This window comes from Commensalibacter papalotli (ex Botero et al. 2024), from assembly GCF_947179115.1.
Classification (GTDB): domain Bacteria; phylum Pseudomonadota; class Alphaproteobacteria; order Acetobacterales; family Acetobacteraceae; genus Commensalibacter; species Commensalibacter papalotli.
Map to the genome: position 1 here is coordinate 461,374 of NZ_CAMXCI010000001.1, position 57,671 is coordinate 519,044.

Sequence of the window (57,671 nt, forward strand, 5' to 3'; positions counted from 1 at the left end):
ATTAAAAAACTGATTATAATTTTTTGTATCGGGCATTAACAAATTCCTGCTATTAAGACTAAAGGGTTTAATTAAATTTCGTCTATCTATATAAATAAATTATATTCTTAATTTTTTAAACATCAAAATTATAAAAAAAAGAATTTTAATCTTTGCTTTTTTTATTTTAAATAAAAGAATTTGATGCCTTCCCCTCTTTAAAGGAAAATATGCATATGGGAAAATTAGGTTTTGTCTCTTTATTCAGAAAGAAAAAAATAGAGTCACCTTCTGCTGATCACAATAGTCTAGCACGCGTTATTGGTATGCCCAGTCTTATTTTCTTTGGAGTTGGTGGAATTGTAGGAACAGGTTTATTCTCTATCACAGGAATTGCAGCTTCTGAACATGCAGGACCAGCGGTAATTTTATCCTTTTTTATTGGTGCAATTGCCTGTGCTTTTATAGGGTTATGTTATAGTGAACTGGCTGGAATGATAACAGTATCAGGCAGCTCCTACAGTTATACCTATATAGCATATGGTGAGATTATTGCCTGGATGGTCGGATGGAATCTGGTATTAGAATATGCCGTTGGCGCAGGTGCCGTAGCCGTCAGTTGGTCCAAATATATGTTATCCCTACTCGAAGGATTTGGTATTCATCCTGATCAACGTTATATAGCATCTCCTTTTGAAACGATTAAGTTGGCTGATGGCACTGTTACGCATGGTATAATAAATCTGCCATCTATGGTTATTGTTATCATTCTTTCATTTGTATTAATGAAAGGTATCAGAGAATCGTTAACGTTAAATAATATAGTTGTGTTTATAAAAATATTCGTTGTAATCGCATTAATTGCGTTTGGTTTGCCATATATTCATGCCAGTAACTTTGTCCCTTTTATCCCAGAAAATGTTGAAAATCAATTTGGCCATTTTGGTTACTCTGGAATTTTACAAGCCGCTGGTATGGTTATTTTTGCTTATATTGGTTTTGACAGTGTCTCTTCGACAGCACAAGAAGTTAAAGACCCTGCAAAAAATATTCCTAAAGCAATTTTAATTATTATTGCAACCTGTGCAATTATTTACGTTTTGTTTGCTTTTGTTATTGTTGGCCTCGTTTACTATAAAGATTTGATTGGGGATGCAGCCCCTGTTGCAACTGCGATTAATCATACGCCATATGTATGGTTACAACCTGTTGTTAAATTCAGTATTTTATTTGGATATATTCCTATCTTGTTCCTTTTACTTATTGGGCAAACGCGTGTGTTTTATTCATTGGCAAGAGATGGCCTTATTCCTACATTTTTTTCAAAAACGCATCCAAAATATAAAACCCCTTGTTATTCCCATATTTTCTTTATGATAATGATTTGTTTTCTATGTGCCTTTTTGCCGATGGATATTTTGGGAAATATGTGTTCCATTGGTGCCTTATTTGCCTTTGTTTTTGTGTGCTCTGGCGTCATCATTTTACGAAGAACTTATAAAGACTATCCAAGAACATTTAAAGCTCCTGGTGGCGATATTATTCCTGCAATTGGAGTTATAACAAGTTTAGTACTCATGTATTCGTTAAATGGATTAACGTGGACTATGATGTCTATTTGGTTAACAATTGGGTTAATCATTTATTTCAGTTATGGATACTGGCATAGCAAGCTAAATAAAAAACTTGAAAATATATAATTATAAAAATTAAAGTTAAAGGATATAATGATGATTGGTAATTTTCCATTAACACGTATGCGTCGTAATCGTTTAAATCAAACAACGCGTCGACTGGTTGCAGAAAACAAACTCAGCATTGATGATTTAATCTGGCCTATTTTTATCGTCGAAGGACAAAATATAGAAACAGAAGTTGCTTCAATGCCAGGCGTAAAACGCGTCTCTGTCGATCGTCTGGGGGCATATATTGAACCTGCTGCAAAATTAAATATTCCTGCACTGGCATTATTTCCTGTTACGTCCAAAGAAAAACGTGATCCAACGGGTTCAGAATCTTATAACCCAAACAATTTAATGTGCTCTGCTGCAAAAGAATTAAAAAAGCAATTTCCTGAAATGCTTTTAATTGGTGACGTTGCTTTAGATCCATATACCAGCCACGGACATGATGGCATTGTAAAAAACGGATATGTCGTCAATGATGAAACCGTAGAAGTCTTAATCAAACAATCTGTTAATCAAGCCCATGCTGGTATCGATATTATTGCACCATCTGATATGATGGATGGTCGTATTGGCTCTATTCGTCAAGCTTTGGATCAAGCAGGATTTATCGACACACAACTTATGTCTTATGCAGCAAAATATGCCAGCGTTTATTATGGACCTTTTAGGGATGCTTTGGAATCTGGTGGCTTATTAAAAGGCGACAAAAAAACGTATCAAATGGATCCAGCCAATCGTGGTGAAGCATTGGCAGAAGTTGAATTAGATATTAAAGAAGGGGCTGATTCCATTATTATTAAACCTGGAATGCCCTATTTGGACATTATTCGCTCTGTGCGTGATAAATTCGATATTCCAATCGTTAGCTACCAAGTATCTGGTGAATATGCCATGTTAATGGGGGCCATTCAAAACGGTTTCTTACAAAGAGAAGGCGCTATTTTAGAAACTTTACTATGCTTTAAACGCGCAGGTGCAAACGCCATTATGACTTATTTTGCATTAGAAGCAGCAAGATTACTAAAGGAATAATGTGATCAGATGCACCTTTACAATTAAAGGTGCATCATAGGACAAGATATAGAAACAAAAGAGTTACTTCGTAAAAAAAATGTATTATTTGCGCTGTAGATCGTATTTCTTCCAAAGAATTCTCACCAGATATAGTTATTAATAAAGGTAGATATGAATTTTATGATATTGGAGCAGATTTTTTAATTATTCATAGTGCGGACGTTATTGATTTATCAATTGAATATTTTAGAAATTACTTTCGGTAAAAAAATATATTGATGATAATTGGAATCCTTTATTGATATCTCTTCTATCCTTTTTTACTTTTTTGATCTTTAAATTTAAATACAGACAGGTTTAGAACATTATCTTATTTGTTCTTAAACGTCCTATTATTAAAAAACCAATATACAATAAAAAGGATAAACAACCTATTACAGCGATAGAATTTGCAGATATCATGATTGATTTCTTAGAGAAATATCAAGCTGGATATCAATTTAAAACTGATTAGTTTTTATTCAATAAATCCTATTTATCTTATGCATAAGGATAATTGCTTTCAACAGGACGCATATCAAACAATAAGATTTCAGCATTATCACCGTGACTAAAAGTCAACTGCCGCTCATGACGGATACGAGCCCCATCACCTGCATTAAACACTAAATCATTGACTATTAAGCTACCTTTTGCGACATGAAGATAAACATAACGGTTTTCTGGAATGGTAAATATTGCTTGTTCTCTAGCATCAAATAAACCTGAGTATATCCTGATATTTTGACGTATATAAAGAGAGTTTTCCTCACCATCAGGTGATATAATTAACTTTAGTTTCCCCCTTTTCTCTTCTGGCGATAAAGAATGCTGTTGATAGTTAGGCTGAGTATTTTCTGTATTAGACATCACCCAAATCTGTAAAGAATGCGTTTTATGAGAGTTTGATGGATTAAACTCGCTATGTGTTATTCCAGACCCTGCACTCATTAATTGGATATCACCTGCTTTGATAACCGATCCATTGCCCATTGAGTCTTTATGTTCCAAGGCACCCTCTAGGATATAAGTAAATATTTCTATATTTTTATGAGGATGTGTTCCAAAACCCTTGGATGCTGCTATTTGATCATCATTAATCACCAAAAGATCAGAAAATCCAATTTGCTCTGGATCCCAATAATGCGCAAAAGAAAAGCTAAACCTTGCTTTTAACCAACCATGGTCAGCCGAACCACGCTCGTGAGATAGTCTTTGTTCAATCATCATATTTCCATAATGTTATTGATATAATACACTATATATAACCATACGAAGTGACCGAATATAAGAGAATATCTGGTTAAAACTGTTTAAACCTATTCATACATAATCATTCCATAAAACGGCTTATGACAATAGCTGTAATAGTTTTCTCTTATCAGGCTTACCAATGACAGTTATCGGAATCTCGTTGATAATAATTATCTTTTTAGGCATTTGATAACGAGCAACCTTTGTTTTTAAGCAAATATATAATGCTTCTTTAGATAAATTTTTATCTGTTTCCAACACAACAAAAGCAATCAATCTTTGACCAAATTCAATATCAGGAACGACTAGAACAACAGCCTCTATAATAAAAGGATGTGCCAGCAAAGTTTGTTCTAAGCTAAACGGATATACATTTTCGCCACCCGAAACAATCATGTCATCTACACGCCCCTGTAAATAATAATACCCATTTATATCCTTAGAAACCAAATCCCCCATTACTATCCATGTTGTTCTTTGTATTGACCAAGCACATTGTATATAAAGCTCGCCTACACCATCCCTGATAACTTGTCCATCCTTTACAATCTTAGCTTTTAATCCAGGAATTGGTTTGCCTATTGTTTTTGGAAATTGCAACAAATCAGTCGGCCTAGCAATCATACAAACCCCTGCCTCTGACGTGCCGTATAAATTAAATAAAATGTTTCCCAATATCCTCAACGTTTCGGTAACCAAAGATTCTGCAATGGCTGCACCACCAGTGATAATACATTGCAAAGAACGTAGCTTACGATCATCATGCCTCAGCATTCTGTTCAACATTAAAGGAACCAAAGTCACGACTTGTATTTGATGTTTTTCAATTAAATCACAAGCTTCATGGACTATAAATTTCTTTTTTAAATAACCCGTTGCGCCTAATATGACCGTCATACATAATGTTGCCATGCCAAATCCATGATAAATAGGCGTTGCAATATAAATAGTTCGATAACGATATAAATTTAATTGGGTGAGCAACTGATAAAAAGGGACTAAAAAATTACCCACTTTAGAAGATCGTTCAGCACTTTTAAACGCTCCCGTAGAACCGCTGGTCAATACAATGATCTTTGAAAAATGTGTTCTTTTTCTTTGAGTATTCGGAGGATAGATTTTTTCTTTTAATAAAGACTTAATCGATATTAAAGTGTCATGATCCATAAAAATGCTTTTTTCTAAAGGAACATATTCTATTTCAAAATCATGTATAACCCACTGAAACTGATGCTTTTCATGTAAACGTTGAAATTGTGCAGACGATATTTCTGCGTTTAATAAATAAATATCCGCTCCTAATACAGATAAAGCGAATAAACTGTGAATTAAATGTAAATGATTATAAGCAATGATTGCTATTTTTTGGTGTTTTTGAATAGTATAATGACAGTAAAATTGATCCGCCAAATGCTGAGATTTTAAATATAAATCGTGATAACTAATATGCGTAGTGTCATCTTGAAAAGCTATTCTATCGGGAAATAATTTCTGCGCAATATAAAGAAGCGCCATTAAATTCATACCAACAGTTGGAATGCTTTTAATCAAATACCAGATGCCTTTCAACGTCAGCAATTTGATTTGATAAAGTGCTTTAATCCCTTCCATTACTTTTATTCTTTAAATAAGATTGCATTAATTTTACCCATGATCTTGCAAAAAGAATGGACAAGAGCTGACCTGATAACGTCCACCAAGGTTTATAAGATGCTTTTTGATCAATTATGAGCTGACAAATATGATCAGCAGCCTGTTCTCGAGACATTGTCGGGGCATACTGATATGCCTGCGTTGGCTCTATCATCCGCGTTTTTACCAATGGTAAATAAGCAGTAGAAACAGTTACGCCCTTTATTAACAACTCTGCCTCGGCACAACGCAACCATTGATCAAAAGCAGCTTTAGAGGCTTGATATGCTGCCCAATAAGCAGTAGGAGCCAATAATACATTTACCGCAGAAACATTAATAAAATGCCCTTTATTGTTAATTAGTTGCGGTATTAAAGCCAAACATAACTTGACTGGTGCAAAATAATTTAGCTGCATTGTTCGTTGAAAATCATGAAAACGATCTAATGATTTCATCGTAGAACGACAAATAGATTTTCCTGCATTATTAATCACAATATCAACAGTGTATTTCTGCAAATAAAGTATAAATTGGTCAAGTTGTAATTCATCGGATAAATCAGCAGAAAACAGATGAATTGTTGCAGGTTTATTCTGTAATTCTTGCTGAATCTGTTGGAGCTTTTCTTTTGTCCTTGCCACGAGAATAAGATGACAGTCAATCTCAGACAATTGGCAACAAAGCTGTTCTCCAATTCCGAAACTCCCACCCGTAATAACAATGGTTTTCTTTTGTAGCTTATCAGCTAGTAAGGCTTTATTTATTTTAACCCGTGGAAATAAAACGCTCTCTATTATGCTTATCAACTTATTTATATCCATAAATAAAATAATTCAAAGCTACATAATTAGAATCAAGCATACAAAACAAAATATATCTTATTTTCTATACTTGATTTATTAGACAGATTATCCTCTTAACCAATTTGGTGATTTTTTACCAACACCTGCACGATTACCAACAAAATCTTTTAAATCTTCGAAATTCCGTTTACGGCTTTTCTCTGAAATTGTTAATCCTTCTTCAGCAGAGAAAATTGTTACAATTTTTGGTTTACCTTTACCAAGTTTTTGTAAAATAACGCCAGCACCTTTCTTTAACTCTGGAATTTGATCCAGTGGGAAAATAAGAAATTTACCTATCGTATTGGCAATTGCAACATAATCCCCGTTTATATACAAACAATAAATTGCTTTTTCATCATCTTTAAGATTTAAAATTTGCTTACCAATTTTACGATCCGTAGAGAGATTATTTCCCTCGGTAACAAATCCACGTCCACCATCAGACACTAATAAATATTTGCCGTTATCTTCTAAAACAAACAGAGCTAAAATCGTTGCATCGTTGGACAAATCTACTAATAACCGAATGGGTTGCCCATCCCCACGACCTCTGGGCAAATCAGAAACTTTAATATTGAAACTTTTACCATCACTGCCAAAGACACACAGGCGATCGTTACTTTGACATTCCAAAGACATTTGTAACTGATCCCCTTCTTTAAACTTTTGTAAAGATAAATCAAGGCCATGCCCTTTTAACGCCTTAATCCATCCTTTTTGGGATAAAATTACCGTTAATGGTTCTCTTTCAACTTCTTCTAATACCTCAACCACATCAACTGCCTTGGGAGCTCCAGATATTAAAGTACGACGTTGTCCCAAGGGACCCGTTCCAAATTGCTTATTACCTTCTTTTAACTCTTGTGAAATTTTCTTCCAACATAAAGATTCATCATTTAACAGAATATTCAGTGCTTCTCTTTCAGCTGAAAGCTGATCATATTCATGACGAATGGCATCTTCCTCTAAACGACGCAAACTGCGTAAACGCATATTTAAAATCGATTCAGATTGTAAATCAGTCAGTTTAAAAGTCTGCATCAAAACGGTCTTAACTTCGTCTTCTTCACGAATGATACGAATTACCTCATCTAAATTAAGATAAACCGCTAATAATCCTTGTAATATCTCTAAACGACGTTCTAATGCGCTAAGGCGATGCTGGCTACGACGTACTAACACAATGTATCGATGATCCAGCCAAGCACGTAAAATATCTTTTAAACCCATTACTTTGGGAACAGCCTTGGAATCTAGAACGTTCATATTATAAGAAAAACGTCCTTCTAAAGCTGTCGCTTTAAATAATGATTCCATTAATACTTCTGGTTCAATCGTGCGATTTTTGGGTTCAATTACCAACCTCACTTCATCCGTGCTTTCATCGCGAATATCAGCCAGTAAATTCAGTTTTTTTTGCTCCATTAACGAAGCAATTTGCTCAATTAATTTAGATTTTTGAACTTGATAAGGGATTTCAGTAACAACCACTTGCCATGTTCCAAAACGCCCTTGCTCAACCTCCCAACGCGCTCTAAGGCGCAGTGATCCTCGCCCAACTTCATAGGTCTGAAGAATAATATCCTGATTTTCTACAATTATTCCACCTGTAGGGAAGTCAGGACCTTGCACAAATTGCAATAAGTCTTTGGTTGAAGCATCAGGCTTTTTAATTAAATGCATTGCAGCAGCGTAAAGCTCACCTGCGTTATGGGGGGGAATATTGGTTGCCATTCCTACAGCTATTCCGCTGGAACCATTAGCTAATAAATTAGGAAATGCCCCAGGGAGTACAATCGGCTCTTCTTCTTCACCATCATAGGTATCACGGAAATCAACAGCGTTTTCATCAATCCCTTCAAGCAATGCCTGAGCAATCATCGTCATCCGAGATTCAGTATAACGCATTGCAGCTGCGTTATCACCGTCAATAGAGCCAAAATTTCCTTGCCCTTCGACCAAAGGATATCTGACAGCAAATTCTTGAGCCAAACGCACCAATGCTTCATAAACAGAAGCATCTCCATGAGGATGATATTTACCAATAACATCCCCAACAATACGAGCACATTTTTTAAATCCCGATTTTGGATCCAACTTTAGTTGCCGCATCGCGAAAACTAAACGACGATGAACAGGCTTTAATCCATCCCTTACATCTGGTAAAGACCTAGACATAATCGTTGATAACGCATAAGCCAAATAGCGTTCGCTTAATGCCGTTGCCAATGGGGTTTCTTTAATCAAGCCTTCGTTTTCAATCGTCATTACCCAAGCTCTTATTCTTAAATGATAAAAATAGTTTCTTTATAGTTAAAATGTTAACCATAAAGTTTTTCAAGTAGTTATGTGTTTATTATAAATTTGATATTTTTAATAGTGAGTAATCATACAAACAATCTGCAATATATTCGACAAGGATTAAAATGAAAGATAAGTTTGAACAAATAACCTTTTTGGATGGTCTTATCAATCATGAATTTATATGTAAAATTAATTAGAATTAATATTATCGATAATATTTATTTTTCCACAAAACTGACAAGTTTATTTTATCTAATTTGTTTAGAGAGCATATAAAAATATCAAAGTAAAAATTATATTTCTTCGACTGCTTCCTCTAATTTTTATATTTCAAGCTCATGTTTTTTTCTTGAAGATACAATTTTACTCCAAAAAATAAATATGTTTAATAATTCATTATTGAATACACAAACCCATTAAGAAGAAACAATCTTTAATCCATCATATGCAACATCAACCCCTTGAGGAAGGTTATTTCTAAGCCATGTCCAATCCATATCAGGCCCCATATGGGTTAAAATCGTCCGTTCTGGGTTAATTTTTTCACGCCATTCTAAAACTTTATCTACCCACGCATGAGCGGGATGAGGCTCTCGTTGAAAACATCCAACAATCCACGTTTCAACCCCATCTAAAATATCAATACCATCTTGATAGATATCCATTACATCTGTACAATACGCTACAGAGCCACAACGGATTCCAAGTGTTTTCCCAAAACCATGACATTGTTCGAATGTCTGAATCTTTTCCTCTGCCACGATGAACACATCACCATATTCAACAATATTTACATCTAAAGCTGGACGAAAAAAATGCGGGGCTGTTGTCCAAGGTTTAAATGCATAAGCAAAGCGATTTTCAAGTTCTTGCAATGTTTCAGAGGTCGCATAAATTGGGATAGGTTTGCCAATCATACGATTGATTGAACGTAACTCATCCAATCCCGCAATATGATCCGCGTGCGCATGTGTATAAATAACCGCATCTAACTTACTGATTTGTTCACGTAATAACTGTTCTCGAATATCAGGACCTGTATCAATAATAATCCGCTTAGCAAGATTTGTTTCAATCACTATCGAAGAACGAGTGCGACGATTTTTCGTTTCCAAAGGATCGCAAGCTCCCCAGTCTCCTTTACCATCTTCCCCACCAACCATTGGCACACCACCTGAACCGCTGCACCCTAAAAAGGTTACTTTCATTCTTATTTTGCTTTCGTAAATAAATGATGAAAATTAGTGGTTGTTTGATCGACAAAATCGGGCTCGGACATACCTACTAATTCTGCAACATATTTTGCCGTATGCGCAACAAAAGCAGGCTCATTACGTTTTCCTCTATATGGAACAGGCGCTAAATAAGGTGAATCTGTTTCAACTAATAAACGATGTATTGGCAGTTGAACGATTATATCTCGTAATTCTTGAGCTTTCTTGAACGTCGCAATTCCAGAAATACTGATATATCCCCCCAGCTCTATTGCTGTTTGGGCCAAAGCAAGGCTAGACGTGAAACAATGAATCAGAAATGGAAAACTGCCATTATTCTTAGTTTCTTCTTGTAAAATTCTGGCAATATCATCATCAGCTTCACGAGCATGAATACATACGGGTAATTGCGTTTTTTGTGCTGCTTGTATATGTGCTCTGAAAAATTCTTGCTGCTTGATAAATATACTTGGTTCACCATAAAAATAATCAAGCCCAGTTTCACCAATACCAATAACTTGCGGGTGATCTGTTAAGGCTGCAATTTCATCAGCAGTAGCAAAAACTTCATCTTTGACATACTCAGGATGCGTTCCAACAGTACACCATAATTTTAAATCAGGCCTAGCAAAACTTGTAATACGCTTTTGCACATCAGCTTTGGATATGCGTGTTCCAATAGTTACCACCTCTCCTAATTTTGCCTCCTCTGCATGATCTAACAGAGTTGCAATTTCTTCATCTGAAAAAAAATCAAGGTGGCAATGGGAATCAACTAAACGCATAAGAATTATTCAGCCTCTACAAAACGTGGGAAAATACCAGAAGGTGCAGGAAGTTCACGTCCAGCAGGAATAACCGTTTCAAGATCTGATAACTGGCGTTCAGATTCAGAAACACCCAATTGGGTCAATAACTTATCCATTGCCCCAGGTATAAATGGCTGTAAACAGGTTGCAATGATCCGCAATGTATCAACCAGAACCCGTAATACAACAGTCATTCTTTGTGGATCAGTCTTTTTTAATGTCCAAGGTGCTTGATGATCTATATAGGCATTTGAAGCACGAATAATTTTCCAAATGGTTTCCAAAGATTCATGCAATGCTTGACGGTCCATTTGTTCACGCAATAAGGTCGGTAACAATATCGCTTTTGATAATAAAGTCTCGTCATCTTGATGACGTTGACCAATTTCAGGGAGTTTTCCCTCGCAGTTTCGCATGACTTGAGAAAGCGTCCTTTGTGCCAGATTACCCAAATCATTTGCTAATTCGTTATTCATACGATTAATTAATGATTGTCGGCTGTAATCTCCATCGCCACCAAAAGGCACTTCACGTAACAAGAAAAAACGAACAGGATCTAAACCAAATTCTTCCACCAGTTTCAAGGGCTCAATAACATTCCCAACCGATTTACTCATTTTCTCACCTTCGACTGTCCACCAACCATGAGAATAAATACGTTTTGGAACCTCTAAACCAGCAGCCATTAAAAAAGCTGGCCAATAAAGTGCATGGAAACGAGAGATTTCTTTACCGACCAAATGCAAATCAGCAGGCCAAAACCGCCACAGATCAGAACTTTTTATATTTGGATAACCTAAAGCCGAAATATAGTTCGTTAAAGCATCAAACCAAACATACATAACATGGTCATCATCACCTGGAACAGGTATGCCCCATTTAAAGCTCGTACGGCTAACAGATAAATCCCGTAATCCAGATTTAATAAAGCTTAACAGCTCATTACGACGACTTTCTGGTCCTATAAATTTAGGATTTTGTTCATAAAATTCTAATAATTTATCTTGCCATGCAGACAGTTTAAAAAAGTAAGAAGGCTCTTTTAACCATTTTACTTCGGCCCCTGTCGGAGCAATTTTTTTTCCTTCTTGTGTCGTTGTAAGTTCATCTTCGCCGTAATAACATTCGTCACGTAAAGAATACCACCCCTCATAAGCACCAAGATAAATATGACCTGCGTCTGCTATTTTTTGCCATAGCGCTTGACAGCTTTTGATATGACGCTCTTCTGTCGTGCGTATAAAATCATCATAAGAAACATTGAGTTGGTCAGCCATATTACGAAATTGTGCAGACACCATCGTTGCAAAATTCTGTGCTGATTGACCTTTATCCTGCGCTGCTTGTTCTACCTTTTGTCCATGTTCATCTGTACCCGTTAAAAAAAACACATCATAACCGTCTAGACGTTTAAAACGAGCCAAAACATCAGCAGCTATAGACGTATAAGCATGACCAACGTGCGGAGCCCCATTCACATAGTAAATCGGGGTAGTAATCATATAATGAGGTTTCATAGTTCACTTACAAGGTTAAATTCAGAAATAAGGGTCTGTTTCTTATCCAGATTAAAAGATTCGGCTTCTTTATGCCACTTTAAAAGTGTTTGCCATATTTCTATCCATTGCGAAATAGGTCGCATAGGATGTCCAAATTCTTTTTTTTGCGTTTGCACAGCTTGTCGGATGTGTAAAGCGATCGCATCGGTTAATAAATTTAAAAAAAGTGTAAAGCCATTTTCTTTTTGTAAAATTAAATCAGCTTGTTGATACATATCTTTACTTTTAAATGAGTCGTTTAAAAGATTTTCAACAATATCTTTTATATTTAAATGCCCACTTTCCAAAAGTTGTAACGCTTTTCCCAAAGAGCCCTCCGCAAGTTGAATAACTTTATTTTTATCTATTTCAGATAATTGAGGGGCTAATATAGATAATCCTTGTTCCATTTCTTCAGTTGATAATCCGCGCAAACTCATCTTACGGCAACGACTTAAAATTGTCGGTAGCAAACGGTTAGGATGTGTCGTAATCAGAAATAATAAAGCGCCTTTGGGTGGCTCCTCTAACAATTTTAATAAGCTATTTGCCGCATTACGATTCATTAAATCTGCATCTTCAATAACAACAATGCGCCACCCACCCTCTGCTGGAGTCAGGCGTAAGAATTCTCCAACGGCTTTAATATCATCTATAAGAATTTCAGAACGTAATCGGTTTTTTTTTTCATCTAAGCGACGACCAACGACTAATAAATCAGCATGGCTTCCTGCTTTGATCCGGCTAATTGCTGCTGGACTATTTCCTAAAATCAATCGAACTAAATGATAAACAAAAGTTGCCTTTCCGATCCCTTCTTCACCATTAATTAACCAAGCATGATGCAACTTATTTTGCGCAATCGCTTGCTGAAAATAAGCATACTCCTTTTTATGCCCCCATAAATGATCATTTTCTCTGGGTTTCATTGCTTTAATTCGAATAGTTTCTGAGACACAATATCATAAACATCTTGATGAATCGCTTCCATATTTCTGTGAGCATCGATTCTAACGCATCGATCAGAATTATCCATCATAATTTGTTTAAATCCATTTAAAACACGATAATGGAAATTCTCATCAAGTTGCTCATATCGATCTACTCTACCTTGACGGGCACAGCACCGTTCCCTCATAATATCATAAGGAGCTTCGAAAATCAAAGTAAGGTCAGGCTGCAATGCAATAAGATCAGAAAGATTGCTAATATATCGAATTAAATCTTTATCGCCATTACCTAATCCATAGCCTTGATATGCCTTTGTTGAATCGATATATCGATCACATATAACAACATAACCTTGGCTCAAGGCAGGCTTGATAATTTGATCAACATGATCGCAACGCGCTGTAAAATGTGCCATAATTTCAGAACGTAAAGAAAATGAATACCCCCCGAACAGTAAAAGCTCTCGAATAGCTTCCGCCCCCTTTGTACCACCAGGTTCTCTGGTCAATAAAACTTTTCGGCCTTCTCTTTCAAATGCTTCATATAATCGTTGGGCTTGTGTCGATTTGCCAGCCCCTTCTCCACCTTCGAAAGTAATCATATATCCTGTCATAACCGTATAATACTTTCCTACTAATCTTATAAAATGGAAGATAGAAATAATATCTTACCTTCCATTAATGAAAGAATTATGGTTTCTTTCCGAAATGATAGCCTATATTTTTAAACGTTCGAGAAATTAGACCTGACTTTGGCACAGATTCTCCTGCAATAACAGGAATTTGGATAGCCTGCCCACCATTTTCAACTGATAATGATGCTTGCACAACTTGTCCTTTGGTAATAGGGGCTGCAATAGGTGCGTTATAATCTAAAGAAATCTTCATTTTATTACGCCAACCAACAGGAAGGGTCATTAACAAATCTTCACCCGCAACTAATGACACTGTTGGAGATGTTCCCATCCACACAGGTGCGGTTTCAATGACCTCGCCTTTGTTGAACAATTTTACATTTTCAAACTGATTAAAACCCCACTGTAATAAACGTTCACATTCATGTGCACGTTCATTCATAGATGACATTCCATTAGCAACCAATATAATACGACGACCATTGCGTTCAGAGCTGGCGCATAATCCATATCCGCCTGCAGAGGTATGGCCGGTTTTTAAACCGTCAGCCAACCCTTTATCGACCAAGACATTACGATTACCTTGAGTGATTTTATTATAAGTAAATTCTTTTTCAGAAAAAAAATGATAATATTGAGGATAATCGTGTATTAAATGATAGGCTATTAACGCAATATCATGTGCAGACATTAAATGATTATCATCAGGCCAGCCTGTGCAATTCATAAAACGCGTATTTTTAAGACCTAATTTAGGTGCCCAATCGTTCATAATAGCAACAAATTGTTGTTCTGATCCAGCTATTCCTTCAGCCAAAACGATACAAGCATCATTCCCTGATTGAATAATCACCCCTTGAATAAGATCCTGCACAGATACTTGTGCATTGAGTGGGACAAACATCTTCGAGCCTTGCATTCTCCATGCTTTCTCGCTGACAGGTAAGAGTTGATCCAGTTTTATACGACCAGTACTCAACATTGCAAACACAACGTAACATGTCATTATCTTTGTTAATGAAGATGGATGCATTGGCTGGTCTGCTTGCTTGTCCAACAAAACAGTACCAGTATTATAATCCATAATAAATGCGTATTGCGCACTGGTATCAAAAGGGCCTATCGGTGTATTAGCAGGAGGGCCATTTGAAATCGCAGGCTGAGCTGCAATACTAGCAGCAGTTTTCTTTTTACGTTGGGTGGTTTTTGCCTCAGCAGGAGAGGAATTGATTACAGCCAAAGAAAACGCAAGGCCACTAGCACCAGTTAATAATGATCTACGAGTTTGCACGCTTATTCTATCCCTATTCAACGATGATTTTGGCACCTTTTATGCCAGATTTTAATAAAGAATCCAAATTTTGATCTGCTTGTTCTACACTGCTATACGGTCCAGAGCGAACCCTGATAACACGACGTCCCCCAGTATAGGTATTTACCAAACGACCACCCATTCTTGCGGCTAAACGATTAGCATAAACACTTGATGTAAACGAACCACCATCAATCCAAAGCTGACCATTTGTTGCAGCCCCTTGACGATATTGTGCGGGCAATTCTTCTAATGGCGTTAATGCTTGCACATTGTTCTCTTGAGGTTGTTCAAGATGACGTGTATCCGATTTCAAAGGTTGAGTTCCATCTAAACTCTCAACTTTGATGGTTTCCAAAGGCGCTGTACTGACTTGCATTTGTGTCTGAGGACCATTAGGTAATTTAAATGCAAGATCTTGGCTTCGTTTCTCATCTTCGATAATTTCAACTTTAGCCACAGAACCTCTTACTAAACCAAGCAAACTTGCCGCTTTTGGAGTTAACTCCAATATCCGATCTGTTGTAGAAGCTGGACGATCATTTAACCGAATAGTAATTTCTCTACCGTTATCCATATTTCGCACTTGGACAATTGCAGGAAGTTGTAAGGTTTGATGAGCACCTGTCATAGACTGCGCATCATAGATTTCTCCATCTGCAGTAATTTGTTTTCCGCTTTTAGAAGAAACGACCGCAATGCCTGTCCCTTTATAAGCAAAATTTTCCTCTGGGTAAATCCAACGATTACCTAATTGATAAGGTTGTCCAACCTCATAATGAAGCTTTGCGGTTTTTAAAACTGCATCATCAACATTTTTGTTACATGAAGATAACAAAAAAGCAGCACATAAAAAACCAGATATTTTAATTACCGAATAGTTCACAGCATATACAGCCATTCAAAAAGATAAAATTAGACTAAGCTTTACGCTTCTCTTTATGAAAAAACAACTTTAATTATTATCCAACTGCATCCCCAAGCAATCCAACAGCCAGAGCGTAATAATCAGAGGGGTTGTAACGGCGTATCACATTAAAATTGTGATAAACCATAAAGGCCTGCCCACCTTCTCCATCTGGTCTAATTACAGCACCTTGAACAGAATTTGTTGAGAATTTAGAACCATCTCTGCGCCTAACCCCCAAAGCTTGCCATTGTGCTAATGTTTTTATATTTTTACGACCAATTTGTCCTTGAGATAAATTACCGTCAATAGTGATTTCTTGTCCCCAAGGTTCAGATGCTTTCCATCCACATTTTGCCAAATAATTTGCAATAGATGCCAATACATCAGGCACATTTGTCCAAATATTGCGCTGTCCTGTTCCTGAAAAATCCACCGCATATTGTAAATATGCACTGGGCATAAATTGAGGTTGTCCCATAGCCCCAGCATAACTGCCTAACATTTTTTCTGGAGCAATATCACGACTATCCAAAATCTTTAAAGCTTTCATCAACTCTGATTTAAAGAATTTTGCTCTACGGCCTTCATAAGCAAGAGTCGCAAGGGAATCTATTACGTTAAATTTCCCTGTATGTTTTCCATACGCAGATTCAATTCCCCAAATCCCCAGAACTATTCTTGGGTCAACACGATACTGTTTCCAAATTTGAGATAAGGTGTTTTGTAAAGATTGATAAGATGCCTTGCCTTGACTTATTTTGGTTGGAGAAATGACTTTTTCATAATACTGAGCCCAAGTCATCGTAAACTCAGGTTGCTTGCGATCCAGTTGAATAACTTTGGCATTTGGAACAGACCAATCCAAAGCACGTTTCATAATAGATGCATCAAAACCCTGTTGCACAGCTTGTTGTTGAATTTGTTTTAAAAAAGCTTGATATCCCGCTGTACTCTGAGCAGTCGCTTTGGTTAATAATGAATCAGACAATATTACAGAAATTGTAACAGCTGTTCCTGCACCAATTAAAAATTTACGACGCTCTATCATGCTTCACCCTTACACTTTGATATTTTAAAATAACGATCAATATCACATTAATCATATCCTTCATTCATAGCAAGGCAAGAAAACAGATAATATATTCCATAAATATTAAAAAATTGATACTTCACCACCCCTTATGAAACATCTCTTTTTATCTAAAAGAAACTAAAATAAATATATGAACTTATATCAGTGATTTTTACAGATAAATTTAAAACGTTGGTATCTATTGCAAAATCTTGGGTTAATTGTGAAGAGTTCGCGTTTATCTCTGACAATGAGTATAATGAGTATAATGAGTATGTTGAAAAACTTTTCATTAAAAAAGAATAACGCTTTTTCCAATCTTCATCACTTAAAAAAATATATATTGATGCCATATTTTCTATTTAACAGCTTACCAACGGGTTTGAATACCTTATGGCTTGGAATAAGAAATATAAAATCAAAAAACCTTTAAATTAGCCATTTTTTGAGATTCTATAAAAAGTTCAAGCTGATCCCCATGATTTAATTGACCAACCCCTTTGGGCGTGCCTGTATAAATCAGATCATTAGGCTTTAAGATAATAAACTGACTCAAATAAGCAATAATTTCTGGAATGGTAAATATCATATCTTGAGTGTACCCTTCTTGTCTTGTTTCACCATTTAATTTCATTGAAAAACTAATTTTTTCTTTAAACTTAAATTTATTCACAAAAGAAGAAACATAACAAGAATCTTTAAATCCTTTGGATAAAAACCAAGGTAATTTCTTTTCTTTGAGCTTTGATTGCAAATCCCTAGCTGTTAAATCCAAACCAATGGCTATTTCATCATAATAGGATTCAGCATCTTCTTGTTTAATCTGGAACCCTTCCTTGACAATCTTAATCACTAACTCTGTTTCATAATGAACAACATCAGAAAAATCAGGTAATTGAATAGTATTATTGGTTACCAACGACGAGTTTGGTTTACTGAAAATAATTGGCTCTGCTTCTACCTTATTTCCCAACTCTTCGGCATGTTCAAAATAGTTTCTGCCAATACAGTAAATATTATTAATCATTTTAATCTCCATTACATAAATTGACGTTACTCTTTTTAATTTTCATTATATAAACAAATCTAAATTACCCAAATTTATTTATTGAAAATGATCGCATGAATAATTCTTATACTTTGACTGCAAAAATCTTACATTGGTTGATGGCTGCAATATTTATTTTTGTATGGTGCCTTGCTTTTTATTCAAACCATCTGATTTTCGATACAAATACAGATGCTCTGCAACATACCTTAATCGGATTACATAAGAATATTGCTACAACTATTATTTTCTTGTTTTTTATTCGTATCTTTTGGCGTTATACCCACCCCGCCCCTAAATTGCCTGATACTATGTCTCCAATCATGAAAAAATTAGCTCACATCATGCATATTATCTTATATCTTGCATTGATATTGATGCCAATAACTGGTTGTTTGTTAAGCTGGAGTGCAGGTTATCAAGCACCTGTTTTATATTTGTTTAACTTACCGGACATCATACAAAAAAATCCAGAATTAAAAGCTATTTTAAAACCTACACATGTTTATTTATCTTGGGTAGTAGGGGTTATGGTTATTGGGCATATTGCCAGTGCTTTGAAACATCGTTTTATTGACAAAGATAGTGTGTTTAACTCTATGATGTTCAAATAAAACTTAGTTTTGTTGAGCTTTTAATTTTGAAATTATGGAATGGGTTTGTACATCACACAGCTTAGGAGAAGCTTTGCATCCTTGCTGAAGTAAATTCAATGCTTTTTTATTATCTTTTGGTAAACCCTCTCCTGATTGGTATTTAATACCTAATTTAATTTTAGCCAAATCACTTCCTTTATCTATTGCTTTTTCGAAGTAAATTTTTGCTTTTTTAAAATCCTGAGGAATACCTTGTCCTATATCATACATTGTGCCCAAATTTACCAAAGCATTAACATTTCCTTGATTGGCCGCTTTTTGATAATATTCTTTTGCCTTAATAGAATTTTGAAGAATACCTTTACCTTCATAATACATTAATCCAAGTTCAAATTGTGCTATAGGTTGTCCTTGATCTGCTGATTTTTGAAACCAATAAGCAGCTTTTTTATCATTATGAGAAATAATAATTCCATCTTTATAAGATAACGCCAGCATGAGTTGAGCATTTGCATTTCCTTGATCAGCTGCTTTTTGGTACCAATATAGTTCTTTTTTATGATCTACAGGTACGCGTTTTCCTAGACTATATAACAATCCTAAAGTCAACTGAGCATTTGCATCTCCATGATTGGCCTTAGATTTGATTGTATCTAAACTAACATTATTAGTTATATATGGATTTCCATTTGAGGATGTTTGAGATAAATAAATATTATTATTATTTAAAAATGGATTACCAGTTTTTGCACTAGCAAAATTATTATAAAACGACAAAGAGGCAAAAATAGCAAAAAAATATCTATATCGAAGCATTTAATGAGCCCCTAAAAACGTAACTGTCATATTAAAACAGGTAATTCTATCTATTTTATGGGAAATTTTTATACTATAGCTTAGATGGTGGGTGTAACAGGGATTGAACCTGTGACCCCTACCATGTCAAGGTAGTGCTCTCCCGCTGAGCTATACACCCATCTAGCTGATAAACGTTTAATAACGATGTTCTTTTAAAGCTGATAAACGTTTAATAACGATGTTCTTTTAAAAGTGCAAGTGGTCAAAGTGAAAAAAATGAAATATTTTAAAGATATTTTATGGATATTGTTTATGTGGATTGCCAATGTCACTTTTTGATCTTATAGATTCTTCCTTTTCCTCACCCTTTATTATGCAATATCCACAAAATATGCATCCTTATCCAATTCTAGTGAGCTCTCCTCATTCTGGAATGCAATATGATACACAATTATTATCTTTAAGTAGGCTCTCTATAGAGGAATTGCGTAAAAGTGAAGATAGCTATGTTCATCTTTTATGCGATCAGTTCCCTCAACTTGGCGTAACTTTGTTACAAGCCACTCTGCCGAGAATATTTTGTGATTTAAACCGTGAAGCATGGGAGCTGGACCCTGATATGTTCAAGGATCCCTTGCCAGATTGGTGTAATCAAAACAGCTATCAAGTTAAAAGGGGCTTTGGCACTGTTCATAAAATCAGTGCCTTGGGCAGACCAATTTATAAATATTATTTATCATTTGCCAAAATCCAACAAAGAATTGAGACTTATTGGTTTTCTTACCATCAGCAAATTCAACAATTTATTCAAACCAGTTGTGATCATTATGGAGGCTGTATTCTTTTAGACATCCACTCGATGCCTTCGATGCCTAAACGAAGCCCCTATTATACCGATATTGTCTTAGGGGATGGCTTTGCACAAACATGCTCATCGACACTCATTAATAACAGTCAGAAATTCTTTACTCAACACGGATTAAAAGTTAGTAAAAACACCCCTTATGCAGGAGGTTATATTACTCGCCATTATGGTAACCCCAAGCAAAATATCCATACCATGCAAATTGAGATTAATAAAAGCCTATATATGAACGAAGATGATTTTGAAATGCATGGAGGATTCACAGTATTACAATCAATATTAATCGAGTATATTAAATGGATATGTTTACAAAAAACCATCTTCAATAACTAAATATTAAATCTTCAGCACTAGCTTATAATAATTCAACTTGAATAAGCACGATATCAGATGAACACAGCTTTGATTAAAGGTATAGAGAAGAATATGTTAATAAACATAAAACCTTATCATCATTTATAAATATCGTCTTTTTTATAACACTCTGCGTTGGTATATGGGAATATTGTATATAAATTTGGATATACTTTATATACACGAGATACATCGCAAACAATTTTATTTTTCATTTTCCATAATTTTAAATCATCAGATACGCTGAGATTATAACTTTGGCTGGACGCAAGCATAAGCGAAGAATCCATTCCTGCAAAACCCCATGAGTCAATTTCGTATAAAAAACCTTCTTGTCCTTTTGCTTCTTCAAACTGCATTGGATGAAATAAAACCCACTGATAAAATATCGAATAGGGATAAAGTTTAGATGAAGTGATCGCTGCCACTGGGGCACAAATTATAAGAAATACCGATATTATGAGATTTCTAACAGATTTATTTTCCTTAAAATGATTAAAAATAATGGCAACAGATACAAAAAGCAGACAAATTAAAATGAAAAGACCAAAAAAGAAGATAAAAAAATCGTTTGAAGATCCATAATAAATACAAAGCATAAAAAACGAAGCAGAAAGAAAAATATCCAAATTTCGAAACTTGTTTCTAATGACAAAAAAAATAAAAATTGATGGCAAAATAACAATCAAAGACATTATAAATATCATAAAAAATCTCGTTATAAATTAGTCATTAAGTTACAATCACATATCTATAGAAATGCTTTTATAAACGAATTTATTACTTAGTATCAGTATAACTCATATTATATAAACTAATATTTTGTTTATTTTGCACTATCCATGTAACCCTAATTCAATCACAGGACAACGATCCATCACCACATCGACACCTGCACTTACTGCACGCTGAGCAGCAACTTCATGAACGATACCCAGCTGTGTCCATAAAAGTTTAGGTAATAGTTTTAAAGTTAACATCTCATCAACAATTTCTGGAACAGCATCTGTATTGCGAAAGACCTCTACCATATCGATTGGTACATTAATATCAGACAAAGTTGCAAAAACTTTTTTTTCTAGTATTTGTTGCCCTTCTAAACCAGGATTTACAGGGATAACTTTAAATCCATAATCTAATAATTTTTTCATAACTCCATAGCTAGGGCGCTCAGGCTTGTTGGATGCGCCAACCAAAGCAATCGTTTTAAGTGCTAATAAAGCTTTCAAAATGTCTGATTGTTCTGTTAAAATTTTTGCCATTGTTTTGCCTCTTTATTTTTATTAGCCATTTATTGTATAATAACAGATGAAAATTTAAAAATAATTAAATTATAGGAAATTTATTTCATGACTACTGACACATCAAATCACAAAGAAGAACAACATCAGTTTAGTGCTGAAGTTGAACGCCTTATGGATTTAGTGGTTCACGCTCTTTATTCAGAAAGAGAAATTTTTCTACGTGAGCTCATTGCCAACTCTGCCGATGCTACAGACAGAAGACGTTTTGAAGCACTTACCAATGAAGCATGTGCCCTACCTGCAACGCCCCAACTACGCATAAACATTGACAAGGATGCACGCCTTTTAACCATCAGCGATGATGGTATTGGCATGAGCAAAGAAGAAATCATGCAAAACCTTGGTACTATTGCACGTTCTGGAACCAGAGCTTTTGAAAAAGAATTAAAAGATGCAAAACCAGAAGACCGTCCTAATTTAATTGGTCAATTTGGTGTTGGTTTTTATTCTGCATTCATGGTGGCTGACAAAGTTGAAGTCATTTCTCGTCGTGCGGGTACTGATGAAGCATGGAGTTGGGTTTCTGAAGGTAAAGGTCAGTATACTTTAACCCAAGCAACCCGTGATACCGCGGGCACAACTATTATTTTACATATTAAAAGCGATGCTGATGAATATTTAGAAAGCATGCGCTTGGAAAATATTATTCGCAAATGGGCGGATCATATTGCATGGCCAATCGTTATTAAACAAGGCGAAGAAGAAGAAAGAAACGCCAACGAAGGTACCGCTTTATGGCGCAAACCCCGCAGTGAAATCACCGACGAACAAATGGATGATTTTTACCGTCATATTACCCATTTATTCGATAAACCCTTGGCAACTCTGTTATGGCATGCTGAAGGTGTATTTGAGTTCACTTCACTCCTTTTTATTCCAGGAATGATTTCTCCTTTTGCTCCTGTGGATCAAGAAAGAAAAAGTAAAGTTCGCCTTCATGTACGTCGTATGTTCATTACTGACGAAGCTGAAATGTTACCTGCTTGGTTACGTTTTATCCAAGGGATTGTGGATACAGAAGACTTGCCTTTAAACGTTTCTCGTGAAATGTTACAAAATACCCCTGTGTTGGCTCGTATTCGTAAAGCTTTGACCAACCGAGTTATTTCTGAATTACAAAAACTTTCTGAAGATAAAGAAAAATACGGAACATTCTGGAATCTGTTCGGTGCAATCCTCAAAGAAGGTTTATGGGAAAATGGAGAACATTCAGAAAGTATTCTTAAACTTTCCAGATTTTACTCTTCTACCGAGGAAGGTTTAACCACCCTGCCAGATTATGTTTCACGGATGAAAGATGGCCAGGAAGCAATTTATTTCTTAGCTGGAGATTCTAAAGAAATTCTTTCATCTTCCCCTCAACTTGAAGGATTTAAAGCACAAGGTATTGAAGTATTGCTCTTCACCGATGCCGTTGATGCTTTTTGGCCTGATCGTGTGGGTAAATTTAGTGATAAACCTCTGCGCAGTATAACTCAAGCCAAAGAAGACCTTGAAAAGTTAATGGGTGATGTAGAGTATGTTAACAACGAAGAAGAAGAGAATCTTTTAAAATCTTTAAAAGAGGTTTTAACCGATAAAGTCAGTGAAGTCCGTACAACACAACGCTTGGTTGATAGTCCTGTAATTTTGGCTGCTTCTGCTGGTGGACCAGACTTGCAAATGCAACGCCTTATGCGTCGCAATGATAAAACGATGCCTTCTGCTTCTCCTGTGTTAGAGCTTAATCCAAATCACCCTTGGATTAAATCTTTGGTATTAAAAGCAAAAGATGGTAAGGATATTAGCGAAGAAGCAAGCATTTTACTTGATCTTGCTCGTGTTCAAGATGGCGAAATGCCAATTGATCCAACCTTGTTTGCACGCCGTATTGCAACTGTATTAACGGGGAAATAAAATTTTTACAAAGCGATAATTTAGTTAAATATAGATATTTCATATTGTATTTTTCAATTATCATGATAAATAAATATTTTTATCATGATAATTGAACATAATAATAAATAAATTTTTAAATAAAATAAGTATATAACTTGATATTTATTAATTACTGGAACTGCATTCTTACTTTTATTACTAAACTCAGCAAGACCTAGCATTCTTATTACACCTGAAAGTAATAATATACGCGTCTTTATTGGCATATCATATTTATGGTTATAAATCGAATTAGTTATAATATTAATCACAACCTACAATTAAAAACAATAAATATCTCATTGCCACAAATGCGCTTCCATTATCTTTAATTAATGAAAGACTTCGTTTAGCTACACCAAAGCTATCTCACACTTTTCATAACACCTATATGGAAGGTTACGAAGGAATTGCTGACCTTACTAAAGAATTAAAAGATAATAAGAATCAAGCAGTAATTGAAAATAAAAATTATTATCTTTTTTCTTATAAAGGCAATACTTTTATTTACTTTAACCCATAAAGCAAAAATTACTTAAAATTATAACCTAATCAGTTAAGAGAACCTTCAAACAGCCTATTAATATGCGAAATTTCATTTGAAAAAATAAAATGCAAGATTGAATTCTCATATACTTAGATAACAATTATTAATAAAAAATCAATCAAGATATATTATACTTGCAATGAAAATAAAATTATAATCAAATATTTAAATAATAAGAATTATTTTATACTATCCTGCCTATTACCACCTTTTATAGCAATAATAATTATATATTAGCCTGCTATTTTCTTTGGGGATGATACGGTCAATTTTAATCCTTATTTGATTATTAAAATTAACATCAAATTGGACATTCTTGACAAATTTTTTATTATTCTTTGACCAATATTTATTTCTTTAATCATTAATGAACCAGATATAATTAGTTCTTTACATTATAGAAATTTATCTATCAATCAAGAATACTCTAACGTAATCTATAATGACTATCTTAACAAAAACATTATTAATACACATCAGATTAATAACGCTTGCCTCTTGTCTTCAGACAAGAACAAAAATAAAGATTATACAATTAAATCTAATAGTATTATTAACGGTTTTCCAAATTATTTTATTAAGGTAATTAGTAATTCAGTTAAAATTATATCTAATCACGTTGATCTTCCAACAATATATATGAAGGATGGCAGTGTTGGAGTTTACTTAACAAAAGGAGAACATACATTAATTGTTTCTTATAAAAAACACTTTTTACAATTAGTTTTTCTTCAATCTTTGGAGTTATTTGTTTATGTTATTTAATAAAAAAAATCTTTTACACAATCCATGATGAAATTACACATTAATCAAGAAACAGATATATTGGCTGTAATTGATGTGCAAAATGATTTTTTGCCTGGTGGGGCATTAGGGGTTAAAGATGGGGATCAAATTATTCCTGTCATTAATCATCTTTTATCCCACCGTTTTCAGCGTTCTTTTGCCACTCAAGATTGGCATCCCAAAGATCATATTTCTTTTGCATGTAATCATCCTGGCGCAAAACCATATGATGCAATTGAATTGCCTTATGGCAAACAAACTTTATGGCCTGCTCATGCTGTACAAAATACAAAGGGCGCAGAATTATCCTCTGAATTAAAACAAGACTGTTTTCAAAAGATTTTTCGTAAAGGATGGCGTCAAGATATTGATAGCTATTCAGCCTTTTATGAAAATGATTGCAAAACATCGACTGGACTAATCAACTGGTTACAAAAAATCGGTATCAAACGCATTTTCTTTGCTGGATTAGCAGAAGATTTTTGCGTTGCGTATTCTGCAATGGATGCTGTTAACGCTGGGTTTGAAAGTTATATTATTAGCGATGCAACCAAGCCTGTAAATTTGATGCTTTCCAATCAAATCTCCAGCACCGAATATCAAAAAAAAATACTCCTAGCTATAGGAACAAAGTATATTCTCAGTGACAAGATAACCGTGAACTCACTTTATTAATACAATAAATATTGCCATATAATAACTATCTATATTATAGAAACATATTCCTATAACCTGAAAATATTATTATAATGTCAAAAAAAAATCATATAAACTTACTTCTTATTTTCTTTTGTTTACTGCCTTTTCTATTAATTATTGTCAATATATTTTTACCAGGTTTATTTACTGGACTTGATTGGGTTGCTCACACGTCGCGCATGATATCTTTACATGATGAAGTAAAACATAGTCAGTTTTTACCATTATTTGACTTTTGGAATAATGGTTACGGATACTCTTGGCAAGCTTTTTATCCTCCCTTAACTAATATCTATTTTTTATTATCATATCTTGTTTGTTATGGAGAAAACAATATTGCTCATTTTAAATTTATATGGCTATTAATTAGCCTAGTGAATTTTATGTGTGCATTTTATGCTGGCTATAGACAGTACAAATCTTATTGGGTTGGATTATTTTGTGCTGCTTTATTATTAAGCTCGGCCTACTATCTAACAGCTATTTTTACACGTTTTGCTATTGCCGAATATACGTCATTTGGCTTTATTATATTATATATTAGAGGACTTGATTCCTTTAGAACTGATCAACAAGATCGTTATTTAATCCCTTTAATGGCATCATTAATTTGCATAACAAATATTCCTACGACTATTTGTATTATAATTATGTCATTCTTTTATTTTTTATTTTATTTTCAAACATTCATCAAAAAAGAAAATATAATATTTTTATTAAAAAGCTTACTGATAACTATTGCCATATCAGCAATTTATTTTGTACCACTATTATATAATTTATCTGGACAGTATATTGTAATGTCTTCACAAACAGACAGCTACACTCAAATATACAAATCAGTCGCAAAGCTGCCATTGGTGATCTTTAATATTAACCCATATCAAAATACGATATTTAGCATTGGTATTATTGGTAATTGTTTACTCATTATTTCTTTTTTTAAAAACAATATATGTAGTAAGAAAAAAATAATCTTCATCGTGACTATTATTTTTTTAACAACATTTTTATTTCCTTGGTGGGTTTTTCCAGACAAATTCATTTTGTTTAATATCATGCAATATCCATGGCGTTTATTTTCAACAATTATATGCTTATTTTCATTATGGCTATCCCCCATAATTTTAAAAAGAAATAGATTAATTATTTGCCCTCTAATAATTATACTATCATTGCTGTGCAACTATTACCCATATATGAAAGCATATTCACATCGTCATTATGTAATAAACGACTATAATAACAGTTACTTATATCATGATTACCTGAACAATCATACTCAACATAATGGTTATTACCATGATTTTGATACTTCAAAAAATATTTTTAGTAATGATAATCAAAACGTTAATTATACTATCAAATCATCACAAATACGCAATGGATTTCCAGAATATAAAGTTGTTGTTCTACAAGATAGTATCGTTTCTTTACCATTAATTTATTATAATTTTATAAAGATAATTATAAATAATAAAAATATTCCAACCATCTATACAAAAGATGGACGGTTAGGAATATATCTTCATAAAGGCGACCATACCATATCCATATCACAAGAAAGACAACAATATTATATGGGTTTTATTTTATTTTTAATTGGAATTATGAGCTTAATAAAATTAAAAAGATCTGATAACAAAATGTTATTGAAAGTATAAATATACAATTTTAACATTTTCAATATATATTACTCTAAAAGATAAAATCAGTAATATTTAAAAATGAAAATACTAAGAAATTAAATTAATACGATGATCCGATTTCAGATCATCGTAATTGGTAATTAGCCTTTGTTCGGTTGAAAACAATATTCCATCGTCGGAAATGCTCTTGAACGAACTTCCTGTGCATATTGTTGAACAGCTTCTGTCATCGTTTGTCCAACTTGAGCATAACGTTTAACAAATTTGGGTTTGAAACCTTGGAATACACCAAAAATATCATCACAAACCAAGACTTGCCCATCACAAGCAGGCGAAGCACCAATCCCAATAGTTGGAATAGCAATTTGTTGTGTAATGGTTTGGGCTACTGGTTCAACAACCCCTTCTAATACGATTGCAAAAGCCCCAGCCTTGGCGATAGCATGGCTGTCACGAATAACTTTTTGCACACTCTCATCGTTTTTTCCAGCTACTTTAAATCCCCCCATCATCTGCACAGCCTGAGGCATTAAGCCAACATGACCACAAACTGGAATATTTCTTTTGGTTAGGAATTCCACCGTTTCGGCCATTTCTTCTCCGCCCTCTAATTTAACAGCCGCTGCACCTGTTTCTTGTAAAATACGAGAAGCTGTCCGAAATGCTTGTTGGGGGCTTTCTTGATATGAAGCAAAGGGCAAATCCACCATTACACAAGCCCGTTGCGTTCCTCTCATCACAGCTTGACCATGAGCAATCATCATCTCTGTTGTCACTGACAATGTTGTATCCAACCCGTAAATCACCATTCCCAAAGAATCACCAACCAAGATCAGATCTACATGCTCGTCCATTAATTGAGCCACTGGTGTTGTATAAGCCGTCAAAGAGACAATCGGTTCTTTACCTTTTTTTGTTATGATATTAGGAACAGTCAAACGTTTTATAGGTGTATTAGTCATAGAATTAGCTTTTCTTCTATCTTTTAAGTGAAATAAAGTTTTAAATTAAATTGAACTAATATATTAAGCATTATCAAAATAGAATGTAAATTACTCATTCATCAATTTAAAAGGCATTTTCTTATGATGGCTTCTCAAACTGCTTTGATTTTAATCGAATATCAACATGATTTTACCTCCGTAAACGGTGCTTTACATAACGGAGTAAAAGATTGTATGCATCAGACGAATATGCTGGCAAACAGTCAAGCGGCGTTAAAAGCCGCACGTGAAAAGGGCATTACGGTTATTTATTCGCCCATTAGTTTCTCTGATAATTATCGAGAGCTCAGAAAACCAACTTATGGCGTATTACAAAATGTAATTTCTGCCAAAGCATTTCGTCAAGGCAGTTGGGGTGCAGAAATTATAGATAATGTTAAACCATTATCTCATGAAATTATACTCGAAGGTAAACGCGGCTTAGATGCATTTTACAGCACAAATCTGGATTTTATTTTACGTCAGTTGAATATTAAATCATTGGCGATTTGTGGCTTTCTGACAAATTGTTGTGTTGAATCAACAGTACGTACTGCCTATGAAAAGGGCTATGATGTTACTACCTTAAACGACTGTTGTGCTACTTTGAGCATGGAAGAACACAATATGGCTTTAGAAAAAGACTTGACCCTCTTTTCTCATGTTATTAATCACAAAGAGTGGTTGAAAACAATCGGATAAATATCAATGAAGTTTGTCGCGAATTGCTTTAATTTAACAGCAAACTTCAAACACAAGACTTACGATACATGATGTATATTAATTATTTTTTGATAATGCAGATAATGCAGAACCGTATTTATTTCTCCCTTGGTTTCCTGGGCAGAAAAAAGTAGCTATAAAGATTATTATAAATATTGAATATATAATAAGGATAACAAACAATAAAATTATACGGTATGTGAAATCTGTAGATTATGAAAACAAATCTTCATAGATACCATCATCTAGAAAAAAATCGTCAACAATATAAGCAAATAGATATAAAAAATACCATTTCCCTGAAAATCCTAAATCATGCAACCTTCTTATTACAAGAGGAATACTAGGAATAAGAATAAATAAAACATATATGTATGTTATTCCCATAAAAATATTGAATACATTCTGTTGAGTAATAGTATCTCTAAGTTGAAGCAAAACAAAATAACACACTATGTTAATACAATTAAAAATCCAACACTCTCTTCTTGGGCTTCTACTTTTATAATCTTTCCATCTGGATAAAGTATTATAATACTCATTAAATATATTCTTGATATAGAACATTTTTTTTATTTGAACCCTTTTAAATAATATCAAAATAAAGCTAATATTGTTCTACTTTTTCGACCCCTTGTATTACTTTGATATGCTGTGCAAGGATGGGGGATACATTATAATATTCAGGTAAAATTACCTCGACCTCTTGTTGATTGCCACATTGAGGAACTAAAACTACTTTTCCTCTACCCTTTTGTGTATTGGCTAAAATATTTGATATTTTTTTAACTGAATCTAAATCTTTGATCCATATTTTAATTTCTTTGACTAAACCTGTAATCGCATCTTCTAGGTCTTCAACATGTTGCGCTGTAATACGTAAATTTTCTTCATCCATACGTAAATCTACGGTAACAATAACCATTTTTCCTGTCACCAACAAATCTCTGGATCGATTAAGCGTTTCGGAAAAAAACGTTACTTCACAGGCTCCACTCTTGTCAGATAGACCCACCCAAGCCATTTTTGTTCCTTTTTTGGTAGGGCGCACTTTAGTGTTTAAAATACATCCCGCCAACCGAATACGCGTACTCCCAGAACGAGCCAGCTGTTGTAGATGCGTCATAGGCTGAATAGCCATTTTATCCAATAACGCTCTAAATGAATCCAAAGGATGAGCCGTCATATGATACCCAATAGCTTCGGCTTCCATCGTTAGGCGCTCTATTTCCGGCCATTCAAACACAGAAGGTAACTTCAAAGGCTCGACAGTCTTTATATCCCCCATTTGAAATAAACCAATTTGACCACTGGCCTTTTCATCTTTACGGGCGTGTGCTCTACGTAAAATCACTTCAGCAGCAGCGAATACTTTATGTCGATTGGGCTCAATGGAATCAAATGCCCCTGCTTTAGCCAGATTTTCCAATTGCCCTTTATTTAAATTTTGACAATCGATACGCTCGGCAAAATCAAGTAAATCTTTGAAGGGTTGCCCTCCTCTAGCCTCTGCAATGCCTTGCATTGCGGAAAAACCAGCCCTCTTAATCGCAGCGAAAGCGTAACGAATAGCATAAGTCCCATCTTCCTGCTTTTCGATCTCAAAATCTGCGCCCGATTTATTTATATCAGGAGGTAAAACAGGAATATTAATTCGCTTGGCTTCTTGCCTTAAAATTGCCAGCTTATCAGTCTTTTCGATTGCCAAAGACATACACGCTGCAAAAAAAGCTACTGGGTAATTAGCCTTCATCCATGCTGTTTGATAAGAGACCAACGCATAAGCCGCCGCATGAGATTTGTTAAATCCATAATCAGCAAAGCGTGCCATTAAATCAAAAACTTCTATAGCTTTTTTTTCATCAACCCCGTTCTCAATCGCACCTTTGGTAAAGATCTCACGTTGTTGATCCATTTCAGAGCGAATTTTTTTACCCATCGCACGGCGTAATAAATCAGCAGCGCCTAGGCTATATTTCGCCATTTTTTGAGCAATCTGCATTACCTGTTCCTGATAGACCATAATTCCATAGGTCTCTTCAAGAATATCACGGATTTGCTCATGCGGTGGCTCCCACGCCTCTCCATGTTTTCTGCGGCAATAATCAGGAATATTCGCCATAGGACCAGGACGATATAAGGCCACCGCCGCAATTAAATCCTCAATTCGTGTGGGCTGCATTTGACGCAATACATCTCGCATGCCAGCACCTTCGAACTGGAACACCCCGCCAGATTCACCACGGCTCAACATTTCATACGTTGGCTTATCATTCAAAGGAATAGAAGCAAGATCAATATGTTGACCCAGCTTTTCCAACATATTTACAGCACGCTGTAAGATCGTAAGCGTCGTCAAGCCCAGAAAGTCAAACTTCACCAGCCCAACTTGCTCAACGAACTTCATATTATATTGGGTAACCAACATATCGCTACGCGGATCTCGATAGAGCGGTACCAACTCTACCAAAGGTCTATCTCCAATCACTACCCCAGCAGCATGGGTTCCAGCGTGACGGTATAAACCTTCCAATTGTAAAGCCACCTCCATCAAACGTCTGATATTTTCATCACTATCGCGCATTTCTTGCAAGCGAGGTTCACCATCTATCGCCTGTCCCAAAGTCGTTGGTTTGGCAGGATTATTAGGGATCAGCTCTGCAACCTTATTCACCATCCCAAAAGGTAACCCAAGGACACGTCCAACATCACGCACGGCTGCTCTGGCCTGTAATTTACCAAAGGTAATAATTTGCGCAACTTGATTAAGTCCATAAGCATGACGGACATATTCAATGACCTCATCACGTCGATCCTGACAAAAATCAATATCAAAGTCAGGCATCGAAATACGCTCAGGATTTAAGAAACGTTCAAACAATAAATTAAATTGTAAAGGGTCTAAATCCGTAATAGTTAACGCCCACGCCACCAATGATCCTGCACCTGAACCACGACCTGGCCCCACTGGAATATTATTTTCTTTGGCCCATTGAATAAAATCAGCAACAATTAAAAAATATCCTGGAAATCCCATTTTTTGAATAACGGAAATTTCATATTCCAAACGGTGTTGATATTCCTTTCGCTTCTCTTCGGTTAAATCAGAATAGGTTTTTAAACGCTCATCCAAACCAGCCTGAGCCATTTGCTGTAAAGTTTCATCTGCTGTTGTGCCCTCTTTAATCTTACGACTATGAGGCAGCATCGGCTTTCGTGTTTCAATCTTAACCGCACACCGTTTAGCAATCTCTATAGTATTTGAACAAGCCTCTGGTAAATCAGCAAAAAGTTCACACATCATTTCAGGCGGTTTAAACCAGTTTTCTGGAGTAACTTTCCATCGATCTTGCATATCAACGGTACAGCCCTGAGCAATACAGATCAATGCATCATGCGCTTCATATAAATCAGGTGTGGGGAAAAAACATTCATTCGTTGCCACTAAGGGCAACCCGAAACGATCAGCAAGTCCAATAATACCTGGTTCAATGGCTTTTTCTTCTGTTAGACCCAAACGGTTCAACTCTATCACGAGACGATCAGGAAATGCCTTGGCAAGTTGCTCAATTAAATCTGACGCATGTTTTTCCTGACCTTCTGAAAGCAGTTTAAAGATAGGGCCTCTTGTTCCACCACTCAGTAAAATAAGTCCTTCTGAATGTTCACATATTGTCTCTACTGCAACAGCAGGATCAGCAGGATCCCCTTTTAAGAATCCTTCTGATGATAAAAATTGTAAATTGAGCAATCCTGTTTCATTTTGAGCCAATAACACAATTGGCCAACTACGGGCATATTCTGTGTTTTCGCCAATAGCAGGAATTCCGATTTGTGATCCTATAATGGGTTGAATTCCGCCATCAACACAATATTTAGAAAATTCCAAAGCTCCAAATAAATTTCCTGTATCCGTAATGGCAATAGCTGGCATATTCATTTTCTTTGCCAGCTCTACCATCTTTGGTACTCGAATGGCCCCTTGACTAAGAGAATAAGCAGAATGGTTACGTAAATGAATAAAAGGAGCTAGGGTCATTACTATATTTTAATTTCAATTAGAGAGTAAAAGGAACGATCTTTCCTTCGTGTAACGTCATGACACGATCCATCCTAGACGCAAGTTCATTATTATGGGTTACAATCAGAGCCGCCAACCCTTCCTGCCTGACAGCTTGTAATAACAAACCAAACACATGATCTGATGTTTTTTCATCTAAATTACCAGTTGGCTCATCCGCTAATAAAATATAAGGAGAATTCGCCAAAGCTCTTGCAATTGCTACGCGTTGCTTTTCACCACCAGATAATTTTCCTGGTTGATGGTTAACACGGTGGCCTAAATCAAATTTTTCCAGCCATTCTTTGGCTTTTTTAGAAGCTATCGCTTTTGATTTCTTGTCAATCATCTGTGGCATGATTACATTTTCTAAAGCTGTAAATTCTGGCAGTAAATGATGAAACTGATAAACAAAACCAACTGATCTTAACCTTAATACGGTGCGTTCTCTTTCGCTCAGCTTGGCTGTATTTTGCTCGTTAATAATAATCTCACCCTTACTTGGTTTTTCCAATAAACCAGCAACATGCAACAAGGTTGACTTGCCTGCTCCAGAAGGAGCTACCAAAGCCACAATCTCACCTGGGTATAAAGTGAAATCTGCACCTTTTAAAACCTCAAGCTGTTCGTCTCCGCTCTTATAGGAAACATGAACATCTTTAAGTTCTAAGACTGCTTGAGTTGGATTATTCATTACGCAATCCTTCTACTGGATCGGTACGTGCGGCTTTCCAAGATGGATATAAGGTCGCAAGCAAAGATAAAGCCAACGCCATTAAAACAATTTGAATGACATCTGCCCAATCAAGTTTAGCAGGCAAATGTTCCAGATAATATACCTCTGGATTAAATAAATTAGTTCCCGTTAGTTTTTGCAACCCTTGACGGATATGCTCAATATTCTTACAAAATAATATGCCAATTATCGTTCCTGCAAAGGTGCCTGTCACCCCAACAGAAGCGCCACACATCAAGAAAATACGCATAATTGCTCCACGAGATGCCCCCATTGTCCGTAAGATTGCAATATCACGAGTTTTATCTTTGACCATCATAATCAAAGAGGAAATTACGTTAAAAGCCGCCACTAAAATAATTAAAGTTAAAATCAAGAACATTACATTTTGTTCAACTTGAACGGCTCCAAAAAAGGCATTATTGCTTTGTGTCCAATCCAGAAAGCGTAAATTTTCTTCTCTGAACTCTGAAATCAACGCCTGCGTGGTTTTTTGAACTTTTGCGGGGTCTGTCGTCGATATCTGTATTCCTATTACACCATCTTTGATTTGAAAGAATTTTTGCGCTGCCGAAATGGGCAAGAATACATAACTTGAATTATATTCATGCATTCCAGAATCAAAAATCCCCACCACTGTATATGCTTTGATACGAGGAATATTCCCCATTACGGTTGCAGAACCTTGTGGAGAAATTAAAGTTACTTTGGAGCCAATTCCAAGACCTGCGCGATCTGCCAAGGTTTTTCCAATAACAATCGCATCATCCCCTTTGAAACGCTCAAAAGATTCTGGAGTCAGGCTTTTACTGACTACTGTTAATTTTTTCAACCCTTCGGCACTCATGCCGCGCACCATGCCCCCAGAATTATAATTACCAGCACTTAATAAAACTTGGCCCTCTGTAAAAGGAATAGCTACTTTAACACCAGGGATTTTTTCCATACGTGAAGCCAAACGATCATAATCAGTAATAGGCTGAGGGCCATTATAGGACATTTGTCCATAGACACTCAGATCCCCATTCAACCCCAAAATGCGACCCAATAAATCATCTTTAAAGCCGTTCATCACCGCCATAACGACAATTAATGTACCAACTCCAAGAGCAATTCCGATCAAGGAAAAAATAGCAATCACAGAGACAAAGCGTTCCCCTTTGCGAGCTCGCAAGTAACGTTTTGCCACCATTCTTTCAAAAGAACCAAACATATTTATTAATCCTGATGAGAAGCCATATATTCCATAATCTGATCCACAGGAACCTCAGCACGCATTCCTGTCTTTCTACGTTTAATCTCGACAATATTCTGTGCAACTCCACGAGGCCCTACAATAATTTGCCAAGGATGTCCCATTAAGTCTGCATCCGCAAATTTTGCACCAGCACGTTCATCACGATCATCATAAAGAAAATTATCTGGATCTGTTTGATACAATGACTCACACACATCTTTACAGGCTTGATCTTTCATACCCAAATTAATAATCACCGCTTTAAAAGGGGCAACATTATCAGGCCAAATAATTCCATTATCATCGTGTGAAGATTCTATAATTGCCCCAACTAGACGAGAAACCCCAATACCGTATGATCCCATATGCGGATAAAGTTTTTTACTGTCTGGGCCAGCTACAGAAACATCCATTGACTCAGTATATTTGGTGCCAAAATAGAAAATTTGGCCAACTTCAATTCCGCGTCCTTCACATTTTCTTTCCTGAGGGACTTTTTCCCACTCAGCTTCATCATGTTTTTCATCAGTAGCTGCATAAAAGCTGGTCATACGGGTAAAGAATGAAGCAAGAGAGTTTTTATCTTCAATATCGACTGGCATTTCCAACCAATTTTGTTCTGCAAATGCAGAATCAAAGAAAATACCACTTTCACCCGTAGGGGCTAAAATAATAAACTCATGACTAAGATCCCCACCAATAGGGCCTGTATCCGCCAACATTGGAATAGCTTTGACACCAATCCGTTGGAATGTACGTAGATAAGCCAACATCATTTTATGATAGGTTACAACAGCACTGTCGTAATCTGCATCAAAGCTGTAACCATCTTTCATATAGAATTCACGACCACGCATAACCCCAAAACGAGGGCGAATTTCGTCTCTGAATTTCCACTGAATTTGATATAATAAAGCTGGCAACCCCTTATATGATGTTACAAATTGATCAAAAATATCTGTAATCATTTCCTCGTTTGTTGGTCCATATAGCAAATCACGTTTATGGCGATCAACAATACGCAACATTTCAGGTCCATATGCGTCATAACGTCCAGAACGCTTCCACAGATCTGCTGATTGCAAGGTTGGCATTAACACTTCTTGAGCATTAATAGCATCTTGTTCCGCACGAACAATATCGGCTATTTTATTTAATACACGTAAGCCAGCTGGTAACCAGGCATAAATACCCGAAGACATTTGGCGAACCATTCCTGTTCTGAGCATCAAACGATGAGAGGCAATTTGAGCTTCTGCTGGAACTTCTTTTAATGTTGGAAGAAAACTTGAGGATAAACGCATAGATTAATCAATCCTGAACTAAGGGATATAGAGCATAAAAAAGAATCCCATTATAATGGGATTCTATTAAAAAGTTAAAGACGTAATAAATGAATCTCTACCAAAGGTTTCTTTTTTAATCGACGTCCTAAAATACGGCGTAGGATAACTTTGGCACTTTCGGTTAATTCATCGTCATTTAAACGGATTTTTTGAGGTAAACGTTCTATAGCCTCCCCAAATTCATCAATAACATCATCGAATTCTTCGTCATATTGATCAAATAACCCTGGGGCACTGATATTAGGGTCACTCAACAACTCACCATTCATATTCACAGCGAAACTGGCAACGACAACGCCATTATATAACATCCGTCGCCTTGCAGTAAGAACATCCCCACCTATAGATAACAAACGGCTGCCATCAATAACCAAACGTCCATAAGGTGCACCACCTATAATTTTTGGTTTCCCTGGCCCTAAACGTAAAATATCACCATCTTCTAATAAAATCGGCTCGGCACCATATTCTTTGGCAACATTAGCCTGTCCATTCAGATGAATCCACTCCCCGTGCACAGGTATTCCATAAGTAGGCTTTACCAGCTTATAGAGTTCACATACTTCTTCATAACAAGCATGTCCAGAAGCATGAACAAAATGATCGCGTGACGTAATCACTTTGGCACCACGACGTGCAAGATTATCTTGAACACGCATAATAGCCAGCTCGTTTCCTGGAATAGTACGGCTACTATAAATAACGGTATCTCCAGATCCAAAAGCAATATGTTGATGTACATCAAAAGAAATACGCGTTAACGCAGAACGTTCCTCACCTTGACTGCCTGTAACAATAAAAATGACATGATCAAGATCAACATCATTCATATTTTGTTCAGTAAAAAATGGAGGAATATCAGCAAGATATCCATTTTCTCTGGCAGCAACCTCAAGGTTTTTTAAAGAACGACCAATAATTACAACAGGGCGATTTGCTTTTTTAGCAGCATAAGCAATACTTTCGACACGAGAAACATTACTTGCAAAACAAGTAACAGCTACCCTGCCCTTAATACTGCCTATTAAATCAATCAAACTACGTCGAACTTGAGCCTCTGATTCTGGAGCACGTTTGACAATAACATTGGTACTGTCACATACCATTGCTAAAACACCCTCACGCCCTAATTCAGCGAATTTTTCTAAATTAGTAACGTTTCCAATCACAGGTTCAGGATCAAGTTTCCAATCCCCCGTATGTAACACATTACCATAAGGGGTACGAATAAAAACACTTTGTGCTTCTGGAATAGAATGCGTAACAGGAATAAATTCCAAATCAAATTCACCAATATTAAAACGATCTTCCATTTTAATAAGACGAATTGTCACATCTTCCAACATTCCTGCTTCACGTAATTTACGCCTTAAAATCGACGCTGCAAACTTGGTTGCATAAACAGGGCACTCCAGATCTGGCCACAGATATGCAACAGCACCAATATGATCTTCATGAGCATGCGTAATGACCAATGCCAACAAATCATCTTTTTGACGTGCGATAAATTCTGGATCTGGAACCATAATATCTGCTTCTGGCATGTCATTACCAGTAAAGCCAATTCCACAATCAATGGCCAACCATTTACCGTTTAAACGATAAAGGTTAAAATTCATACCAATCTCACCCGTTCCACCTAATGGAAGAAAAGCAAAATCGTTTACTTGTTCATTCATATCTATCCTTTATAATTCTATATTTATATTTTGTTTCCTGATGAATTCTTATCTGCAAGGATTCTTAACCCTTCCAATGTTAATTCCGAATTAATTTCTTTAAAAACAGGGGTTCCTTCAGCAAGTAACGGTGCCAAGCCCCCTGTACCAACAACTGTAATTTCAGATACTAAAAATTCTTTTTTTATACGCTCTATAATGCCTTCAATGAGCCCAATATATCCCCAGTAAATACCAGACCTCATCGCACCAATCGTTTCTTTTCCTATCACAGATTGAGGTCTACCTATACCAATTCTGGGCAATCTTGCCGCTGCACTATGAAGTGCCTCCAAAGACAGGGTTAATCCTGGTGAGATAACCCCTCCACAATAATTTCCATCTTGATCTACAACATCAAACGTTGTTGCTGTTCCCAAATCCACAACAACCAACGGACCACCATATAATTGATGTGCAGCCAATCCATTTAATAAACGATCAACACCAACTTCTTTGGGGTTATCTGTTCTGATTTCAAACCCCCAATCCAAAGACGAAGATGCCACAATAGGATCAACCAAAAACCATTTCCGACATAATAAAAGCAATTGATATAAAACAGGTGGAACAACGGTTCCGATAATTGCACGAGTAATTTTATCTGCAGGAATGTTATGTTTTGACATTAAAAAGAATAATGTAGCTGCATATTCATCTGACGTTCGATTAGCCATTGTCGCAAAACGCCACGTTCCTAACCATTTATTCCCATCATGAACTGCAAATACAATATTTGTATTACCAACATCAATCACCAAAAGCAATTTTACTTATCCCTACTTTGACCCAAACAAAGCAACTCACCAGCTGAAAAACTTTCAATGGCAGTTTGAGTTTGTAATAACAAAAAACCTCTATTATCTATTCCTTTATATTTACCCTTATAAGAATTATTTCCTTGATTGACAATTAATGATGTGTCCAAAGGCAAACTTCTTTGTAACCAGGATTCTCGAATAAAAGCTTGTTTTCCCTTTATTAAACATATAATCCAATAAGTTAAATACTCTCTTACTTTCTCAGAAACTTCGGTTGCTTGAGGAAGATCTTTATTAAAAAAATCCTTTAAACAACCAAGCTCTTTACCTTCAATCACGGGTGCTGAATGAATATTCAATCCAAATCCAAACACTAACCATTCCAAAATATCGGGATATTGGACATAACTTTCAATGAGTATACCCGCTATTTTTTTATTTTGGTAAACTAAATCATTAGGCCATTTAATATATAAGTCAGCAGAAGAACCACATAATTCGTCCACTGCATCGTATAAAGCCAAAGATGCTATAAAAGGCACCCAACTCACTTGTTCAATAGAAAATGAAGGCCAATATAAAAAAGATAATGCCAAATTTCCAGTCGGCTCAACCCATCCACGTCCACGACTTCCTCTAGGAGCCGTCTGGAAATCTGTCAACACAGCCAAATTGAGTTTTTTTCTCAATTTGGCTTGTTCGATACAATAATCATTTGTTGAAGGCAAAGTATGATAATGTTCTACCTGCCAGATAATGCTACTATCCACCTTACCCTACAACATCAATGAAATAAAGACCGCGCTGCAATTTGTCCCATTTCTAACATTGGTGACAAAAAGAGTAAAAATATTACTGTTATGGTACCCATACTAAATGAGATAAAAGATAAAGATAAAGAACGTTTGTCCAAAGGCTCGGCAGCTTTATCAAAAAACATGATTTTTATAATTCTTAAATAGAAAAATGCACCCACAGCACTAGCTAACAGACCAATAATAGTTAAAACATATAGATCTGCAGCTAAAGCAGCTTTAAACACTAAGAATTTACCAAAAAAACCAGCTAATGGTGGCACACCAGCCATACTAAACATAAAAATAGCCATTGCTGTTGCTATACCTGGATCTGTCTTACCCAAACCTGCTAAATCATTAATATTTTCAACAACATGTCCCCTGCGAGACATCGCAGCAATCACAGCAAATGTGCCAATATTCATAAATAAATATGTTGTTAAATAAATTAATGTTCCCATCACACCATCGGGTGTTGCCGCAGCCAACCCAACCAAAGCATATCCCATATGTGAAATAGAAGAATATGCCATCATCCGTTTAATGTTCGTTTGAGCAATTGCTCCAACACTACCAATAATAATAGATAAAACAGCAATCACTTCAATTAATAATTGCCATTGTGGAGATAATGCTCCAAAAGGACCTACCATTAAACGTAAGAATAATGCAAAAGCGGCGAATTTTGGTGCTGTTGACAAAAATGTTGTCACAGGTGTTGGTGCACCTTGATAAACATCAGGTGTCCACATGTGAAATGGAACGGCTGAAATCTTAAAACACAATCCAACCAATACAAAAACTAAACCAATAGCAAACCCAGCTGATAAAGCATGATCTGAAGCAATAATATGGTGAATATTTTCATATCCCATGCCACCAGAAAAACCATAAATCATGGAAATTCCATATAGCAAAATTCCAGAAGCAACAGATCCTAGAATAAAATATTTAATTCCAGATTCAGCTGAAAATACACTTTGGCGATCAATGGCACATAAAATATATAAAGCCAAAGATGATAACTCAAGCCCCATATACAATGTCATCAAATTATTAGATGACACCATAATCATTGCACCCACTGTTGAGAAAACAATTAGGGCAATAAATTCAAAACAATTAGTATTATTTTTTCCATTAAAATCAATAGATAAAATAATACATAAAAAGCCTGATATAATAATTAAAAGCTTCATATAGCGAGAGAATTCATCATTGATAAATAATCCATGATATCCCAAGCCATTTTGAACAGTTAATGTTAAGAAACCAACTGCAACAAAAGCAGCAATCGAAAGAATCGCACAAGGGAAGAAAGCATTTCCTTTCTTCTCAAATGAACCCCATAAAAGAATAATAAGACCGCTGATTGATAAAACAATCTCTGGAATAGCAAGTGTCCAATTCATCGGATTAATCCTGACTTTCTAATATCAATGATAGATCAGGAAAGTGGCAAGTACCACCACCAACCCAATTGCCATGGTAAAAGCATACAAAGCAAAAGACCCATTTTGTGTCCAAGATACAGTTTTTGCTGAACGATTGGTAATTCGTGCAATAGAAACAGGCATCCCCTGGACAATCTCTTCATCACCCACTTTCCATAAAACCTTTGATAATGCGAGATAAGGACGAACAAAAATAAAATCATATAACTTGTCGAAATACCATGCATTTAATAGGAATTGATATACCCCTTTTAATCCAGATGCCGCAGCAACAGGGATTTTCGGAACTGCAATATAACAAACAAATGCAACAATAATACCCAACACACCCAAAACCAAAGGCGTTTTTGCAATTAAGTAAGGTGTATGATGCATTAAACTCATAATTTGATTAGAAGGCGCATTGAAAATAGCCCCCCCCCAGAATGCGACTTGATGCACACCAATATAATATGGTGCGAGCACAATCCCACCAATAGTCGCCCCAGTTGCTAACACACACATCGGTAATGTCATTACTAAGGAAGATTCATGCGCATGATCATAAATTTTTTGATCTCTTGGTTTGCCATGAAATACCAAAAATAATAAACGCCAGCTGTAAAATGCTGTTAAAAATGCTGTAATCGCTGTCATAATCCAAGCATAATGACCAACACTACCACCAAACATCCATGCGGCTTCTAATATCGCATCTTTAGACCAATAACCTGCAAAAGGGAAAATCCCACCAAGTGCTAAACACCCAATCCACATTAATAAACAAGTAGCTGGTAACTTTTTATACAAACCACCCATTTTAAACATATCTTGTTCATCATGAAGAGCATGAATAACAGAACCTGCACCAAGGAATAATAAAGCTTTAAAAAATGCATGCGTTGTTAAATGAAACAAAGCTACTTGATAAGCACCAACACCAACCGCAACAAACATATATCCCAATTGAGAACAAGTTGAATATGCAATTGATTTTTTGATATCAGGCTGAGCTAAGGCAACAGTCCCGGCAAAGAATGCTGTAGTTGCGCCTATGATTACAATAAACATTTTAACATGTGGCGCAAATTCTACCAATGGAGACATACGTGCCATCAAGAAAATACCCGCCGTAACCATTGTAGCAGCATGTATTAATGCTGATACAGGGGTTGGTCCTTCCATAGCATCGGGTAACCATACATGCAAGAACAATTGAGCTGACTTACCCATTGCCCCAATGAATAATAAAAGTGCAATAAATTCATAAGCTTGAAAGCTATATCCACATAAATGATATTGAGTTTGCGCTAGCTCTGGGATTTTATGAAAAATATCATCATAAAACACAGAACCAGAAAGGATGAACAATACACAAATCCCGACGAGGAAAAATAAATCTGCAATACGATTAACTACAAATGCCTTAATAGCAGCAGCAACGGCTGATGGGCGTGTATACCAATATCCAATTAATAAGTAACTGGATAAACCCACAGCTTCCCAACCAAAGAATAATTCAATTAAATTATCTGAGGTTATCAGCATTAACATACTAAATGTAAACAAGGATAAATACGCAAAGAACCGATAAGTCGGCATTGAATCATGAGCCATATACCCAATGCTGTAAATATGCACTAACAACGATACGCTTGTAACCATTGTCAACATTGATACAGACAACATATCCATTCTTAGATACCAGGTAGCGTTAAAATTACCTGCGTGGATCCAATCAATTAATGGAACCGTTACGCCTCCAGCGTTGGAATTCAACAAGTGCCCTAAAACACACCATGAACAAGCAACGGCAATAATCATTCCTAAAATAGAAATAAATTTAGCAAAGTTGTCGCCAATTACCCGTCCCAGTAAACCTGCTATTAAAAATCCACCCAAAGGTGCAAATACAGCTATGGCAAATAACGATGATGCTATTGGTGTCATTTTCCCATTATCCCTTCATCATCGTCGTATCTTGAACTTCTACAGAGTGACGGTTTCTATAATAAACCATCACAATCGCAAGCCCAATTGCAGATTCCGCAGCAGCAACCGTTAAGGTAAACATCACCATGACTTGGCCTGTAAGATTTCCAAAAGCCGAAGAAAAAGTAATCAAATTCAGATTTGCAGATAGCAACATCATTTCAATCGACATTAAAATAACAATTAAATTTTTTCTGCTTGCAAAAATACCAAACAAACCAATCGCAAATAAAAGTGCACTTACAATCATATAAGGAGCAACCCCCACTGTATTCAAAATATTCATTTTGATTGCTCCTTCATTTGTTGTCTTTTTTCAGTAATATCCATCTTATCTCCAGGCTTTGGACCAAATGAGTCTTCTTGGGAAACCCCAAAATAAGTTTCTTTTGGCCTTAAAAAACCACCCAACTCATCAACCCCTTTATTGAGTTCAATCGAACGCATTTCCAGACTTTGATGTGGTTCACGCATATGCTGACGAGCAACGACTTGACGGCGATTATTTGGACGTTTACGCAACGTTAAAACAATAGCACCAATCATAGCCACCAATAGTACCAAACCACAAATTTGGAACAATAAAATATAATCGGTATAGATTAAAGCCCCTAAAGCTTGGGTATTGGACATATTTTGTAGCAAAGGCTGTTGAGAAGCTTGTGCGATTTGTGGATCAATATGCCAGTTTATTGCAACAATGATTAATTCAACCACCAAAACTGCAGCAATACAAAAACCCACAGGCATATAGCTTTGCATACCCTCTTTAAGCTGAACTAAATTAGTTTGCATAGTCATGACAATAAAAAGGAATAAAATCATAACCGCACCAGAATAGATCGCAATCAACAAGATCGCGAGAAATTCTGCCCCAGCAAGCAAAAATAATCCAGACGCATTACAAAATACTAAAACCAAAAACAAAGCAGCATGAACAGAATTACGAGAACATACAACCATGACGGCTGATAAAAGCAGAATTGTTGCAAAAATATAAAAAAGAATAATTGGCATCATGACCTTATTCCTTTTTGTAAGGGCATAAAGCCTATTTGTAAGAAAAACATTTTACTCATCATTGTTATTATTTCCCGCCTACCGATAAGGGGCATCCTGTTCCAACCTAAGTGCTAATACACTTTCCCATTGATCGCCATTCGATAATAATTTTTGTTTATTATACATCAGCTCTTCTCTGGTTTCAGTTGCAAACTCATAATTTGGCCCTTGAACAATAGCATCCACAGGACAAGCTTCTTGACATAAACCACAATAAATACATTTGGTCATATCAATATCATAACGCGTTGTTCTTCTTGAGCCATCGCTTCTGGCTTCGGCTTCAATGGTAATTGCTTCCGCAGGACATGTTGCTTCACATAACTTACAAGCAATACATCTTTCTTCACCATTTGCATAACGACGCAAAGCATGCTCTCCACGAAAACGAGGAGATAATGGGCTTTTTTCATAAGGATAATTTATCGTTGCTTTTGGTTTAAAAAAGTAACGTAGCGTAATTCCCAAACCTGCCAATAACTCTGACAATAAAAAGGATCGCGCGGTTCTATCTATAAAACCCATTTTAAACTGCCCCTCCGTAAATACCAATGCCTGTAGCCATCATAAACCCTGCCGTTAACACAACCCATGCCAGGGTAAATGGTAAGAATACTTTCCAACCTAAACGCATTAACTGATCATAACGGTATCTTGGGAAAGCACTTCGGACCCAGATAAAACAGAACAAGCAAATCAAAATTTTAATAATTAACCAAAATGGGCCTGGGATCCATGTAAATGGCATACAATCAAATGGAGGCAACCACCCACCCAAGAATAAAATACTAATAATGGCTGACATTAAAATCATATTTCCATATTCAGCCAAGAAAAACAAACCAAAAGCCATGGATGAATATTCTGCAAAGAACCCTGCAACCAATTCACTTTCACCAACGGCAAAATCGAATGGCGGACGATTTGTTTCTGCTAAACAAGAAATAAAGAAAATAATAAACATGGGGAACATAGGTAAAAAGAACCATATATGGCGTTGCGCCAATACAATATCATTCAAATTACCACTACCAACCAACAGTAAGATTGATGCAATAACCAATCCCATTGCCAACTCATATGAAATCATCTGAGCCGCAGCACGCATCGCCCCTAATAATGCATATTTGGAGTTAGAACCCCAACCTGCCAACAATGTTGCATAGATACTAATTGATGATATAGCCAATAAATACAAAATACCAATATTTAAATTCGCAACAGCCCAACCATCATTTGTAGGAATAACCGCCCATGCCAACATAGATAGGGAAAAACCAAGGATTGGAGCTATAAAGAAAAGAACACGATTTGCCTTGGTCGGAATAATGGTTTCCTTGAAAATCATTTTCACAGCATCGGCAAAAGGTTGCAACAATCCAAAAGGTCCAACGACGTTTGGCCCTTTTCGTAACATGATTGCAGCCAGAACTTTACGTTCTATCCATGTAAGGTAAGCAACCCCCATTAATAGAGGTACTAAAACAGCAAGAACTTTTAAAACAATCAGAATAATCGATCCAACCATCGTATGAAAAAAGAAATGTTCCACGTCGACTACTCCGCCGCTTCTGCCGAAGCTGCATAGCGCAACTTCGAACATTCATTCATTGTCAAACTTGCCCGACTGATAGAATTAGTTAAGAAGTAATCTGAAATAACAGCTCTAAGAACTTGTTTTTCAAAGTTTCCTTGAGCATTATCGCCAAGATTAACATCAACAACATTCTGTACAAGTCGCAATTGAGCAAAGACAGGATTAATTTCTGCCATATACGCTCTAAGGCTATCTATATCATGATAAGGCAAGTCAACAGCTAATAATTGAGCAACAGCATAAATAGCTGCCCATTCTTCTTTTGCTTCACCAGGAGGGCAAATCGCTGCAAAACTACGTTGCACGCGCCCTTCTGTATTCACATAAGTCCCTGATTTTTCGGTATAAGCCGCACCAGGTAAAATCACATCAGCTCTAGATGCTGCTTTTTCTCCATGGTGTCCTTGATATATAACAAAAGTTTCAGCTGGTAATGCAGAAAGATTAACTTCATCCGCGCCCAACATCCACAATACATCAACTCCACCATTTACCATTGCTTTGATATCTTTAGCTTGCCCTTGAGGCACGAAACCAAGATCCAAACCAGCAACGCGAGCAGCAGAATGATGTAAAATATTAAATCCATTCCACTCTTCAGTCACTGCTCCGACTGTTTTAGCCAAAGCCATTGTTTGTTCAAATATAATTTTTGCATCAGGACGCGTTATCGCACCATGCCCTAAAATAATCATTGGGCGTTTTGCATTTTTTAATATTTCAGAAAACGGATGTTTGCCTGCAATCAATTCAGCAATCAGTTCAGGAGTTTCCCCTAATTGATCAACTTTATAAGTAGGATCATCTGGAAGCTCTCCAATATACCCAATCGGGAATTGTTCGGTCAAAGACAACCAACGTTTCCGAATACGAGAATTCAATACAGGAGCTTCTTGCCTTGGGAAAGAACCGATTACCAATAATGCATCAGCATCATCAATCCCTGCAATAGAAGTGTTAAACACATAATGCCCGCGTTGCGAAATATCATAATAGGCATTGTCTTGACGACAATCGACATTTGAAGAGCCCAATGCATTCATAAGATGCTTTAATGCCAACATACTTTCTGCATCACATAAATCCCCCGCAATGGCACCCATACGATCTGCTGAAACTGTTTTTAATTTATCAGCAACATGTTGCAATGTTTCTGTCCACGACGCCTCGACAAGTTTACCGTTCTTCTTTATCCACGGACGATCTAAACGACGACGTTTTAATCCGTCCAACGAAAAGCGACCTTTATCAGCAAGCCATTCCTCATTCACATCATCATTCTTACGAGGGAGTATCCGCATCACTTCGTTGCCACGTACTTGCAACAAGATATTAGTACCAACAGCATCTGTTACATCAATTGAATCTGTGTTTTTTAATTCCCAAGAACGGAAATGAAAAGCTGTTGGTTTCGAAGTCAACGCACCAACTGGACAAACATCAATTAAATTACCAGAAAGCTCTGATTTAATCCCTTGTTCTATAAACGGCGTAATTTCAAGACTAGTGCCTCGGTAAATACCCCCAAGCTCAGCAGTGCCAGCAATCTCATTAGTAAAACGAATACAACGCGTACACTGAATGCAACGCGTCATTACTGTTCGAACCAAGGGTCCCATATATTTATCAACAACAGCACGTTTTTCATCAGTAAAGCGTGAACAGTCACGACCATATCCAACAGACTGATCTTGCAAATCACACTCACCACCTTGATCACAAATAGGACAATCTAAAGGGTGATTAATCAATAATAATTCCATTGTACTACGACGCGCAGCACGAATAGTTTCAGAATCAGTCGTAACTTGCATTCCCTCCATAACTGGTTGAGAGCAAGATGAAACCAAAGGTTTACGAGAACCTGTAATTTCAACCATACACATTCTGCAATTACCAGCTACAGAAAGCTTGTCATGATAACAAAAACGGGGGATTTCCTTACCAGCAGCCTCACATGCTTGCAATACAGAAGCATTATTGGGAACCTCTATAGGAATACCATCTACAATTACTTTTGTCATATTCTTACCTATTAGCCCCCTATTGGTGCATCAACAGGCACCTGAATTTGTGATACTCCACCATGGGCTTTTTTATAATCTATGATTCGTTGCTCCATAACAGGACGGAAGTTACGAATAAGTGCTTGAACCGGCCAAGCAACTGACATACCCATCGCACAAATTGTTGTATTTTCAATGTTTTTGGTTACGTCCATCAACATATCAATTTCAGAAATTTCTGCACGACCTTCAACCATACGGTTCATCACTTTTAAAACCCAGTTTGACCCTTCACGACATGGCGTGCATTGACCACAGCTTTCGTGTTTATAAAACTTGGATAGCAAAGTAACAGCGCGAATAATATCAGTTGATTTATCCATGACCACAATACCAGCAGTACCTAAACCCGAGCCTACATCACGCATACCATCGAAATCCATAATAACGGTTTCACAGGTTTCTTTGTTCAACATCGGCATTGATGTTCCGCCTGGAATAACAGCAAGCAAATTATCCCATCCACCACGAACGCCACCACCATGCGTTTCAATAATTTCTTTTAAAGGCAATCCAAGTGCCTCTTCAAACACGCAAGGTGTATTAATATGACCTGAAATAGCCATCAATTTAGGGCCTGTGTTGTTCTTGCGGCCAATTCCCGCAAACCATGCAGAACCACGACGCATAATCGTTGGTGTTACAGAAATGCTTTCTACATTATTAATTGTAGAAGGACAACCATAAAGACCTTTTCCTGCTGGAAATGGCGGCTTTAAACGAGGCTGACCTTTTTTTCCTTCAAGACTCTCAAGTTGAGCCGTCTCTTCACCGCAAATATAGGCACCAGCACCACGATGAATATAAAAATCAAAATCCCAACCACTGCCACAAGCATTTTTACCAATTAATCCTGCTTCATAAGCTTCATCAATTGCAACTTGTAATCTGTTGGCCTCATTATAGTACTCACCACGAATATATATATAAGCAGTATGCGCACCAATTGCAAAAGATGCCAATAATGCACCTTCTACAATTTTATGAGGTTCATGGCGCATAACTTCGCGATCTTTACAAGTGCCTGGCTCTGATTCATCCCCATTAATCACTAAATAATGTGGTAATGGACCTTCTTTTTTAGGCATAAAAGACCATTTTAAACCTGTAGAGAACCCTGCTCCTCCACGACCACGCAATCCAGAATCAATAATCGTTTTAATAATCGCATCACGACCCAAGGCTAAAATATCTTTAGTATTATCCCAATCCCCACGCCTACGGGCGCCAGCCAATTTCCAATCATCATGGCCATGTAAATTTAGATAAATACGATCTTTATCACTTAACATCTTCGGCCCCTGTATTTTGTGTAATTTTCTTGCCCACAGGTGCAGAATTTAAACGATCAATCATTGGACCATGCGCAGGTTTTTCGCCTTTGCGCAATAACTCAATTAACTCAATCGTGCTTTCTGCGGTCATATCTTCATAATAATCATGATCGACTTGTAAAATTGGTGCATTCGCACACGCTCCAAGACACTCTACTTCAGAAAGCGTAAACATACCATCTTCACTGGTTTGTCCGAACTCTTTAATACCCGTAACCTTTTTACAAGCCGCTACAATATCCTCAGAGCCACGCAGCCAACATGGCGTCGTAGAGCAAACTTGCAAATGATACTGACCAATTGGTTCCAAATTGAACATGGTATAAAAAGTTGCGATTTCAAATACACGAACGGGAGCGATCTCTAACCGTTTAGCAACAACAACCATAGCAACCTTTGGCACCCATGCACTCTTGGTCACCCGTTTCATTTGATTTTGAACTATATATAATAACGGAATCACTGCACTTGCTTTTCGTGCAGCAGGATATTTTGCTAAGATTTTTTCAATTTGCTGTTCACTTTCTTGATCAAAAGCAAATTCAGCAGGTTGTTTATTCATCGATTTCTCTGACATCACGCCCTATCTATCCACTTCACCGAAAACCAAATCCATAGAACCAATAATTGCAACCATATCAGCCAACATGTGACGATGTGACAATTCATCAAGCGCTTGCAAATGTGCAAAACCTGTTGGACGTATTTTGCAACGATATGGCTTAGTCCCACCATCAGCGACTAAGTAAACACCAAACTCGCCTTTTGGACTTTCAACAGCTGTATAAGTTGTCCCAGCAGGAACATGAAATCCACCACTGTAAAGCTTAAAATGGTTAATTAAAGATTCCATAGAATGCTTCATATCTTTACGTTTAGGCGGTGAAATTTTTTCACTTTCAACCTTAATCGCACCAGGTTTCATTTTATTCAAACACTGTTCGATGATCTTTGCACTTTCTCGCATTTCAATCACTCTGATTAAATAACGATCATAACAATCACCTTGACGTGTTACTGGCACCTGAAAATCAACTTTATCATAATTATCATAAGGTTGAGAACGACGCAAATCCCAAGGAACACCAGAGGCACGTAAACAAGGCCCCGTAAATCCCCAAGAAAGCGCATCCTCTGTCGTGCATACTCCAATACCAACCGTTCTTTGTTTCCAAATACGGTTATTGGTCAGCAACCCTTCGATATCATCAACAATTTTTGGAAAATCTTTGACCCAATTACCAATTTTCTCTTCCATTCCAACTGGCATATCTTTTGCCACACCACCATGACGGAAATAATTAGCATGAAAACGTGCCCCTGACACACCTTCATAAAATTCCATCATCTTTTCACGCTCTTCATAAGCCCATAATGCAGGGGTCATCGCTCCGCAATCCAACCCCATGGCCGTAACGTTCAGTAAATGGTTTAAAATACGAGTAATTTCAGCAAATAAAACCCGTATCCACTTTGCCCTATCTGGCACATCTACACGCAATAATTTTTCTGTTGCCAGAACATAAGCATGCTCTTCACACATAGGAGATGCATAATCCAAGCGATCAAAATAGGGCAAACCCTTATGATAGGCTTTATGCTCTAATAATTTTTCAGTACCTCGGTGCAACAACCCAATATGCGGGGTTGCACGTTTTATAACCTCACCTTCCAATTCCATTACAACACGTAACACACCATGTGCTGATGGATGTTGAGGGCCAAAATTTAAGGTATGGGAATCACCAGACAAAACTTGAGAAATATTTTGTTTTACTTTCTCATCTAGTCCTTGCGCTTTATTCGTTGATTCTTTTTTAATTACTTCACTCATCAAATATCCTTTTGCCGATCACTTACAATATATTAATTACAAAGAATACGGCTTAATATTTTGACGCTTCACATGAACTTTTTCGTCACCTGGTAAGGTAGTAAGCCCCTCCCAAGGAGAATCAAAGTCAAAATCTCTCATATCTTGAGTAAGCTTCACAGGTTCATAAACCACTTTATTTTGATCCGCATCATAACGCACTTCAACATACCCTGTTACAGGAAAATCTTTACGTAAAGGATGTCCATCAAAACCATAATCAGTTAAAATACGTCGTAAATCGGGCTGACCAGAGAATAAAATGCCAAACATATCATAACATTCACGTTCCCACCAATCTGCACATTTCCATAAACTACGAACAGAAGGTACTGGGGTTTGCTCATCAATATGAGCAATAACGCGAATACGCTGATTTAAAGAAACAGACAGTAAATTATAGACAATATCAAAACGTTTTGCTCGCTGAGGATAATCAGCACCACAAACATCCATTAATTGCTCATAACAGCATAAATGATGCGTTTTTAATAAATTTAACAAATCAAAAAGATGATCTAACTCTACAACAACAACCAGTTCATCTTGTTCGAAATCTGTTTTAATAACACCTTTAACAGAAGTACACAGCATAAACCCCACAGCTTGTAAACGTGGTAAATTTATGAAACTTTTTGTGTATGTATCAATATGATCAACCACGAATAATTGTCCCCGTCCGTTTAATTTTCTTCTTGAGCAACATAATACCGTAAATCAAGGCTTCGGCTGTTGGTGGGCACCCTGGAACGTAAACATCAACAGGAATAATACGATCACATCCCCTGACGACAGAGTATGAATAGTGATAATATCCCCCACCATTCGCACAAGATCCCATGGATATTACCCAACGAGGTTCAGACATTTGATCATATAAACGACGCAAAGCAGGAGCCATTTTGTTAGTAACAGTTCCTGCAACCAACATAACGTCTGCCTGACGAGGAGATCCCATCGGAACAACCCCCATACGATCCAAATCATATCTGGGCATATAAGCATGAATCATTTCAACAGCACAACAAGCCAAACCAAAAGTCATTGGCCAAAGACTGCCCGTTCTGCCCCAGTTAATTAATTGATCCAGCTTTGCAACAACAAACCCTTTGTCTGTAATTGCCCCAGTAATGCCTTTTATAACAGCATCCTGCTCTGACCCTGGCGGCAGAGCATCCTGATTCCAATATACTTTTTCAAGACCAGAGTTTTCTGTAGTATTCTGATTCATCACAATCTCATTTTACAGATATAAATCTGCTTTATAATTACGCACTTTATTCTTCGTTAGCCTAATCCCACTCTAATGCGCCTTTGCACCATTCGTATATAAATCCGACGGTCAAAACAACAAGAAAAGCGAGCATTGAAAAGAAACCAAACATTCCAATTTTGGAAAGCGTTAAAGCCCAAGGAAATAAAAACACCATTTCCAAATCGAAAATTGTGAATAATATTCCCACAAGATAATAACGCACATCAAACATTTGGCGTGCATCTTCGAATGCTGGAAATCCACACTCATATGGTGAGTTCTTTTCAGCATAGGGCTTTTGTTTTGCACAGAATAGTGCCGCCCCTAACATAGCGCATGCTATAATTAATGAAATAATTCCAAAAATCAGCACTGGTAAATAATTACCTAAAATAGCCTGCATGAGATAACTCTTTAGCTTCTGTAACAATTAAAATCATCAATAAAAATTGAATATTGTAAGTCTTATAACAGAGAACTAAATAAAATTATACTGTTAATGTGCTTTTTTTATATACGAGCATATCGAAAATTTAATTTAATTTAACCATTAAGTATAGAATATTGATATTGAAATAATTCTTAGAACTTAGAAATTAAATGTATTTCTATACTAATATTTAAAACATCAACCTTTTCCATTAAAATAAAAAGTGCAAATAAACTATTATTTACGAAACCTTTTCATCGATAACAAGCAGTCAAAGAATATTGTGTTTCATTAGGTATCAATTCAGAGAAAATATCTATAAAAGTTTATTTAACTAATCCTAATCCTTAAGTCGTTAAAACATCATATTTATCTGTATAAGAATCTACTTTCATAACAAAATATATAAGGCATTTCACACGATATTTTATTACATATATTGATTTAGATTTTAAAGAGAAAAAGAATTTACAGTTTCATCATAAAAAATTATATAATTTTCAAGCGATAACTTTATAAATAGTTGTTATATCAATGTGTGATTATAGCAAATATTTTGGATTATAATACCACAATTTATGTGGCGCGAGTGACGGGGCTCGAACCCGCGACCTTCGGCGTGACAGGCCGACGCTCTAACCAGACTGAGCTACACCCGCGCAGGGTATTATTGTCTCTACAGACAAGTCATATTTTTAAAGTAAATTAATCTACTTTAAAACTGGTTTATGGTGGGCGATGACAGGCTCGAACTGCCGACCCTCTCGGTGTAAACGAGATGCTCTACCAACTGAGCTAATCGCCCTTTTATTTTTCAAGAAAAATAATAAACTATATTGTGGCGCGAGTGACGGGGCTCGAACCCGCGACCTTCGGCGTGACAGGCCGACGCTCTAACCAGACTGAGCTACACCCGCGCAGGGTATTATTGTCTCTACAGACAAGTCATATTTTTAAAGTAAATTAATCTACTTTAAAACTGGTTTATGGTGGGCGATGACAGGCTCGAACTGCCGACCCTCTCGGTGTAAACGAGATGCTCTACCAACTGAGCTAATCGCCCTTTTCTACTGGAAACTTACCGTTTCTAACAGAACAACGACTTCTTAGCATTGAAGTCGTTGTATGTCTAGTTATTTTTTCAATAACTATAAAACTATTTACTAACAGCTTCTTTTAATAATTTTCCAGGTTTGAAACGAACAGAAATAGATGCTGGAATATCAATCTCTTCGCCTGTACGAGGATTACGACCTTTTGCTGCTTTACGAGTTGCAGTTACAAAGCTACCAAAACCAACAAGACGCACTTCTTGTTTTTTAGCAAGTGTTCCTTCGATGGTGCTCAACACTGCATCGACAACTTCAGCAGATTTTGCTTTTGATAGATCAACTTTTTCTGCAACAGCTGCAACGAGTTCTTGTTTATTAAGCGGCTTTTCCATTTATTTTATCTTTCCACTATAGTGAGGATACAAAAAACTATATCTTAATTGGACTGTATCAATAATCCATAATCAGACTATTGAAGCACTTTGCAAGAACGTCAACCATTCTCTATACTTCAATAGCCATTTTCTTACATTTATTACCGGTTAGGTTGCAAGATCAGCACATTTTAATGCGTTAAAGGTGCTTCTTGAGAAGATGTATCAGTAACTTTAACCGATTCCGCATCATCATCCCATTCAAGTGATTCGTATGGGCGAATCAACGCTTGGCCAATCACTTCATCAGCACTTGATACTGGAATAATACTTAAATTGCTTTTCACAACCTCAGGAACGTCGACTAGGTCTTTTTCATTTTCTTTAGGAATAAAGACTGTTTTAATCCCTGCACGTAGTGCTGCTAGTAATTTTTCCTTTAATCCACCTATAGGAAGAACACGACCGCGCAAGGTAATTTCACCTGTCATCGCTACATCTCTTCGAATTGGAATACCTGTCATTGCACTGACAATGCTAGTTGCCATCGCAACCCCAGCTGAAGGGCCGTCTTTTGGTGTTGCACCTTCGGGAACATGCACATGAATATCTTTTTTCTCGAATAATGCAGATTTAATCCCAAACTGCCCTGCACGACTCTTGACGTATGAGAGTGCTGCTGCAACGCTTTCTTGCATCACATCTCCCAGTTTACCTGTATGTTTGATATGACCCTTTCCTGGGACGGTTACACTTTCAATATGTAAAATGTCACCCCCAACCTCAGTCCAAGCCAAACCTGTCACAATGCCAATAAGATCTTCACTTTCGCTTTCGCCATAACGGAATCGCTTTACACCCGCATAGTCATCTAGATTATCAAGGGTTACAGCAACATGATCACATTCACCTATGACAATTTTTCGCACGATTTTACGAGCAATTTTAGCAATTTCACGCTCTAGATTACGCACTCCAGCTTCTCGCGTATAAGTACGGACTAATTCATGCAATACATCATCTGAAATTGACCATTCACTGGGTTTAAGATTATGAGCAGCGCCTTGCTTTTTAACCAAATGGCGGCGAGCAATTTGAACTTTTTCATCCTCTGTATACCCAGAAAGACGAATAATTTCCATACGATCCAATAAAGGTTGAGGCATATTGTAACTATTAGCTGTTGTTATAAACATAACATCAGACAAATCGTAATCCACCTCAAGATAATGATCAGCAAAGGTAGAATTTTGTTCTGGATCTAAAACTTCTAATAACGCAGAAGTTGGATCACCACGCCAATCAGATCCAAGCTTATCAATTTCATCAAGCAAAAATAAAGGATTCGAAGTTCCAGCCTTTTTCATTCCTTGAACGATTTTACCAGGCATAGCACCGATATAAGTCCTACGGTGACCTCTGATCTCTGCTTCATCACGCACACCACCCAACGCCATACGAACATATTCACGTCCTGTCGCCTTGGCAATTGAGCGCGCCAAAGAGGTTTTACCTACACCAGGAGGACCAACCAGACACAAAATTGGACCTTTTAACTTGGAAGAGCGAACTTGTACAGCAAGGTATTCCAAGATTCGTTCTTTGACTTTCTCTAATCCATAATGGTCTTGATCTAGTGTTTTTTCCGCAAGCTTAAGATCTTTAGAAATCTTGGAGCGTTTTTTCCAAGGGATTCCAATAATCCAATCTAAATAATTTCGTACAACTGTTGCCTCTGCTGACATTGGGCTCATTGCACGTAATTTTTTTAAATCAGATGAAGCTTTATCTTTAGCTTCTTTACTCAAACGAGTCTTTTTAATCTTTTCTTCTAACTCGGATAATTCGTCTTTATCCTCATCTCCATCATTAAGTTCTTTTTGAATCGCTTTAAGTTGCTCATTCAAATAATACTCGCGCTGGGTTTTCTCCATCTGTTTTTTAACGCGATTTCGAATACGTTTTTCGACTTGTAAAACACCCAACTCAGCTTCTAAATGCTCAAGCAACTTTTCTAAGCGTTCATCAATAGGTATCAACTCTAAAATAGATTGTTTATCTGCAACCTTCAGGTTCAGATGGCTTGTAATGGTATCAACAAGCTTAAACGGGTTATCTATTTGATTAACCGCTACTAAGACTTCAGGTGCAATTGCCTTATTTAATTTAACATATTGTTCAAACAGCGTGATGACTGTGCGTTGTAAAGCATCAATTTCTTTATTCGTTTCATCGACAACTTCTTCGACAACTTCAATATCAGCCTCAAAAAAAGATTCACGATCAAAGAGCTGTTTAACTTTCGCTCTTTGGAATCCTTCTACTAAAACTTTAACTGTCCCATCAGGAAGCTTTAAAATCTGAAGAATCGATGCGACAGTCCCAAAATGATAAACATCACTTTCAGTAGGGTCTTCTAAAGAAGCATCCTTTTGAGAAATCAGTAAAATTTTATTTTGCTGACTTCCAACCTTTTCCAATGCTTTTACAGATTTTTCACGCCCAACGAACAAAGGTACAATCATATGAGGAAAAACAACAATATCGCGCAAAGGTAATACTGCAATTAAATCCGATTTCTCATCGTGTGTCTCAGTGATCTCCGCCTCAGTATCATTAATCAAGACGTTTTCTTTTTCTTTTGTCATAAACTATGACCTCCTTATATGGACGATCTCATCAAACAAAGCGCCCAAAATTGGCACACTTTATTATCAAACTATTATTTCTATTATAAATTAATAATAACTCTTTATTCTTTTTATTATTTATTGAACGATAGAAATCTCACTTATTTGAATATAAACATGATCACAGCAAAATACAACGATATCCCTGCGAAACTCATTTCGATAAATTATCATTATAATTAAATAATAAAAAAGGATCTATCGAAATAGATCCTTTTCATCTTGTCAAAATTTATACAAAGATCAAGCTGTTTTTCCAGCTTTCTTTTCTTTTTCATAAACATAAACAGGTTCTGCTTCGCGGTTAATAACCTCTTTACTGATTAAAACCTCACTCACGTCATTTAAGTCTGGCAGCTCAAACATCGTTGAAAGCAAAACAGTTTCCAATA

The 57,671-nt window shown here is 36.3% G+C and carries 50 protein-coding genes and 5 tRNA genes (2 of these 55 only partly in view); 8 read left to right on the forward strand and 47 right to left on the reverse strand.

From position 1 onward, the window contains the following. Positions 1 to 36: the start of a serine hydroxymethyltransferase gene (gene glyA / locus QMN76_RS02130; RefSeq protein ID WP_282065665.1), read on the reverse strand. The gene continues 1,254 nt to the left of window position 1, outside the view; the window shows 36 of its 1,290 coding nt (coding positions 1–36); it begins with the start codon at positions 34 to 36; its stop codon lies off the left edge, out of view. A 179-nt stretch (positions 37 to 215) separates the two neighbouring features. Here glyA and QMN76_RS02135 point away from each other — a divergent pair, with 179 nt between their 5' ends. Together QMN76_RS02135 and hemB are read left to right on the forward strand one after the other, a co-directional pair. Beyond that, complete coding sequence (locus QMN76_RS02135) at positions 216 to 1,679, forward strand: amino acid permease (RefSeq protein WP_282022973.1); 1,464 nt, start codon at positions 216 to 218, stop codon at positions 1,677 to 1,679. Between the two features lie 27 nt (positions 1,680 to 1,706). Then, complete coding sequence (gene hemB, locus QMN76_RS02140; protein WP_034336854.1) at positions 1,707 to 2,699, forward strand: porphobilinogen synthase; 993 nt, start codon at positions 1,707 to 1,709, stop codon at positions 2,697 to 2,699. 522 nt (positions 2,700 to 3,221) lie between these two features. On the opposite strand, the gene QMN76_RS02145 is transcribed toward hemB, so the two are convergent. The 13 genes from QMN76_RS02145 to QMN76_RS02205 form a co-directional block, all read right to left on the reverse strand. After that, positions 3,222 to 3,950 carry a pirin family protein gene (locus QMN76_RS02145; protein ID WP_282022972.1) on the reverse strand — a complete coding sequence of 243 codons (729 nt, stop codon included), beginning with the start codon at positions 3,948 to 3,950 and terminating at the stop codon, positions 3,222 to 3,224. A 120-nt stretch (positions 3,951 to 4,070) separates the two neighbouring features. Next, positions 4,071 to 5,585 carry an AMP-binding protein gene (locus tag QMN76_RS02150; protein WP_282022971.1) on the reverse strand — a complete coding sequence of 505 codons (1,515 nt, stop codon included), beginning with the start codon at positions 5,583 to 5,585 and terminating at the stop codon, positions 4,071 to 4,073. Continuing rightward, positions 5,572 to 6,414, reverse strand: coding sequence for an SDR family NAD(P)-dependent oxidoreductase (locus QMN76_RS02155; RefSeq protein WP_282022970.1), 843 nt, complete (start codon positions 6,412 to 6,414; stop codon positions 5,572 to 5,574). The genes QMN76_RS02150 and QMN76_RS02155 overlap by 14 nt, the downstream gene beginning before the upstream one ends. A 102-nt stretch (positions 6,415 to 6,516) precedes the next feature. Further along, on the reverse strand, positions 6,517 to 8,721 hold the full coding sequence (gene parC, locus QMN76_RS02160) for a DNA topoisomerase IV subunit A (protein ID WP_282022969.1): 2,205 nt from the start codon (positions 8,719 to 8,721) through the stop codon (positions 6,517 to 6,519). Between the two features lie 452 nt (positions 8,722 to 9,173). Beyond that, positions 9,174 to 9,965 carry an MBL fold metallo-hydrolase gene (locus QMN76_RS02165; protein WP_282022968.1) on the reverse strand — a complete coding sequence of 264 codons (792 nt, stop codon included), beginning with the start codon at positions 9,963 to 9,965 and terminating at the stop codon, positions 9,174 to 9,176. 2 nt (positions 9,966 to 9,967) lie between these two features. Further along, positions 9,968 to 10,756, reverse strand: coding sequence for a TatD family hydrolase (locus QMN76_RS02170; RefSeq protein WP_282022967.1), 789 nt, complete (start codon positions 10,754 to 10,756; stop codon positions 9,968 to 9,970). Positions 10,757 to 10,761: 5 nt separating this feature from the next. Then, positions 10,762 to 12,297, reverse strand: a complete 1,536-nt coding sequence (metG, locus tag QMN76_RS02175; protein ID WP_282022966.1) for a methionine--tRNA ligase — start codon at positions 12,295 to 12,297, stop codon at positions 10,762 to 10,764. Beyond that, a complete protein-coding gene (locus QMN76_RS02180) occupies positions 12,294 to 13,247 on the reverse strand; it encodes a DNA polymerase III subunit delta' (RefSeq protein WP_282022965.1) in 954 nt (317 codons plus the stop codon). The genes metG and QMN76_RS02180 overlap by 4 nt, the downstream gene beginning before the upstream one ends. Further along, positions 13,244 to 13,882 (reverse strand): dTMP kinase, encoded by a 639-nt coding sequence (gene tmk / locus QMN76_RS02185; RefSeq protein ID WP_282022964.1) that lies wholly within the window; start codon positions 13,880 to 13,882, stop codon positions 13,244 to 13,246. The genes QMN76_RS02180 and tmk overlap by 4 nt, the downstream gene beginning before the upstream one ends. Positions 13,883 to 13,958: 76 nt before the next feature. Beyond that, complete coding sequence (locus QMN76_RS02190) at positions 13,959 to 15,194, reverse strand: D-alanyl-D-alanine carboxypeptidase family protein (protein ID WP_282022963.1); 1,236 nt, start codon at positions 15,192 to 15,194, stop codon at positions 13,959 to 13,961. Between the two features lie 13 nt (positions 15,195 to 15,207). Next, entirely contained in the window at positions 15,208 to 16,101 is an 894-nt protein-coding gene (locus QMN76_RS02195) for a septal ring lytic transglycosylase RlpA family protein (protein WP_282022961.1), read from the reverse strand. 76 nt (positions 16,102 to 16,177) lie between these two features. Then, positions 16,178 to 17,173 carry a lytic murein transglycosylase gene (locus QMN76_RS02200; RefSeq protein ID WP_282022959.1) on the reverse strand — a complete coding sequence of 332 codons (996 nt, stop codon included), beginning with the start codon at positions 17,171 to 17,173 and terminating at the stop codon, positions 16,178 to 16,180. Positions 17,174 to 17,615: 442 nt separating this feature from the next. Further along, positions 17,616 to 18,224, reverse strand: a complete 609-nt coding sequence (locus tag QMN76_RS02205; RefSeq protein WP_282022957.1) for a fumarylacetoacetate hydrolase family protein — start codon at positions 18,222 to 18,224, stop codon at positions 17,616 to 17,618. Between the two features lie 95 nt (positions 18,225 to 18,319). Here QMN76_RS02205 and QMN76_RS02210 point away from each other — a divergent pair, with 95 nt between their 5' ends. Further along, positions 18,320 to 18,859 carry a cytochrome b gene (locus QMN76_RS02210; RefSeq protein ID WP_034336820.1) on the forward strand — a complete coding sequence of 180 codons (540 nt, stop codon included), beginning with the start codon at positions 18,320 to 18,322 and terminating at the stop codon, positions 18,857 to 18,859. A 3-nt stretch (positions 18,860 to 18,862) separates the two neighbouring features. On the opposite strand, the gene QMN76_RS02215 is transcribed toward QMN76_RS02210, so the two are convergent. Together QMN76_RS02215 and QMN76_RS02220 are read right to left on the reverse strand one after the other, a co-directional pair. Further along, positions 18,863 to 19,657: a tetratricopeptide repeat protein gene (locus tag QMN76_RS02215; RefSeq protein ID WP_282022955.1), complete on the reverse strand. Its 795-nt coding sequence runs from the start codon at positions 19,655 to 19,657 to the stop codon at positions 18,863 to 18,865. Positions 19,658 to 19,742: 85 nt separating this feature from the next. Then, positions 19,743 to 19,817 (reverse strand) — tRNA-Val (locus QMN76_RS02220). A gap of 147 nt (positions 19,818 to 19,964) precedes the next feature. Here QMN76_RS02220 and QMN76_RS02225 point away from each other — a divergent pair. Beyond that, entirely contained in the window at positions 19,965 to 20,837 is an 873-nt protein-coding gene (locus QMN76_RS02225; protein WP_282022954.1) for an N-formylglutamate amidohydrolase, read from the forward strand. A 119-nt stretch (positions 20,838 to 20,956) separates the two neighbouring features. Here QMN76_RS02225 and QMN76_RS02230 read toward each other — a convergent pair whose 3' ends face one another. Together QMN76_RS02230 and QMN76_RS02235 are read right to left on the reverse strand one after the other, a co-directional pair. Continuing rightward, a complete protein-coding gene (locus tag QMN76_RS02230) occupies positions 20,957 to 21,553 on the reverse strand; it encodes a hypothetical protein (RefSeq protein ID WP_282022952.1) in 597 nt (198 codons plus the stop codon). Positions 21,554 to 21,694: 141 nt separating this feature from the next. Then, complete coding sequence (locus QMN76_RS02235) at positions 21,695 to 22,120, reverse strand: CoA-binding protein (RefSeq protein WP_282022951.1); 426 nt, start codon at positions 22,118 to 22,120, stop codon at positions 21,695 to 21,697. A gap of 87 nt (positions 22,121 to 22,207) precedes the next feature. On the opposite strand from QMN76_RS02235, the gene htpG reads away from it, so the two are divergent. From htpG to QMN76_RS02250, 3 genes are all read left to right on the forward strand, one after another. After that, complete coding sequence (htpG, locus tag QMN76_RS02240; protein ID WP_282022950.1) at positions 22,208 to 24,058, forward strand: molecular chaperone HtpG; 1,851 nt, start codon at positions 22,208 to 22,210, stop codon at positions 24,056 to 24,058. Between the two features lie 1,357 nt (positions 24,059 to 25,415). Further along, entirely contained in the window at positions 25,416 to 26,087 is a 672-nt protein-coding gene (gene pncA / locus QMN76_RS02245) for a bifunctional nicotinamidase/pyrazinamidase (RefSeq protein ID WP_282022949.1), read from the forward strand. Positions 26,088 to 26,161: 74 nt separating this feature from the next. Further along, a complete protein-coding gene (locus tag QMN76_RS02250) occupies positions 26,162 to 27,775 on the forward strand; it encodes a glycosyltransferase family protein (protein ID WP_282065667.1) in 1,614 nt (537 codons plus the stop codon). A gap of 125 nt (positions 27,776 to 27,900) precedes the next feature. Here the strand turns inward: QMN76_RS02250 and panB are convergent, their stop codons facing one another. Then, positions 27,901 to 28,722 (reverse strand): 3-methyl-2-oxobutanoate hydroxymethyltransferase, encoded by an 822-nt coding sequence (panB, locus tag QMN76_RS02255; protein WP_034336811.1) that lies wholly within the window; start codon positions 28,720 to 28,722, stop codon positions 27,901 to 27,903. A 123-nt stretch (positions 28,723 to 28,845) separates the two neighbouring features. Between panB and QMN76_RS02260 the strand changes: the two genes are divergently transcribed. Further along, positions 28,846 to 29,445, forward strand: a complete 600-nt coding sequence (locus tag QMN76_RS02260) for a cysteine hydrolase family protein (RefSeq protein ID WP_282022946.1) — start codon at positions 28,846 to 28,848, stop codon at positions 29,443 to 29,445. 234 nt (positions 29,446 to 29,679) lie between these two features. Here the strand turns inward: QMN76_RS02260 and QMN76_RS10985 are convergent, their stop codons facing one another. The 28 genes from QMN76_RS10985 to clpX all read right to left on the reverse strand — a co-directional run. Beyond that, entirely contained in the window at positions 29,680 to 29,919 is a 240-nt protein-coding gene (locus QMN76_RS10985) for a DUF805 domain-containing protein (RefSeq protein ID WP_408869456.1), read from the reverse strand. A gap of 154 nt (positions 29,920 to 30,073) precedes the next feature. Then, on the reverse strand, positions 30,074 to 33,505 hold the full coding sequence (dnaE, locus tag QMN76_RS02265; protein ID WP_282022945.1) for a DNA polymerase III subunit alpha: 3,432 nt from the start codon (positions 33,503 to 33,505) through the stop codon (positions 30,074 to 30,076). A 19-nt stretch (positions 33,506 to 33,524) separates the two neighbouring features. Continuing rightward, on the reverse strand, positions 33,525 to 34,220 hold the full coding sequence (locus QMN76_RS02270) for an ABC transporter ATP-binding protein (RefSeq protein WP_282022944.1): 696 nt from the start codon (positions 34,218 to 34,220) through the stop codon (positions 33,525 to 33,527). Then, the gene (locus tag QMN76_RS02275) at positions 34,213 to 35,475 is read right to left on the reverse strand and encodes a lipoprotein-releasing ABC transporter permease subunit (RefSeq protein WP_282022943.1); all 1,263 of its coding nucleotides are present in this window, start codon (positions 35,473 to 35,475) and stop codon (positions 34,213 to 34,215) included. Before QMN76_RS02275 ends, QMN76_RS02270 begins: the two co-directional genes overlap by 8 nt. A 5-nt stretch (positions 35,476 to 35,480) precedes the next feature. Beyond that, the gene (gene proS / locus QMN76_RS02280; RefSeq protein WP_034336798.1) at positions 35,481 to 36,803 is read right to left on the reverse strand and encodes a proline--tRNA ligase; all 1,323 of its coding nucleotides are present in this window, start codon (positions 36,801 to 36,803) and stop codon (positions 35,481 to 35,483) included. Positions 36,804 to 36,877: 74 nt separating this feature from the next. After that, positions 36,878 to 38,524 carry a ribonuclease J gene (locus QMN76_RS02285; protein ID WP_034336795.1) on the reverse strand — a complete coding sequence of 549 codons (1,647 nt, stop codon included), beginning with the start codon at positions 38,522 to 38,524 and terminating at the stop codon, positions 36,878 to 36,880. A 23-nt stretch (positions 38,525 to 38,547) separates the two neighbouring features. Beyond that, the gene (locus tag QMN76_RS02290) at positions 38,548 to 39,330 is read right to left on the reverse strand and encodes a type III pantothenate kinase (protein WP_034336792.1); all 783 of its coding nucleotides are present in this window, start codon (positions 39,328 to 39,330) and stop codon (positions 38,548 to 38,550) included. Positions 39,331 to 39,332: 2 nt separating this feature from the next. Further along, positions 39,333 to 40,094, reverse strand: coding sequence for a biotin--[acetyl-CoA-carboxylase] ligase (locus tag QMN76_RS02295; protein ID WP_051461818.1), 762 nt, complete (start codon positions 40,092 to 40,094; stop codon positions 39,333 to 39,335). Between the two features lie 14 nt (positions 40,095 to 40,108). Beyond that, positions 40,109 to 41,533, reverse strand: coding sequence for an NADH-quinone oxidoreductase subunit NuoN (nuoN, locus tag QMN76_RS02300; RefSeq protein WP_282065669.1), 1,425 nt, complete (start codon positions 41,531 to 41,533; stop codon positions 40,109 to 40,111). Between the two features lie 24 nt (positions 41,534 to 41,557). Beyond that, positions 41,558 to 43,504, reverse strand: a complete 1,947-nt coding sequence (gene nuoL / locus QMN76_RS02305; RefSeq protein WP_282065670.1) for an NADH-quinone oxidoreductase subunit L — start codon at positions 43,502 to 43,504, stop codon at positions 41,558 to 41,560. Between the two features lie 7 nt (positions 43,505 to 43,511). Further along, positions 43,512 to 43,832 (reverse strand): NADH-quinone oxidoreductase subunit NuoK, encoded by a 321-nt coding sequence (nuoK, locus tag QMN76_RS02310; RefSeq protein WP_034336784.1) that lies wholly within the window; start codon positions 43,830 to 43,832, stop codon positions 43,512 to 43,514. Next, a complete protein-coding gene (locus QMN76_RS02315; RefSeq protein WP_034336782.1) occupies positions 43,829 to 44,566 on the reverse strand; it encodes an NADH-quinone oxidoreductase subunit J in 738 nt (245 codons plus the stop codon). Before QMN76_RS02315 ends, nuoK begins: the two co-directional genes overlap by 4 nt. A 78-nt stretch (positions 44,567 to 44,644) precedes the next feature. Beyond that, positions 44,645 to 45,133 (reverse strand): NADH-quinone oxidoreductase subunit NuoI, encoded by a 489-nt coding sequence (nuoI, locus tag QMN76_RS02320; RefSeq protein ID WP_034336779.1) that lies wholly within the window; start codon positions 45,131 to 45,133, stop codon positions 44,645 to 44,647. A gap of 1 nt (position 45,134) precedes the next feature. Next, positions 45,135 to 46,160: an NADH-quinone oxidoreductase subunit NuoH gene (nuoH, locus tag QMN76_RS02325; protein WP_152534148.1), complete on the reverse strand. Its 1,026-nt coding sequence runs from the start codon at positions 46,158 to 46,160 to the stop codon at positions 45,135 to 45,137. Positions 46,161 to 46,165: 5 nt separating this feature from the next. After that, entirely contained in the window at positions 46,166 to 48,229 is a 2,064-nt protein-coding gene (gene nuoG, locus QMN76_RS02330; RefSeq protein WP_282022936.1) for an NADH-quinone oxidoreductase subunit NuoG, read from the reverse strand. Between the two features lie 11 nt (positions 48,230 to 48,240). Next, positions 48,241 to 49,563 carry an NADH-quinone oxidoreductase subunit NuoF gene (nuoF, locus tag QMN76_RS02335; protein WP_282022935.1) on the reverse strand — a complete coding sequence of 441 codons (1,323 nt, stop codon included), beginning with the start codon at positions 49,561 to 49,563 and terminating at the stop codon, positions 48,241 to 48,243. Further along, complete coding sequence (locus QMN76_RS02340) at positions 49,553 to 50,167, reverse strand: complex I 24 kDa subunit family protein (RefSeq protein ID WP_034336771.1); 615 nt, start codon at positions 50,165 to 50,167, stop codon at positions 49,553 to 49,555. Before QMN76_RS02340 ends, nuoF begins: the two co-directional genes overlap by 11 nt. Positions 50,168 to 50,188: 21 nt before the next feature. Further along, the gene (locus tag QMN76_RS02345; RefSeq protein ID WP_034336769.1) at positions 50,189 to 51,439 is read right to left on the reverse strand and encodes an NADH-quinone oxidoreductase subunit D; all 1,251 of its coding nucleotides are present in this window, start codon (positions 51,437 to 51,439) and stop codon (positions 50,189 to 50,191) included. 36 nt (positions 51,440 to 51,475) lie between these two features. Then, entirely contained in the window at positions 51,476 to 52,072 is a 597-nt protein-coding gene (locus QMN76_RS02350) for an NADH-quinone oxidoreductase subunit C (protein WP_051461970.1), read from the reverse strand. A 61-nt stretch (positions 52,073 to 52,133) separates the two neighbouring features. After that, entirely contained in the window at positions 52,134 to 52,709 is a 576-nt protein-coding gene (locus tag QMN76_RS02355; RefSeq protein ID WP_034336766.1) for a NuoB/complex I 20 kDa subunit family protein, read from the reverse strand. Positions 52,710 to 52,770: 61 nt separating this feature from the next. After that, positions 52,771 to 53,136: an NADH-quinone oxidoreductase subunit A gene (gene ndhC / locus QMN76_RS02360; protein ID WP_034336763.1), complete on the reverse strand. Its 366-nt coding sequence runs from the start codon at positions 53,134 to 53,136 to the stop codon at positions 52,771 to 52,773. Between the two features lie 608 nt (positions 53,137 to 53,744). Next, positions 53,745 to 53,822, reverse strand: a tRNA-Asp gene (locus QMN76_RS02365). 70 nt (positions 53,823 to 53,892) lie between these two features. Then, positions 53,893 to 53,968: transfer RNA gene (locus tag QMN76_RS02370), tRNA-Val, on the reverse strand. A gap of 34 nt (positions 53,969 to 54,002) precedes the next feature. Then, positions 54,003 to 54,080, reverse strand: a tRNA-Asp gene (locus tag QMN76_RS02375). A 70-nt stretch (positions 54,081 to 54,150) separates the two neighbouring features. After that, positions 54,151 to 54,226, reverse strand: a tRNA-Val gene (locus tag QMN76_RS02380). A 93-nt stretch (positions 54,227 to 54,319) separates the two neighbouring features. Further along, positions 54,320 to 54,607, reverse strand: coding sequence for an HU family DNA-binding protein (locus QMN76_RS02385; RefSeq protein ID WP_034336761.1), 288 nt, complete (start codon positions 54,605 to 54,607; stop codon positions 54,320 to 54,322). 173 nt (positions 54,608 to 54,780) lie between these two features. Next, entirely contained in the window at positions 54,781 to 57,237 is a 2,457-nt protein-coding gene (lon, locus tag QMN76_RS02390) for an endopeptidase La (protein ID WP_282065672.1), read from the reverse strand. 285 nt (positions 57,238 to 57,522) lie between these two features. Further along, positions 57,523 to 57,671: the 3' end of an ATP-dependent Clp protease ATP-binding subunit ClpX gene (clpX, locus tag QMN76_RS02395; protein ID WP_034336756.1), read on the reverse strand. The gene runs 1,111 nt beyond the window's last position; 149 of the gene's 1,260 nt are visible here — the last part of the coding sequence; its start codon lies off the right edge, out of view; it ends in the stop codon at positions 57,523 to 57,525.

Coding starts and splice junctions, on each gene's coding strand:
- QMN76_RS02135 (WP_282022973.1), top strand. CDS start 216: ATGGGAAAATTAGGTTTTGTCTCTTTATTCAGAAAGAAAAAAATAGAG.
- hemB (WP_034336854.1), top strand. CDS start 1,707: ATGATGATTGGTAATTTTCCATTAACACGTATGCGTCGTAATCGTTTA.
- QMN76_RS02145 (WP_282022972.1), bottom strand. CDS start 3,950: ATGATGATTGAACAAAGACTATCTCACGAGCGTGGTTCGGCTGACCAT.
- QMN76_RS02150 (WP_282022971.1), bottom strand. CDS start 5,585: ATGGAAGGGATTAAAGCACTTTATCAAATCAAATTGCTGACGTTGAAA.
- parC (WP_282022969.1), bottom strand. CDS start 8,721: ATGACGATTGAAAACGAAGGCTTGATTAAAGAAACCCCATTGGCAACG.
- QMN76_RS02165 (WP_282022968.1), bottom strand. CDS start 9,965: ATGAAAGTAACCTTTTTAGGGTGCAGCGGTTCAGGTGGTGTGCCAATG.
- QMN76_RS02170 (WP_282022967.1), bottom strand. CDS start 10,756: ATGCGTTTAGTTGATTCCCATTGCCACCTTGATTTTTTTTCAGATGAA.
- metG (WP_282022966.1), bottom strand. CDS start 12,297: ATGAAACCTCATTATATGATTACTACCCCGATTTACTATGTGAATGGG.
- QMN76_RS02180 (WP_282022965.1), bottom strand. CDS start 13,247: ATGAAACCCAGAGAAAATGATCATTTATGGGGGCATAAAAAGGAGTAT.
- tmk (WP_282022964.1), bottom strand. CDS start 13,882: ATGACAGGATATATGATTACTTTCGAAGGTGGAGAAGGGGCTGGCAAA.
- QMN76_RS02200 (WP_282022959.1), bottom strand. CDS start 17,173: ATGATAGAGCGTCGTAAATTTTTAATTGGTGCAGGAACAGCTGTTACA.
- QMN76_RS02205 (WP_282022957.1), bottom strand. CDS start 18,224: ATGATTAATAATATTTACTGTATTGGCAGAAACTATTTTGAACATGCC.
- QMN76_RS02210 (WP_034336820.1), top strand. CDS start 18,320: ATGAATAATTCTTATACTTTGACTGCAAAAATCTTACATTGGTTGATG.
- QMN76_RS02215 (WP_282022955.1), bottom strand. CDS start 19,657: ATGCTTCGATATAGATATTTTTTTGCTATTTTTGCCTCTTTGTCGTTT.
- QMN76_RS02225 (WP_282022954.1), top strand. CDS start 19,965: ATGTCACTTTTTGATCTTATAGATTCTTCCTTTTCCTCACCCTTTATT.
- QMN76_RS02230 (WP_282022952.1), bottom strand. CDS start 21,553: ATGTCTTTGATTGTTATTTTGCCATCAATTTTTATTTTTTTTGTCATT.
- QMN76_RS02235 (WP_282022951.1), bottom strand. CDS start 22,120: ATGGCAAAAATTTTAACAGAACAATCAGACATTTTGAAAGCTTTATTA.
- htpG (WP_282022950.1), top strand. CDS start 22,208: ATGACTACTGACACATCAAATCACAAAGAAGAACAACATCAGTTTAGT.
- pncA (WP_282022949.1), top strand. CDS start 25,416: ATGATGAAATTACACATTAATCAAGAAACAGATATATTGGCTGTAATT.
- QMN76_RS02250 (WP_282065667.1), top strand. CDS start 26,162: ATGTCAAAAAAAAATCATATAAACTTACTTCTTATTTTCTTTTGTTTA.
- panB (WP_034336811.1), bottom strand. CDS start 28,722: ATGACTAATACACCTATAAAACGTTTGACTGTTCCTAATATCATAACA.
- QMN76_RS02260 (WP_282022946.1), top strand. CDS start 28,846: ATGATGGCTTCTCAAACTGCTTTGATTTTAATCGAATATCAACATGAT.
- dnaE (WP_282022945.1), bottom strand. CDS start 33,505: ATGACCCTAGCTCCTTTTATTCATTTACGTAACCATTCTGCTTATTCT.
- QMN76_RS02270 (WP_282022944.1), bottom strand. CDS start 34,220: ATGAATAATCCAACTCAAGCAGTCTTAGAACTTAAAGATGTTCATGTT.
- QMN76_RS02275 (WP_282022943.1), bottom strand. CDS start 35,475: ATGTTTGGTTCTTTTGAAAGAATGGTGGCAAAACGTTACTTGCGAGCT.
- proS (WP_034336798.1), bottom strand. CDS start 36,803: ATGCGTTTATCCTCAAGTTTTCTTCCAACATTAAAAGAAGTTCCAGCA.
- QMN76_RS02285 (WP_034336795.1), bottom strand. CDS start 38,524: ATGAATGAACAAGTAAACGATTTTGCTTTTCTTCCATTAGGTGGAACG.
- nuoN (WP_282065669.1), bottom strand. CDS start 41,533: ATGAATTGGACACTTGCTATTCCAGAGATTGTTTTATCAATCAGCGGT.
- nuoL (WP_282065670.1), bottom strand. CDS start 43,504: ATGACACCAATAGCATCATCGTTATTTGCCATAGCTGTATTTGCACCT.
- nuoK (WP_034336784.1), bottom strand. CDS start 43,832: ATGAATATTTTGAATACAGTGGGGGTTGCTCCTTATATGATTGTAAGT.
- QMN76_RS02315 (WP_034336782.1), bottom strand. CDS start 44,566: ATGATGCCAATTATTCTTTTTTATATTTTTGCAACAATTCTGCTTTTA.
- nuoI (WP_034336779.1), bottom strand. CDS start 45,133: ATGGGTTTTATAGATAGAACCGCGCGATCCTTTTTATTGTCAGAGTTA.
- nuoG (WP_282022936.1), bottom strand. CDS start 48,229: ATGACAAAAGTAATTGTAGATGGTATTCCTATAGAGGTTCCCAATAAT.
- nuoF (WP_282022935.1), bottom strand. CDS start 49,563: ATGTTAAGTGATAAAGATCGTATTTATCTAAATTTACATGGCCATGAT.
- QMN76_RS02340 (WP_034336771.1), bottom strand. CDS start 50,167: ATGAATAAACAACCTGCTGAATTTGCTTTTGATCAAGAAAGTGAACAG.
- QMN76_RS02345 (WP_034336769.1), bottom strand. CDS start 51,439: ATGAGTGAAGTAATTAAAAAAGAATCAACGAATAAAGCGCAAGGACTA.
- QMN76_RS02350 (WP_051461970.1), bottom strand. CDS start 52,072: ATGCTGTGTACTTCTGTTAAAGGTGTTATTAAAACAGATTTCGAACAA.
- QMN76_RS02355 (WP_034336766.1), bottom strand. CDS start 52,709: ATGAATCAGAATACTACAGAAAACTCTGGTCTTGAAAAAGTATATTGG.
- ndhC (WP_034336763.1), bottom strand. CDS start 53,136: ATGCAGGCTATTTTAGGTAATTATTTACCAGTGCTGATTTTTGGAATT.
- QMN76_RS02385 (WP_034336761.1), bottom strand. CDS start 54,607: ATGGAAAAGCCGCTTAATAAACAAGAACTCGTTGCAGCTGTTGCAGAA.
- lon (WP_282065672.1), bottom strand. CDS start 57,237: ATGACAAAAGAAAAAGAAAACGTCTTGATTAATGATACTGAGGCGGAG.